The organism is Rhizobium sp. P1_C7, from assembly GCF_056406295.1.
The window spans coordinates 1-52,172 of the sequence record NZ_JBFUAL010000009.1 but is presented as its reverse complement, the minus strand read 5'-3'; the positions used below and the strand labels follow the sequence as shown (position 1 = coordinate 52,172).

Below are 52,172 nucleotides of genomic sequence, written 5' to 3'. Positions count from 1 at the left end.
TTGCAACGTTCAACGTCGAAAACCTCATGACGCGTTTCGACTTTACCGGGTTCCGCAACCAACTGCGCCAAGACCGCGTCATCAAGCTTTTCGAGGTTCGCAGCGAAGGCGTCTACCAGCAGCTCGAGCAGGCCCGTGTGATCGCTTCGACCGACGATACCCGGCAGATGACGGCGCTGGCGATCGCCGATGCGGATGCGGATATCCTGTGCCTTCAGGAGATCGACAATATGGAGGCCCTGCAGGCCTTCGAATACGGCTATCTGTTCCGCATGGTGGGAACCGGCTATCGGCAGAAATACCTGGTCGAGGGAAACGACAGCCGGGGCATCGATGTCGCGGTGTTGATGCGCGAGGAGACGAGGGACGGGCAGAAGATCGAGCTCAAGGAGATCAAGAGCCACGCGATGACGACCTATCGCAGCCTCGGCCTATTCGACGACGAACTGGCCCTGACCAATCACATCGACGACAAGATATTCAAGCGCGACTGCCTGGAACTCGATCTTCTGATCGGCGGCCTGCCGATGACGCTGTATGTCGTACATTTCAAATCGATGGGAGGTCCCCGCGAGGGACTCGACGGTCGCCGCTACACCATGCCCATCCGGCGCGCGGAGGCGAGGGCGGTACGCCGCATCATTGAAGACCGCTTCGGCGCAGATGAGACATCCGGCAAGCGCTTCGTCATCTGCGGGGACATGAACGACTACCAGGAGCGCGTCGACGTGGTCGGCCGTCGCCGCACCGGCTACTCGTTCCAGCATCAAGACGAAAGCGAGAGCGCGCTTGACGTTTTTAGCCAGGACGGCTTTGCGGAGAATGTGGTTCGGCGCCGCGATCTGCTCGACCGCTGGACGCTCTACCACGCCCGCGGGCCGGAGGAGCAGTGGCTCTGCCAGCTCGACTATCTCTGGCTGTCTCCGGCGCTTGCGAAAACAAACGCGGGGCGGCTTCCGGAGATCATCCGGCACGGCCAGCCTTACCGTACGGTGTTTCCACCGGGGCAGGAGGTGGAACGCTATCCCCGTACGGGGTGGGACCGGCCGAAGGCCTCCGACCATTGCCCCGTCGTCATGACATTGGATCTGATATGAACGCGTGTTTCTCCGAAGACTTCATCGGCTGGCCTCCGGAACAGACGGTCTTTCCGATCGCCGGCCTCAATCTGAGGGTGCTGCCCGGCGACCATCCCTTCTATATTGCCGAACAGGCGGCGATCGCGGAAAACTGGGCAAGGGAGACGGCTTCGAACCCTGCGCTTTTCGATGGCCGCATGATTTTTCAGATGCGGCTGTCGCTATGCGATGACGGTATCGCCGGCGAAGGCCACGTCATTCCGTTCTCAACCTTCATGTGGTGGCGAAGACAGCCCAAGCGGCTGGGCGGTATTCACCTTTTTGCCTATCCGGTCCTGGAGACTTCCGACGGTGCGCTCGTCGCGATCCGCATGGGACCGCACACAGCCAATCCCGGACAAGTCTATTTCGCGGCCGGTTCGCTGGAACCCGAGGACGTGTCGGGCGGGCGTTGCGACATCGAGAGCAATATGCGCCGCGAAGTGCTGGAGGAGACCGGGCTCGACCTTTTGGAGGCGCGCGCGGGCGACCGGTATTTCGCCAGCCACAACAGACGCACTGTCACCGTGTTGCGGCTTTTCCGCTTCGACCTTAGCGCCGACGACATGATTGCGAAGATCCATTCACACATGCTGGTCGCCGAAGATAAGGAGATCGCGGGCGCGGTGGCAATCCGTTCCGCCGATCCCGCCGCGCATCCCTACAACATCGCGATGCTTCCCGTCATCGATTGGTATTTCCATCAGAGCTAGCTCACGTGACGCCTTGCGCTCGCTTCGGCGGTCGGGCAGGTTGGCGGCACGAGGACCCGAGACAGGAGGCCGATGTGGCGCGCAGCTACAGCGTCTATGACGTGTTCACCGACCGGAGACTGGCGGGCAATCCGCTCGCTGTGATTTTCGATGGAGACGGCCTGACCGACGAGGCGATGCAAGCGATCGCCAAGGAAATGAACCTCTCCGAAACGGTCTTTGTCCAGGCCTCCGACAATCCCGCCTACACTGCCCGGATTCGCATTTTCACGCCCGGCCGCGAGCTGCCCTTCGCGGGTCATCCGACCGTCGGCGGCGCAATCGCTCTCGCCGAGAAGCAGCATGGCGACACAACCATCGATCTGGTGTGTGTCCTAGAGGAAAACGTCGGGCCAGTGCGCTGTGCCGTGCGACTGAGCGCTGGCGAGGCCAGCTTCGCGGAGTTCGACCTGCCGCGCAAATCCCAGCAGATCAACATGCCCCTCGACAGGCTCGGCATCGCAAAGGCTCTTTCGCTGACCGTGACGGAGATCGGATTCGAGAACCATGTGCCGTCGCTCTGGACGGCGGGCGTGCCGTTCCTCATGGTCCCCGTGCACGATGTCGGCGCGGCGCAGAGCCTGGATTTCGATCCGCAGCTATGGGAGGCGATGGTGCCCTTCGTCGACGGCGCGCTCGCCTCTGCGTATATCTACTGTCGCGGCGGCGTGAACCATGTGGCGAAGTTCCATGCGCGCATGTTCGCCAGTGGCATGGGCATTTTGGAGGACCCGGCAACAGGCGCCGCAGCGGCGGCGCTTTCCGGCGCGATCCACCATTTCGACCGCCTGACGGACGGCCACCACGGCATGACGATCGAACAGGGTGTGGAGATGGGGCGCCCTTCCTTCATCCATCTTCATATGGATGTCGAAGGCGGCGCGATCTCGAACGCCCGTATCGGCGGCCACGCGGTGCGTCTCGCAAGCGGCATGCTGGACCTTTGATTTCATTGCATTTCAGCCATGCACAAAAAAATCGAGATTGATCGAAGATTTTTCGGAAGGGCGCTAGACAAGCCGAACGATCCTGTTTATACGCCCTCTCACACCGCGAGACGAAGCGGTTACGGGTGATTAGCTCAGTTGGTAGAGCAGCTGACTCTTAATCAGCGGGTCGTAGGTTCGAGCCCTACATCACCCACCAAAAACCTCTTGGAAAACCAAATACTTACAGCGATTTGATCGTTCTCCAAGAGGTTTTCAAACTGCGCAGTTTGCAGTCAGTTTGCAGGTTTTGTTCCTGAAACGTGCTTCTCCAACTTCGACATTGCCTGCTCCGCCAACTCGATTTTCCCGCCGAGGTAGTGGGCGTCCAAAATGGCATCAACGTCCTTCAAAGAGTGGCCTGTAATCGATCCGATTTGGCTCGACGAGCATCCAGCTAGCGCTAGGCGCGTGACCGCCGTGCCGCGCAGATCGTGGAACGTAAGGCCAGTGACATTAGTCTTCGCCACCGCCTTGCCCCATGAAGTGCGAAAGCCGTCCTCGGTCCAAGCGCGGCCTTTTGTGTTCGTCAGGATGGTGGTCGTCCGACGGGTGGCAGTGTCGAGCACTTCCTTGAGTGGACCGCCGACCGGGATGACAACGCGCGCACCGGTCTTGCCTTGGCGAACCTTCAGCGTCTTTCCGTCATAGGCGCTCCACGGCGCGCGCAAGAGGTCACCCTGGCGCTGTCCCGTCCAAAGAGCCATCATGAGCGCCATGCGCACCTCCAAGCCCGCAACAGCCACGAGCGCCGCAATGTGCTCCGCCTCCCAAATCTGCTCGGTTCGATTGGCTTCATAGAGGCGACCACCTCGCTCGCAAACATTGATCGCGATACGTCCGCGGTCCTTCGCGAACGAGAGGACCCGGGCGAGCGTCGTCCAGGCGTAGTCCGCCTTCCGCGGCGTCTCGGCCATCTTGTCGCGCCACTCCTTGAACTCGCCACGCATTTCCTTGTCCTGCAGAGCCGCGAACGAGAGCTTGCCGAACTCGTCGCGGATCATATCGAGGTAACTGGAGTAGGCGCGCTTCGACTTGTCCGACAGTGACGTGAAGTCAGCCGACGCCTTGAACTCGACGATCAGCTTCTCCATCGTGTCGGTCGTTGGCTCCTTCCGCTCCTTGATTGCAGCGTAGAATGCCTTTCCGAGCATCGGGTCACCCGGCTGCAGCGGCGATCCGTCCTTCTTCTTGAGAAGTGGCCCGCCGCGCCATGCGTAGCAGTAGTGAATGGTTGTGCCGTCGGCCAAGGTCTTCTTAACCTTAGCCAGCCCCTTTAGCTCTACGCGCATCGCGCTCCCGCCTCCATTTTTGCAGGTCAGTCTCTTCTTCATTGTCATTGGCGCCGAGCCCGCTGATTTCGTCAAGACGAGCGTCGATCGCTCTCTTGTCCCATTTACGCGTGCCAGGCACAGACGGCGGCATCTTGTGCGTCGCCACCCAGAGCGAAAAGGTCGATTCGCCAATGCCGCAATAAGCGGCCGCCTCGCGCCTGCCGATCAGGCGCGGGCCGTTGTCGTTGTCGTGGGGGCGGGTCATGCTGCGGCCTTCCGAGCATCCATATGTTCACGGATCTCGAACATGTCGTGACCGCACTTCGGCTTCCAACGCAAATCCCAATCCCGCTGGTTTAGGGGGTCGAACTGGATTTGGATGCGGCAGTCTCCGCAGTACCATGCATAGGAGCCGTGGTTGTACCAGAGCGCTGGGGCGCTCTGGCATCGTGTGCGGTTGCAGCTTCCGCCTTCCTTGCCCTTGTCTGGCTTGTTCGGGCCGTTGTAATCGCCATGCGCCATCACAACGCCCTCCAGATATCTTCACCAGGCGGATGGTAACGCTCGATCGATCCGCAGCCGGCCGCAAGGACGATCACTGCCAGCACGAACACCAGCCAAAGCAGCCCCGAAATCGGGACTGCTCGAAGAAGTGCCCGGACGGCACTCATGCGGCGGCTCGAAACGGCGCGTTGTCATTGCTGGCCGCTAACCGCTCTGCGATATCCCGCAACCGGCTCGCGATTGCGATGTGGCGGCGACCGCGTCGATGGCCGTGCCAGTCGGCGATAAGCTGAAGCCGACTGGCCGGAATTCCAAGTTCGTCGGCGCGCGACGGCGTCAGCGCGTCGACGACTTCGGTGCCGGTGCCGGTGCCCGTGTATGGCGTGGGCGCATAGGTTGGCTTGGCGGGCGTAGCGAAGGTCAGTCTTCTGTTCGTCTGCATCGTGGTCTCCTTCTCTGTGGTGGTTGGTGGAATTCGTGAGAGCGCGGCACGGAAACGAAAAGTTGCAGCCGATCACCACCGGCCGCGCTCTATTGCCTTGGGAGGCAATGGTGTCGGGCGCTACGACGCGTGGTGCGCCAGGTAAGGCACCCAAACTGAGACGCACCAGATGAAGGCGCCGGCCGAAGCCGCGCCAATCACGTCCTGAATGAAATCTCGAATGGAAAAGCCATCATAGTGGCCGAGGGGAGCGGGCTTCATGCCTCTGCTCCCGAAACTGCTTCGTCGAGCCACATGGTGCGGCAAGTGCGGCGATCATGGCCGCTGAAGCTTCTAATGCGGACAGGCCGGTGAATAGGGCGGCCCTGCTTCTTTGCTTTGTGGTCCGGCTTCGGCATCGGTTCGATGCTGCCTGCCGTTGTATGCACGTCTTCGAAATCAAGCTCGTCGACGAGTAGTCTTCTTCTCATGGTGTGGTCTCCTCTGTGGTGTCCCGCCTGGTTAGGTGTGGCGGTGAGGAGACCATAGGTTATAGGTTTTGGCGCGTCAACCTATAAAACACATAAGTTAGTATTTTCCTGATAAGGTAATGACGTGAATGCTCACGATGTCATCTCGCGGGAATTCGATTCGCACATCTGGATTATATTGCTTCAGCACCAGCTTATCGCCGATATAGCCGACAAGCTCCTTGACGAAACCACGAGGCGGCATGTCCTCGACCTTTGGCTTAACCTGGACGACCACGTCATCACCTTTGCGCGCGGGCTTGCGCGGGTGAACGTATGCAAGCTCGCCTGATTTGAAGCGAGGATACATCGACTCGCCGTCGATCCAGACGGCATATGCGTCGGGAACGTTCGCCAAAGAGGGCGGGCATGCGACGTAGTCGAGCACCGTTCCATTGAAATCGTATTGGCCGTCATCGCCGCCGACGACTTCACCTAGTACCGGTAACATCCTGGTAGGCTTACCAATTGTCATGGGGATTGGCGTCTTGTCGATCGTGCCGTTTGGTTCGTGGCTGAGGGTATCGTGCGAGAGAATGTCGCGTACAGCCGCCTGGACACTGCGCGGCAGCCTTGTCGACTTTCCGTCTTCACGGCTGGAATCGATCATGAGCTCGCGCATCTCGCTCTCTGGTATGCTGAGCGCGGCTGCGATGTCGCGCCACTTCCTCGGCGATGAGACAAGCCCTGCGAGCAGATCGCTGACACTAGGCTGGGACATCCCAACCTTAGCGGCCAGCTCAGTCTGGGTTATTCCCATCGCCGCGGCTCGAGCCGTAAGGAAGTCAGATAGCTTGCTCATAGGTTTTATTCCTTATTTTTTTCAATCAGTTATCAGATTATGTGTTGAAATGCAACAAAATGTTGTTGACCAATAATCCGATAACCTATACCAATAATCCTCATGAACGGCACAAGACGCAGAAAGCGCAGGCCGGTCAGATTGCCTAACCAAAACAAAATGCAAGCTCCGCGGCTGGGGCGAAAGAAAGGACGGGCGAACATGACAGAAGAACGCGTACCGAGAAGACTTCGCTATCGATCGGACAAAACCGCGAGAAGATACGGCGCCATGATGGCGCTGGATCAAAGCAGAAGAAGATTTGTTGGCGGCGACGGAGCGAGAAGACGCGGTCAATGCCAAAGAGGTCCGCCCTGATGTATCGAGTAGGGCGGCCTCCCTAGACGTGGCGGCATACGGCTGTGACGTGTGGGGAGTATTTGCCGTCGATCGGCGGCATTTCGCGTTTTTAGAAGCAACTTTTCGAGGGATGCACGTGAGAACTGAGCGCACCAAGGGAATGAAGAATGAGCCGCTAGAGCAGCGCAGCAATGCGAAGCCTGGCGGTTTTTCGCATTCTGGTTTGGGGAGTGGTGAGGAAGAGCGCCAGCAGACCCGAAGGCCGGCACCACCCGCTTGCGCTGCGGGCGCTCGTCTTTCCTACTGCACCGAGGAGGAGACCACTGCGAACAGCAGTTTTACTCAAGGTGGTTCGATACCGGCACCACACCGGCAACGATTGGATATCACCATCTTGCCAATTTTGTCAAGCGGCAACCCGCTCCGCAGCTGCGATGACGTGCACGGCCTCAACATCCTTGACGACAATTTTCTTGTCGGAGGCGTAGTGGACGAGCGTGGCTTCGCTGTTCTCGATCGCGCCCAGCCGACCGAGCCACGCGATGCCACCTTTGGAGTGGACGAGCACCTCGTTGCCAACCTTCGGCCACAAGCTGGGATCCGCCCATGCTTTCGTGCCGACCAGCAGCGCAGGCTCCATGGCCTTTGTGTCGATCCGAATGCAGTAGCGGGTGAGGGGGTAGCGCATGCCGCCATCCTCGGCACTGAACGAATATTTCCCCTCCTTGCGGTCAGTCACCTTCCCGTAAATCGGATCCATCTTCGGCAGCTTCGTGTTGCCAGTAGATTCACGCGCTTCGTCGAGAAGCGTGGCGACGTCATCGATCGGAATTCGCAGGAAGTCGCCGATCCGTTGGTAAAACTGTTGGCGCGGAATGCCGCCCGTCTTCCAGGTGTTAAACGCCTGCTGAGACCACCCAAACTCGCGAGCGAGCTCGCGCTCTGACCTGCCGCGGCGCTTTAGTTCAACATCCAGCATTTGGGAGAATCGGGACATGCTAATGACCTAGCGAGTGATTGACCATCTTGACAAAATAGTAAAAATGTATTAGCGTTGCCCATGATGACAAATTTGTCACAATTTGTCAATCAGGCTACCAAGCCAGCGGCACCACCCGCAACTCACCAAAGTAAGAGGAGCCATCATGAGACCAGACAATCTGGATGATAAGCCGTCGCGCGTCCTCGTCGCGGCCAACGACAATCGCACAACAAGAATGGTCCCGCACAACGGCGGATGCTCGACGACGTCTGGCATGGTGGCAGTGACCCTTGCTCGCAGCGCGCAGCCAGTAGACGCGCAACCGACAGGGGTGGCGGCATGAGCGACGCACCAGAAACACCCAACAACAACATCTGCCACTGCGTGCATTTCGAGTTCGGCGACTACGTCCGCTCGACGCAGAACCCCCATCTGACTGGCCAGGTGATCGGCGAGCGCAACTGGGGCGACGAATACATGGTGCGGCTTACCGATGGCGCCAGCACCATCTGGTGGCACTCCATCGAAATCGAGCACGACCTTGACGCGTACCCGCCACCGCAAGAGGGCGAGCAGCCATTGCCGGACAACGTCGTGAAGGTTGATTTCACCAAAGGTGGGCGCTTGAAGCCCGATACGAAGACGGAAGGAGCTGCTTAGCAGCTGCCGTTGAGGCTAGGCGACTGCCAATCAACGAGCGTCCCCCGGAAGGGATCGCCGCCGCCTAACACCACCCACCACCATCACCACACCAAAGCCGTGCGCCGACCAAGCGCACGGCCAGAGGAGACCATTGTAATGAGAACGAACGCATACGCCACGAACTACACCCGCACCGGCAAGCTCGACATGTTGAACCGGAAGCCGTTCCGGACAGCATCGCAGAAGGCGGAGGCTAGCCGGACAGCCAAGCTCGTCGACGGTCGCTACGTTTCAAGCGCGCCGGTCAGTTATCACCGGGCGGCTCGTCAGCAGGCGGCCGCATGAGCGACCCAACCCCAGACCGCCCACCGCTCGACTACGTGCCGATATCCCGCCTTGGCGGCGCGGCAAGCTTCAAGCCGACCAAGTGGCTGCAGCCAAGTGCGCTCCAAAGGGGCGCAATCGCTGGCGTCTGCGGCGGGCTTGGCGGTGTCGTCATGACGTTGGCTCCATCGGTCGCACTGGCCGCTGTCGCCATCGCGGTGCTCGTTGGCGCCGTCCACTTCGCCGGCAAGCTCGCGGATCGTCTCAATGCCTTCGACGGCAAGTGAACACTAGGAAGGAGAGAGCATGGCAATTTCGCTGAAATCGCTGAAAAGCACCACGAGACTCACCCCGCCCATCACGCTGCTCTACGGCGTCGACGGCGTCGGGAAGTCATCACTGGCGGCAGAGTTTCCTGACGCAATCTACATCAGCACGGCTGGCGAACGGCCGCCGTCTGATGTCGAACTGGCCACGCCTGGAGACGTAGAGACTTGGGAGGACCTCAAGAACATCGTCGGCGATCTCATCACCGAAGAACACGAATTCAAGACGGTCATCTTCGATAGCCTCGATGGCCTGGAACCAATCATCAATGCCGAGACCTGCGCACGCATAGGAGCGGATTCGATCGGGTCCAACGACAAGGGCTCGCCGGCCGCGTTCGGGCAGGGGGACGTTCAAGGCGACGTTGAGTGGGGCGAGTTTATGGATGCGTGCGCCGCTCTAACGGAGCGTGGCATTGCTGTTGTCCTTTTAGCGCATCCCGAGATTAAGCGTTTCGACAGCCCTGTCACCGATCCGTACGATCGCTACCAGGTGAAGCTTCGCAAGCGTGCGGCCGCTCTCGTCCGCGAACGCAGCGATATCGTTGCCTTCCTGAATTACCGCGTCTCGCTGAAAAGCAAGGAAGTCGGAATCAAGAAGGAAGTCACCCACGCAGAGGGCGGCAAGGAGCGCCAGATCCACCTGACAGAAGGGGCGGGATTCGTCGCCAAGAATCGCTATTCGATGCCCGATGCGATCACCTATCGTAAGGGCAAGGGATACGAAGAACTCAGCAAGCATTTTCCGCAACCAACTGGAATTGCTGCCTAATGTTCCACCAAGAGCAATGGTTTGCGTGGTTCCCGGTCAAGGTCCGGACACGCGGCAGCCAGCGCTGGGCTTGGCTCGAAACCGTGATGCGCGAATGCGCGCACACCGCGTACGGTAGCGGCTCATGGCGCTACTACGCACTCACCAACTAACCACCACCACGAAGGAGACCACGCATGGCCGCACTTGGCAAAAGATTTGATGCTACCGAACACGATACCGAACAGCGCGATTATGAGGAGCTGCCGAACGGTGACTATAGCCTCGAGATCGAAGCTTCGGATGTTGCGCCCACCAGCAATGGCAAGGGCACGATCCTGAAGACAACGATGGTTGTCATCGCGCCCGAGCAATACAAGGGCCGCAAGCTCTTCAACAACTACAACATCGAGAACGAAAGCGTTAAGGCGCAGGAGATCGGCCAGCGTCAATTCGCCAGTCTTTGCCGCGCTATCGGCGTTGATGGCGTAGACGACTCAGAAGAGCTTCACTTCCACGCCTTCATGGCCAAGATCGGCTTGGGTAAGGCATCGGCGGACGGCAAGTATCCAGCTCGCGCCGAGATTAAGAAGTATCATTTCCCAACCGACGACCAAGGCAACCCGATCGACCTCCCGGAGCCCAAGATCGACGCCAACCAGCCGCAGCCAGCGGCCGCCAATGACAACAAGCCAGTCGCTCGTGCTGCTGCGCCGGCAGCGGCAACAGGTCGTCCTGCCACCGGTGCCAAGCCCTGGGGCAAGAAGTAATCACCACGCGGCGGGTCGTAACCAGCGGCCCGCCACTTCACCACAACTGAGGAGACCACCAGCGTGAAGCTATCCATAGCCCGCCAAGACCTCGCGCGCGTCCTGACGACCGTCGGCCGCGTCGTGGAAAGCCGAAACACTATCCCGATCTTGGGCAACGTTCTGCTGTCCGCAGCCGACGGCAGGCTGCAGGTCACCGGCACGGACCTTGATATCGTCGCCACGGATTCCGGCGTTGCCACGGTTGAGCAACCGGGGACGCTCTGCGTCGACGCAAAGCTGCTGTCAGACATTGCCAAGAAGGCCGGCGGCGATGTGACCTTGTCCGAGGACAACGGACAGCTGATCGTGAAGTCGGGCCGCAGCCGATTTGCGCTTGGGACATTGCCGGCCAGCGATTTCCCCGATCTCAAGGGGGGCAAGTTCACGGCCAGCTTCGACATCGATCTCGCCGCGCTGTTCGCGCCTGTGGCGTTTGCTATCTCGACCGAAGAGACGAGATACTATCTGAACGGCATCTTTCTGCATGTCGTCGACGGCAAGGTCGTGGCGGTCGCCACCGACGGCCACCGCCTTTCGCGCCACGTCGGCCAGCCCACAGAAGACCAGTTCCCGGGCATCATCGTCCCGCGCAAGACCGTTGGCATGCTGCCAAAAGGCTCCGTCACCTTGTCGGTCTCTGAGACCAAGATCCGCGTCGAAGCCGGCGAGTTCTCCCTCACCAGTAAGCTGATCGATGGAACGTTCCCTGACTACCCGCGCGTCATCCCGCAGAACAACGACAAGCTGGTCACCGTCGACTGCGACGCATTCATGAAGGCTGCCGATCGCGTCGCCACCGTCTCATCGGAGCGTGGCAAGGCCGTCCGCCTGTCTGTCGCGCCTGGCAGCGTCGCAATGGCAGTCGTCAGCACAGATGCCGCGGCAAACGACGAAGTCGAAGCGGAATACAGCGGCGAGCCGATCGAGATCGGTTTCAACAGCCAGTACGTCCGCGAGGTATTCGGCGTTCTGCCATCGGGTCCCGTCGTCTTGGCGCTGTCCGAGTCGGGTTCGCCGGGGCTGCTGACGTCGGCTGGCTTCGAGGGGCTGACGCTCGTGCTGATGCCGATGAGGATCTAGCCGATGGCAAAGTTCATGGTCGACTACACCTTCCAAGGCAGATCAAGCCGCACAATCGAAGCAGATTCGATGGAGGCCGCAGAGGCCTCCGTCGAGGCCGAAGTGTACCGCGATGATTTCGATATCGATGCCGACAGTATCGACGATGTGAATTTCAACATCCAAGAGATGCACCCGATCACGCGCGACGGACGGGAACTCTGGACCACATACGTGCGGGAGGGTGACGTTCGCGGCCACCGGTCGGCCCTCGCTTCAACCCCATTATTTGGGGCGCTCGAGTAGTGGCTCCGCTCCCCGTCATGCGCCCGGTCGCACCAACTCCGCATCGTCCTGCTAAGGCGAGTAACCTTCGTGTGACCGCAGACTTTCTGGCGGGGCGCACCCGTGGGCTAGCGGCCTTCGGCTATTCGAAGCCAAGATGGATCGAGTTCTGCGAGGTCGCGCTTCGGCGCGGCTTCGACGTCAAGCTTTATGAGGCACGCCGCACCGCGTCCAAATATGTCACGCTGCGTAAAGGCAATAGATCGTTCAAAGTCCGCTTCTCCAATCATAAGCCGATCAAATCGCGCGAGGTGGGCAACGACTGCGATTTCTTTGTTGGCGTGACCAATCTCACGGTCACCACCACGGGCGATGCTCTGCGGGCCGCTATGGCGTTTTTCGGGGAGGCCAGCTGATGGCACCCATCCCCAAACCCACGCCAAGCACCCAGCGCGCCATTCAAGACGCGCTGGAAGCCCAAGGTGAACACTGGGAATCCATCGGCGTGCCGGCCGGTGACATCGGTGTCGAGTGCGATCGGGCTGTTTGGCTTGCCTTCCGGCGCGCATCCGTTCCAGAGGTGATCGACTGGCGCAAACGCCGGATCTTCGAGCGAGGCAACATCGAGGAAAAGCGCCTTCTTGATCTGTTGCGAATGGTTGGCGTGACCGTATGGGGCGAGCAGGATCGCGTGCGGGCCGTCGGCGGGCATCTGAGAGGCAAGATCGACGGTCGCGCTCTTGGACTGCTTGAGGCCGCCAAGACGGAGCACATCGTCGAGTGTAAGTCGGCCAAGCAGGAGATATTTCGAAAGGTCCAGAAGGACGGCGTCCGCAAGGGTAAGCCGGAGCACTACGCCACATTCCAATTCTATATGCATGGCCTGGGCATCAACCGCGTGCTCTACATGATGTCGAACAAGAACGACGAGGATCTGCATATCGAGCGGGTCAACTACGACGTCGACTTCGCTATCCGCGCTGTTGCCAGGATCGAACGCATCATCAACATGCCGGAGCCACCGAGCCGCCTGTGTAGCAAGCGTGACGACTTCCGTGGCGTCGTTTGCCGGCAGGCCGCCGTGTGCTGGGGTGAGGCCATGCCGCGTGTGCACTGCCGTTCGTGTATCCATGCCACACCCCTGATGGATTCCAACGCCGGATGGGACTGTGCCCGCTGGCAGAAGCCGCTCAGCCTAGCTGAGCAAGACGCTGGCTGCCCGGCTCAGCTCTTTATCCCCGCCATGCTTGTCGGCTTTGAGCAGCTCGACGTCGACGAGGAAAACGAAATCATCACCTACCGTCGACCAGACGGCACCGAATACCGGGACGGCGCTACCAACGCTGCCTGACCACACCACAAGAGGAGACCACTATGACCCCTATCGCTGTTCCAGCGAACGACAACACACCGCGCCCTGGCGAGTTCGACGCGCGACTTATGAGCTACTACCCGCACCTGAACCGGCTGGCCTTCACGCTGTCCAACAACAAATCCGAGCAGGAAGACCTGTTGCAGGATTCCATTGCCTACATCCTGACCAACTGGACGAAGTTCAGATCGGACGGCGGCTTCTACAATTGGATAACTTTCATGGTGCGCAACGTGGCGCAGGAAAAGCGCCGCAAGGTTCTACGCCGCGCCAAGGGCATGCCGACGACCAACGACGAACGCGCCATGGCGGCCGTGGCCGTGCAGCCCAATCAGTTGGACAGGATCGAGCTTGGCGAAGCGCTCGACAGCCTACCAGAAGGCCGAGACGGCGAGATCGTGATGCGACGGGCGATGGGCGACACGCTCGCCGAAATCGGTGAAGCGTATGGCGTCGGCCGCGAACGCGCGCGCCAGCTTGAGGCACGTGGCCTCGAATTGTTGCGCAAGCGGGTGAATGGGGCGGCTTGATGCTGGCAGCAAACGACAACCAGCCGGTTCGGTATGGGCCATGGCTCCCGAGTGGCTCGATGGCGCGGGCAGCTGGTTCAACTCACTATTTTACCGGAAAACCGTGCGTCCGAGGTCATATCGAACTGCGGCACGCCTCAAACGGTACATGCCTAGAATGCACAAGGATCCGCGTAGCAATTTGGGTGAAGGAGCACCCAGAGAGAATGGAGCAACTAGCGCCCGAAAGGCGGTTAAAGGCCTCGCTCGACTATGCCAAAAATCCAGAGAAATATGCCGCCCGCACACGCCAGTCGAGGGAAAGGCACGCAAGTAAGTACAAAGAGCGCGCGCGCCGCTACCGAACGGAGAACCCAGAAAAAAGCCAATCTAGAGTCCGGAATAGGCGTGCGCGAATTCGGAACTCGGAAGGTACCCATAACGAAAGAGATATTGAGGCGATCCTGGTGCGCCAGAAGTTCAAGTGCGCCGAGTGCGGTACCACAGTGAAGGAACGAAGCAATCGGCAGGTTGACCACATCATGCCTATCGCATTGGGAGGGGCAAATTGGCCCAGTAACCTGCAGATACTGTGCCCGCTGTGCAACCAGAAAAAGAACGCGAAGCATCCAATAGATTTTGCTCGCAGCAATGGGAGGCTTCTCTGATGTTGGAACTTAGACCTTATCAGCGGCGAGCAATTGATGAACTGTACCGCTACTGGCAAGAGGACGGAGGCAATGGCCTGATCGTCCTGCCGACGGGCGCCGGAAAGGCACTAGTCATCGCCAAAATCATTGAGGAGCTGCTGGCCGACTATCCGGATCTGCGCATCCTGAACGTTACTCACTCCGCATCTCTGGTCGAGCAGAATTTCAAGGAGTTCATCGGACTACTCCCGTTCGCGCCTGCCGGCATTTATTCGGCCGGTCTGCGTCGGCGCGATGCTCGTGCTCAGGTGCTATTCTGTGGCATCCAATCGGTATGGAACAAGGTATCCCTGATCGGTGACATCGATCTGATCATCGTCGACGAGGCGCACGCCATCTCGCGCAACTCCAACACTCAGTACGGCAAGTTCTTCACTGCCGTGCGAGAGGCCAATCCGGACAGCAGGACGTGCGGCACGACAGCGACCGACTACCGTATGGATTCCGGCCGGCTCACCGACGATCTAGAGGAGGATGAGGATGTTGCGGCGGCCGTTGCAGAAGCAACCGGCGTCAAAAAGTTCAAGCTATTCGACGACGTCGTGTACGAGATCGGCATCGGAGAGCTGATCGAGCAGGGCTATCTGACCCGCCTCACAAGCCACAAGACGACATCCAAGATCGATCTCAAGGGCGTCGGCACGCGTGGCGGCGACTACATCCCCGGCCAAGTGTCGGAAGCGGCAGAGCGCATCATCGATGAGGCGGTGGCCGAAGACATGGTGCTGTCGGAAGGCCGCAGGGCAGGGCTATTCTTCAGCACCAGCAAGGAGAACGCCAATCATGTCGCGGAGGCGATCCGCAGGCATGGACGGACATGCGCCGTCCTAACGAGCGACAATGCGCACCAGACCAAGGAGATCTTCGAGGGCTTCCGGTCTGGCAAGTATTGGGCGATCTCGTCGGTATCAATGATCACGACCGGGACCAACTTTCCGTTCGTGGATTTCATTTCTCTAATATTGTCAACGAAGTCACCGGGAAAGCTCGTCCAGATTCTTGGCCGCGGCACGCGCAACTGCGATGGTAAGGAAGACTGCCTTATCGCCGACCACGGGCGCAACCTCGCCTATCACGGGCCGATAGATCAGATCCGCCCACGCGAGCCGGGCAAGGGACTGGGCGAGCAGCCGAAGAAGCAATGCCCGCAGGATGTCACCGACATCAATGGCAACTGCGGGTGTGGCGAGATGATCCCGATCTCGATCATGACCTGCCAGTGCTGCGGCTATGTCTTCCCGCCGAGCGAGGAGGAGAAGATCACGGCGCAGGTAGACACGACACCGGTCCTGTCGTCGGAAAAGCCTTGGTATGAAGTGTCGTCGAGGACTTTCCGCCACCATCCTGGCAAGGAGGACAAGCCAGACTCGGTGAAGTGCACCTACATGATCGGCTATAAGGCCGTGAACGAATGGCTCTGCTGCGCCCACAAGGGTTACCCGAAGTCCAAGGCCGATCGCTTTTGGCTAGCCCATGGTGGCGCGCGACCGTTTCCGTCGACGGTGATCGAGTGGCTGGAGCGACAGGGCGAACTCAAGGAGACTGCGGAAGTTCAGCTCGATTACGCGAAAAACCCTAAGTATCCCGATGTCATGGCGCATAGGGCCGGCGCATTGCAGGCCGACAACGATAACGTGCCTGTAGCGGCGAACGATAATCGCGGGCTGGCGGAAGATTGGGAGATGGATGACGAGATTCCGTTCTGACCAGCTTGACAAATTTGTTGTTATGACTTAGTTTCGCATTTACCAACTGCACCACCACACTGAGGAGACGATTGATGGCCGAGAGAAGACACCTGTTTTTTATGGCAGAAGGCGGCAAGACACTTGAGCTTGCCCAAAAGCATGTCGCGGATCGACAGGAAACCTTGAAGCGCAATGCGGCTCTCCTTGAGCCGCTTGGCGTTACTAAATACGTCCAGTCAACCGTCGATGGCACTGTGGTGGGCGTTGAATTCCCAGGTAAACCTCACGCCGATTTTAAGCGACCGAACAAGCGCGGCGCCTCATTCCCAAAAGCCAAGACTGAGTGGGCGGCGAGGCTCGCGAACCAGACAGGATATGACCGACGCGGCTTCGACTTGGCCGAGGCGTTGGGTGTTCCGACGTCTATCTCCTACACATTTGACGGCGGAAGCGGCGGTGGAGCGATCGAAGGCTACGGCTTTTATTCTGGCGTGGGCTTTCTGTTCCTGTCTGCGGACGGGCCGTTCTGCCTGTATGTGCCAAACGTCGCGGCGAAAGTCTCAGAATACGAGGAACGCGGCTACACGGTTGGGGAGCCGTGCAAAAGCTTCAAGCCCGAATTCGACGGCGCTAGACCCATCCTCGAAGAAGAGTGGGAGATGCTTGTCGCTCAGCACAAATTGGCGAAGGCCAAAGCAGAGCATATGGCGGTGCCAGCATGAGCACCTTCAACCCCACGGCGATCGCCACAACAGCAGCCACGCCCGCCATCGGCCATAACCAGTCACCCTTCGACCTGGTCAAACAGGAAATCGAAGACCTCTTCGAAGAGGCTAAGAACTGGGCTGACGGCGAGCCGATTGCGTCGCAGGAGATCCACGACCAGATCGAGAAGCTGCGCGACGGTATCCATGAAGCCGGCAAGCGCGCCGATGCGCTGCGCGTCGAGGAGAAGAAGCCGCTTGATGAGCAGGTCAAGGCCATCCAAGACCGGTACAACGTCTACATCCAGCCGAAGCGCGGCAAGGTCGATCTGGCCAAGTCCACGCTCGACGCACTGTTGACACCCTGGCGCAGCCGCGTCGCGGCTGAGAAGGCCGCAGAGGCGGCCCGCGTGGCAGCAATCGCAGAAGCCGCACGCGTTGCGGCAACGGAAGCCATTCGCGCATCGTCTGGCAACCTTGCGGCTCGCGAAGAAGCCGAGGAGTTGCTGGCCGATGCCAAGAAGCTCGAAAAGACGGCCACCAGCACGTGGAAGGCTGCGACAACAGGCACGGGGCTGAGGACAGTGTGGACTGCGACCTTGCAGGACGCCGACGCTGCGCTGGATTGGGCGTACGGGCGCGATCCTGCCCGGTTCACCGCTCTGGTACAGCAGATGGCGGATGAAGCCGTACGCGGTGGCTTGCGCAGCGTGCCGGGGTTCTCTGTGGCGGACGAGAAGAGGGCGGCGTGAGATTCGCTAGTCACCAATCTCTCGGCTAACCTTCTGTGATTCGACCAACCGGGAGAGGTGAATGAAAAGAACGCAGGTGTATTACTTCGCCAAAGGCCACCTCGGCCAGTACGAGAATTGGTGGTATTTGGTCGAGAATGATGATGGGACCTTTGAAGTCGAGCACGAGTGGGACGATGTTTCCATAAACGGTAGTAGCGGGCATTCAGAAGGCTCTGTGAAATACTCGCTCGATCAGGGACTTAAGAAGGCCCCTCAGGGCGCCGTCGATAAGATCAAGGAAATGCTAGGAATTTTCGGCTAACCACAACAAACGAACACCACACCCGCGCGCGCCACCAACGCGCGGGACACCACCACAGTCTGAGGAGACAATTGAATGGCAATGGTTGCCGGAGTTGGCATGCACAGTCATGCCGATAGAGAACACGATTTCTATGCAACGCCGCCGGAAGCCGTTCATTCGCTTCTGGCTATCGAGGAGAAGTGGCTACCCGCTGGCACCATCTGGGAGCCGGCTTGCGGCGACGGGGCGATCTCGTCCGTGCTAGCAAGCGCTGGCCGCAACGTTATCAGCACCGACATTGTCGATCGAGGCTACCCTGGCGCTCGCGTCATGAGCATATTCGACGCGGATCACCGCTATTCATTCCCGGCCGTGATCACGAATCCGCCGTTCAAGCTCGCGAAGGAGTTCGTCGACAAGGCTCTTGAGCGCGCGCCGTACGTGGCCATGTTGCTCCGCCTTGCGTTTCTCGAGGGCTCTGCACGTCAGTCGTGGTTCTCCAGCGTACCGCTCGCTCGCGTCCACGTCGCGAGCAGAAGATTGCCGATGATGCACCGCCACGGCTGGACCGGCAACAAGGTCGGCAGCGCCGTCTGCTATGCCTGGTTTGTCTGGGACAAGCGCCACGAGGGCAGGCCAGTCGTGCAGTGGTTTGATTGGCGGGACCATATGCCAGCAGCGAATAACAACTCAGCTGTTGGTGACGTCATGAGGGCTGCATGATGGCCAAGCTCACCAAGCCCCAAGCCAAGGCTCACGCGCAAGCCTGCGACATCCTCACCAAGTCCACACTGACCGATGACGACAAGGACTTCGTACTCAAGAACTGGAACGAGGGCGCTAATCACGTCAACGGCGCGTCAGGTGCGTTCTTCACGCCATACGACATGGCCTTCGATTTCACGATCGATGCAATCGGGCAGGGTGGCTACGGAGGGCGCGTCATCGACCTTTGCGCTGGCATCGGCATGCTCTCTTACGCCATCTGGCATCGAAGCCATCAGCGGGCGCGGATTACATGCGTAGAGCGCAATCCTGACTATCTGGCGGTCGGCCAGAAGATACTGCCAGAGGCGGAGTGGATTCTGGCTGATGTGCTGGATGTGCTCGACATGGATTTAGGCCGCTTCGATGTAGCTGTCAGCAATCCGCCATTCGGCGCCATCAAGCGCGATAAGAACTCGCCGCGTTACAGCGGCAAAGACTTCGAGTTCCACGTCGTCGATATTGCGAGCCACATCGCCGGATCCGGAGCTTTCATCGTTCCGCAAATGTCGGCCGGATTCAACTATTCGGGTCGGCCCTGCTACGAGCGACAGAATGATGGCAAAGCGGTTAAGTTCCAAGAGCTGACCGGCCTTCACTTCGAGGCTGGCTGCGGCATCGACACTAACTTCTACATCAACGATTGGAAGGGCGTCTCGCCGATGTGTGAGATCGTTTGCGTCGAATTTCCCGAGGCTCTGGCCAATGTTGCCGCCCCGCCGGCAGCCACAGTGATTGCCGCAAACGACAACAAGCCGGCGCAAGCGGACCTATTCGGGAGGGCCGCCTAATGGCCCCACTCCCAACAGGCAAACCCATCATCCCATTCACACCGACGGCAGATGTGAACAACAACCCGACCGTCTGCAAGGCGTGCGGCTGCCTTGCATTTGGAATTGGCCGCAGTTCGCCAGGATCGAAGGACCCCGGCTACCTCTGCAAGCCATGCATCGTCGCAGTAGGAGATCTCACGAAGTTGGACAGAATATCGCTTTATGAAGTGAAGGCACTAGAAAAAGGCGTCGAGGCGGTCGGGGAGTGGCTTGACGAAAAGGGCATCTACGACCTGACGCAGATGGACGAGCTCGACCGGCTCATGATCGTAAAGGCGGCTTGGCAGGGATGTGCCGAGGGCGTCAGGGAAGCGTTGAGAGAAGCACCATTCTAATCGGCCCACCAAGCCACCACCACCACCAAACACCACCACATTGAGGAGATCGCGAATGAACATGACCATCGGGCATGACGGCAGAAAATTGATCATGGACAGCTTCGCCGGCGGAGGCGGAGCGTCAACTGGTATAGAGATGGCGTTGGGTCGATCACCCGACATCGCGATCAACCACAATGCTGCGGCGTTGGCACTCCACGCGGTCAACCATCCGGAGACGCTTCACCTCTCGGAGAACGTCTACAAGGTCGATCCGCTCGACTACCTGCGCCGGAAGCACATCGGACTCGCCTGGTTCTCGCCCGACTGCAAGCACTTCTCCAAAGCCAAGGGCGGAAAGCCTGTCGAGCGTAACATCCGCGATCTGTGCTGGATTATCCCCGGCTGGGTCGAACGTATCCAGAAGAGCGGCGGCAAGGTCGACGTCATCATCATGGAGAACGTCGAGGAGTTCAAAGACTACGGCCCGCTCGTTCAGACCGACAAGGGCTTGATGCCCGATCCGGATCGAAAGGGCGAGACCTTCAATGATTGGTGCAAGAAGCTTCGCAAACTCGGCGGCAAGATAGAGCACCGCGAATTGCGCGCCTGCGACTATGGGGCTCCGACCATCCGGAAGCGGCTATTTGTCATCGTCCGCTTCGACGGCAAGCCGATTGTCTGGCCTGTGGCTACGCATGGCAAGCCGACCGATGCGGATGTAATCGCTGGCAAGAAGCTCGCGTGGCGCACGGCTGCCGAGTGCATCGACTGGTCACTGCCTTGCCCGTCGATTTTCGACACTAGCGAACAGGTCTTCGCGCGCCACGCTCTTCGCGCTGTGCGTCCGCTGGCTGATGCCACGATGTCGCGGGTAGCGCGTGGGATGAAGCGCTATGTGTTGGATGCCAAGGAGCCGTTCTTGGTAAGCGTCGCGCACGGCTATAGCGGCGGACGTCGCGAATACTCGGTTGATGAACCGCATGGAGTTGTAACGGCAGGTGGCATTAGTCACGCGGTTGTCGCTCCGCACATCATGACGATGCGCAACAGCGGCAAGCCGTTCAATGGAGCCGATGAGCCAACCCACACAATCACCGCCGGGGGCGCAGGCCTTTCCCTTGTCGCACCGGTTCTCAGCTATGCTCAGCAAGGCGGCGCCAACCGCTCCGTCGAGGATCCACATCACACCATCTGCGCGAGCAAGAAGGACCAGAACGCAGTCATCATCCCAACATTAGTCGGGTGCGGCGGCCGGGCAGGGCAAAGCCGTCCGCGAGGTTGCGACGAGCCGACAGCTACGATCACAGCGAAAGCCGACGGCTGCATCGCGACCGCTTTCATCGCCCAGCACAACAACGACAACCGACGCATTGGCGGCGTCAATCCCGGTCGTGATGCACTTGAGCCGCTATCGACTGTCACGGCTACTGGTGCACAGCAGGGCGTCGTCTCGGCGTTCGTCTCACGGCAGTTCGGCGCGTCCATAGGTCACGGCATTGAGGAACCCTCTGCGACCGTAACGGCCGGCGTCAATAAGTCGGCTCTCGTGGCGCCATACCTGCAGGCCTATTACGGCACGGGCGACGGCGGCGAAGAGAACCAGCCGGCGAGGACGATCACTACCAAGGATCGCCACGGCCATGTCGAGGCCAGCCTGTCGGCACCGCCATTCACCGTAGACCAGGCCGACCGAGCCCGTGAAGTTGCCGACTTCATGCGATCGCATGGCTTCTGGGATGATCGCGAGTTTGTAACTCTTGACGTCGCCGGCGAGGCCTTCGTCATCGTGGACATCGGCATGCGAATGCTGACGCCGCGCGAGCTCTACAATGCGCAGGGCTTTCCGGCGGATTACAAGATCGACGCGGACAAGGATGGAAACCCGTTCACGAAGTCGGTTCAGGTTTCATGTGTAGGCAACTCCGTCTCGCCGCCTGTGGCCGCTGCGCTCGTGTCTGCTAACTGCGCCGAACTCGCTGCTGCCAACGACAACATCGCTGCAACCGAGCTAATCGCCGCTTAGGCTGCGCCCCTTAATTTGGATCGAGCCGCGTCGGCAAGAAACGCTGACCGGCTTAGCCCAATTCCAGAAGCGGCCTTGTCGATTTGGCTCAACAGGCCCTCCTCAACGGAGACGTTTATGCGAACTGCTTTCCCTGGGAACTCGATTTCAATGAAAGCGGGAAGGGCGCCGCCGCCTAGCTCTGCTGTTGCAGCCCTAACCGCCTCTTCTTGGGGAGGAGGGAGGCGGATTTCGTCGCCGTCTTCCGCCATACCATAGAGGTGGAACGACAACGTGTTAGCGCCCCTACTCACGGCCTGATCAAATGTATCGCCACCGGAAACAACACCGGGGTAATCGGGAAAACTAATGCCGAATACGTCATTCTCTTTGTGCAAAAGTGCCAGAACGTAGTGCTTTGCCATAACCGAACTCCTTTCAGTTGGCCTGTGGCCGGGATTACCAATCCCAGCCAGCTTGAATGAAAATCGACTTCAATGTGCCCGTCGGAATTTCACGAACTCCCATATCGAGCGTGACTTTCCCTTTTTGCGTGGGATGTACCCACTGGACGTGATCGCCGGGGCCGTTGCGCTTGACCGACCACCCATCGTTGCGGAGCATCTTCTCGACTTCGCGGGGTGTCATTGGTTTGCGCTTCGGGCTCATTTCTCGTCCTCATTTGATATACACACTTATACACACGAAGGAATGTTGTGTAAAGGTGTGTAGTGAAGAAATCGGAGGAATTATGAAGCCGCATGAACTAGCAATCTTCTACCACGAGCACGGCTGGCCGATCTTTCCCTGCCGCAGCCAGGCGGAGGAGGTGGGCGATCAGTCGACGGGCGAGCTCATCACCCTCAACGAGAAGACGCCGAAAACGAGTAACGGCTTCAAGGGCGCGTCGAAATTCCGGCGCATCATTGATCGGTGGTGGAGCGACTGGCCGGATGCGGCCGTCGGCATCCCCACCGGCGCAGCCACGGGCGTCTTCGTTCTCGATATCGACAACAAGCCAGGCGGAGCCAACGGTTTCGACTGGCTTTCCGATATGGAGGCGGAGCATGGACCTTTGCCCGTGACTGCCCGAGTCACCACACCGAACGGCGGCTTGCACGTCTACTTCAACTACGTCGTCGGCACCCGCAACCGCGGTGCGCTCGGCGGCGGTGTCGATATCAGATCAGAAGGTGGATACGTGCTCGCGGCTGGCAGCCAGATGTCGGATGGCCGCGCATACGAATGGTCACCGGCTGGTGACGTTGTGCCCTCGATTGCCGACGCGCCGGAGTGGCTCCTTGCATTGCTGCTGCCAAAGCCAGCTCCTGCCGGCGTGGCTTACCATCCGTCATCGATCGGCAACACGCCCTATGTCACTGCAGCCATTCAGTCGGAGCTGGACCACCTTGCTAGCACTCCATCGGGAGGCCGCAACAACCGACTCAACGACGCGGCGTTCGCGCTCGGCCAGTTTGTCGGCGCCGGGGTGCTCGCACGCAGCGAAGCGGAGAGAGAGCTGCAGGCGATCGCGCAGCCATGGGGCAACTTCCCGAAGTCATGCGGCACGATCCGGAACGGGCTGAATGCCGGCATGCTCAACCCGCGCACCATTCCAGAGCCGTCATTTCAGGAGGACAACACGCGGCTCGTCGACGTCAGTCGCATGATCGCCAATGGTATCGCAAAGGGGAAGGCGAAGCTGGCCGCCGTTCAAGAGGATGCGGTCAGTGAGCCGGCAGTTCCAGAACCGGCCGAACCCACAGCCGCAGCCAACGACAACGCCCCCCAGCCAGACCAGCCACCCATCCTTGCCACGGCGTTTAGGTGGATCGATCCGAAGACCATACCCCGCCGCGAGTTTGCTTTCGGCACCCACTACATCCGCAAGTATGTCTCAGTGACAGTCAGCCCGGGCGGCCTCGGCAAGACCTCCAACAGCATCGTCGAGGCGCTTTCCATGACGTCCGGTCGCAGCCTCAGCGGCACGAAGCCGCCGGCGCCGCTCAAGGTGTGGATCTTCAATGCTGAGGATCCGCGCGACGAGTTGGAACGACGCATTATGGCGGCCTGCATCCACTACAATCTCAAGCCCGAGGATATTGAGGGCAGTCTCTTTCTCGACACCGGCCGCGAGCAAGAGCTTGTTGTGGCGATCGAGGACAAGCGGGCAGGCGTCAAGATCCAATCGCCGATCGTAGAGGCCGTCTGCGAGCAGATCCTGGCTCATGAGATCGACGTGATGATTGTCGACCCGTTCGTGTCCACCCACGGCGTCAACGAGAACGACAACGGCGCGATCGACAAGGTAGCGAAGCTTTGGGCCCGGATCGCCGACTACACCAACGTAAGCATCGATATCGTGCACCACCTGCGCAAAGTGGCGGATCGCGAGGCGACCGTCGAAGACGCTCGAGGCGCGGTGTCGCTGATCGGTGCGGCCCGATCGGTGCGGGTTCTCAACCGCATGTCGGAAGAGCAGGCAACATCGGCAGGCGTGAACGCCAACGATCGCTTCGGCTATTTCTCAGTAACCTACGGCAAGTCGAACCTGACGCCGCTTTCCAGCAGGCTCGATTGGCGAAAGCTCGAAAGCGTGCCCCTTGGCAACGGGCGAGGGCTCACCAAGCCACAGGACCATGCGCCCGTCGTGACGGAGTGGCGGTGGCCGGATAAGGCTGAGCTTGTGGAAGCGGTTCCATCTGATCAGTCTGAACTAATCAGGGTTCGCGTAAACAACGCCGACTACACCTACAATTACCAGGCCAGTAATTGGGTCGGATTGGTGGTCGCAGATATCATGGGAGTTGATCTTCCAGATGGCAAACGGAAGACGCAAACGCACAGCAAAATCGAGCGGATGATCGACGGATGGATAGAGTCCGGCTTCCTCAAAAAAGAGTCGATCAAAGGCGTCGACATCAAGCATCCAGATCGGGTGACTGTCTACGTTCGGGCAGCATAGATACAACCAAAATAAAATTGAAATACAACTTCCCCACGGTGCCCCACATAGGTGGGGAAAGGTGGGGAAATCTTACTCCGGCGCCACCTTTTCACACCCTCTCCCACATCCCCCTATACCCCCTTTAGGGGGTAGGGGGTGGGAGGAGGGAGGGTGGGAGCGAAAACGAGGCTTCAAAAAAGGGTGGGGGAAAACATACCCCGACAACCAATACAACCTGCAACCACCGCACAGGAGACCAACATGGCCAAACCAGCGACCTTCACGAAACCCGCCCGCAGCAAACGCACCGTTCAGACCACTCGCATCAATGGCGCCAAGGTCCGACTTGTCACTGGCGCCGATGGCAAGATCACCATCAAGGCGGCACCGATCGACGAGTGGGAATTGCAGGCTGCCGCCGTTCGGGCACTAAAGGCGATGCCAGGCTACGCTGAAGCGGCCAGCGATGTTGTCCCCGGTGGCTTCACCATCGCTGGCGACATGAACGGCGACTACCGCAGCAAGCAGGCCGCGGTGAAGGCAAAGGCAACCGGGATTGCGGCCGGCGATCCTGATCTGCGAGTTTACGCCTCCGGTGGTCGACTACTGCTGATCGAGTACAAGGGCGAGGAAGGAACGGTTACGGCCAGCCAGAAAGTGCGGCATCCGCTGCTGAGGGCTCTTGGCTACACCGTTCAGGTCATCAAGGCGTCGACCAAGGAGGAGTGTGCTGCGGCCAGTGTCGAGGCTGTTCGCGAATGGCTGGCTTTGTCGGCTGCATCGTGACCAGCTTGACAAAATGGTGAAAATAGCATACTGTTCACGATAGCGCAACCAACGCAAATCACCACACGAGGAGGCCGCATGACCAGACACGGATCGCTAGCTGAGCAACTTGCCGGCTTCCGCAAGTACGCGTCGGAGCCATACCACGAGCCCGAGCCAATGCAGACTAACTGGTCGGTCGTGCCGGCCAATGACAACAATCCAGAAGACATAGAAGGCATGACGGCGGAGCGCCGCTGGCGATTGAAGCCTTCAATCGAGGAAGTCATGCGTTCGGTTGCTAGCGGCGACGTTGAGCGGAACTCAGCAGGGCAGGTGGTCTGCATCGGTCGCATTCGGTTCAGCGACGGCACCCAGACCGAGCAGGGCTTCAAGCTAACGATTGATGGCAAGGTAGTGGCTGCTCAGATCCGCATGCCTGCCGGCGCGATGCTCGGAACCAAGGACGCAGCAGAAAGCCAAATGGGCGCTGAGGAAGACAGCCAGGCTACCACAGCCAGCAACCGCTATTTCGCAGATCTGTTCGGCACGCTTCCGCATCGGTATCGGGCTGGCGGCAAGCGCCGCAAGGGCAAGAACTACAGCCACGCTGAGACGAAGGCGATGCTCGCAGAAGCCTATGCCAACACCAACATGGACAAGGTGACGTTCACCTACTACCCCGACGGTTTGCCCTGCGGCTCGCAGAAGATGTCGCAGGTATTCCCGGGTATGGTGAAGACGTGCACCGGTGAGAGCGGATCCATGATGTGGCAGGATATCGTCTCGGCCAAAGCCGATCGGGATGTTTGGGCTGCGGCCGTCGACAGCCTCAAGGCAGACGATCGCCAGGTGCTCGAAGCCGCACGGTCGGCTAGCAACATGAGCGATATCGGTATGTCTATGGGCTTCGCCGGTAAGACGGCAGAGCGCCGCGGGAAGCGCGCTCTCATCGCAGCGAATGATAACCTGATGCGGGCCATCGACGCGTACGCAGCTTAGCTGTCCCTTTCTGCAATCTCGAAGGGTGTATCTGTGAAGGGGTTCAGCGGTTTACCGCTGCCCCACATCCTTCGGTGCGCAGATAAAGATTGCGACCGGCCCGAGGCCAGTGATGAGCCTTGGGTAACTATTGGCAGTTACAGGGTCTGGCCCGCGACATCGCCTCGTTGACCGGATTCGGTCCTGCGGTGGCTGCCTTTCCTACACGAAGATGACGCGGCCCAGTGATGGTTTCCGTCTTGGCTAGCATCCATGGATTTGGAGGCTCTGCTAGCGGCATACATGGGACGCGTTCCAATCCGCTATCCCCATCTTCGTTACCCCATTGCCATGGCGCTGCCTCCTCCGGCGACGTGGTGATCGCGCGGCAGGTTGAGGTCCGGGATAAGCCGGGTGCCTCCCTGCCGCTTTCGTTTTCGAATTGCTGCGGCGGATCGCATTTTTCGCCTTGAACATTAGCAATCGCTTTCGTAATTTTAGCCCGTCAACGGCCAAATAACGGAGGTGAATATGGCTCCTTCATTTTTTGATCGCGCCGCCTATGTGCGGGGTAGGAACTTCATCGAAGAAATCGCCTGCCTTGAAGAGGTTTTTGATTTTCTGGATGAATGGCCTGAAGAGCGCCGGGATTTAGCGTACGACACGCTTTACGGAGCATGCCGCAGAGCGGCAAACGGCTTATTCCCTATAGACGCAGTTCGCTTGAACTTTGAACGGTTCACAAGAAAAGCCGGCTTGCTCGTCGAGATCGAGGAAGTTCCAAGCTTCTTTGCGCTTGATCGCAATCGAAACGTCGGCAACGCCTAACCCTGTGTGATGGGCGGCTCCGTCATGGCGCCGCCCTTAAGCTTCTTACGCAGCGATGCGGCGTGCTGCCTTATCGGCAGCCTTTCGATCAGCACCGTACTCGGCAATGATCTTTGCCGCGTCTTCGATTTCGATACGATGCTTCTTCGCCAGCGTCTTGGCGTCATACGGCTGCGCGGACGCGGACGCGTGTGTATCGGTCATGACATTATCTCCTTGGGATTGCGGTAAGACATGGGCGCCAATAGGGCGCGCCTAAACCGTCCAGCCATATGTGGGTATTCGCACAGTGCAGTGCAACAGTCCACCGCAGCTCCTTCAAGCAGAGTAGAGAAACGGTATCTCGGATGGCTCATAACCATCAGGCAGCAACTCCCACCTCTGCAACCAAATCACGGTACCGCTCAGCCGAGGCTGATGCGTACCGACCCATGTACAAGACGGCCAGGTGGCGTGCTCTTCGTAACTATCAGCTGAGCATTGAGCCGCTATGCCGGTTCTGCCTGATCACCGAGGACGTCACAGCTGCTGACACCGTCGACCACATCAAGCCCCACAAGGGCGATGTCTCAATGTTCTTCGAGCCGACCAACCTGCAGTCATTGTGCAAGCATCACCATGATAGTGCGAAGCAGATGATCGAGAACGGCAAGAAGGTAGTGACCTACGGCGTCGATGGGTATCCCATCGAGCTCGGCTAGGAGGGGGTGGGTCGATCTCTGGGCCGCTCCGGCCTCGGACCGGCGGGGTCCCACAACAATAGTGCAAACACAGAAATTCCCATGAGGACCAACCATGGCAAAGCGAAAGGCGCGCATCGACAGCGCCGCGGAAGCCGTGCGCGTCATGGCGAAAGCCACCACCGAGATCCTGCCTCCTGACAACGTGCCACTCGATGATGAGGACGGGCCGTTCTTTCGGAATGTGATCGCCGAGTTCGCGCGGTCTGAATGGTCTGCCCATCAGCTCGAGCTTGCAGCCATGCTCGCAAGGACGATGGCCGATCTAGTGCGCGAGCAATCGCTGCTGCGGACGGAAGGTGGCATCGCTTATTCCGACAAGGGGACGCCGGTGGCGAATCCGCGAAAATCAATCGTGCAGATGCACGCCAGCTCAATTCTGTCTTTCCGCCGATCGCTATCCCTCCACGCGCGTGCGCAAGCGGGCGAGGCAAGGGATGCCGCCAAGAGGCGTGCGGCCGCAAAGGACATCGAGGGAGACAATCCCCTAGAGGACGATTTGCTGGCGCGACCGGGCTGACAGGTGAATGGCCAAGAAGCCGAAGACCCGCGGCGAGCGCGTAATTGCCTTCATCGAAAAATATTGTCTTGTGCCAGAAGGGACACTTCTCGGCAAACCGGTGAAGCTTTTGGACTTTCAGAAACGCTTCATTAAGGCCGTCTACGACAATCCGGCCGGCACATCGCGCGCGTACCTCTCGATCGCCCGAAAGAATGGTAAGACTGGCCTCATAGCTTGCTTGCTCCTCGCGCATATTGTCGGGCCTGAAGCTTATCAGAACGGGCGCATCGTATCCGGTGCGCGCTCCCGAAAACAGGCAGCCGAGGTATTCAACTACGCCGCCAAAATGGTGATGATGTCACCAGAGCTATCCAAGCTCGCGCGTATCGTGCCGTCGGCAAAGATGATTGTCGGACTGGCGAAAAATGTCGAGTATCAAGCGAGTTCAGCAGAAGCGAAAAGCGCGCATGGCGGCTCGCCTATCCTGGCGATCCTGGACGAAGTTGGGCAGATTAAAGGCCCCACGGATGACTTCGTTGAAGCGATCGAAACGTCACAGGGTGCCTATGATGGCAAGGCTATGCTTTTTGCCATCTCGACGCAGGCGGCTACCGATAATGACCTCTTCTCCCGCTGGATTGACGATGCCGAAACGTCGAAAGATCCACGCATTGTCAGCCACATTTACACCGCTCCGTCCGACTGTGCACTAGACGATCGGAATGCGTGGGCCGATGCTAATCCGGCGCTGGGCGTCTTCCGTTCGATCAAGGACGTCGAAGACTTTTCGCAGCTAGCGAGCCGCATGCCCACCAAGGAGGCCAGCTTTCGCTGGCTGTTCCTCAACCAGCGGATCGATGCTTCAGCACCGTTCGTTGCTCCGGCCATTTGGCGCGCCTGTGACGGACCAGTTGATGATTTCGATGGGCTTCCCGTCTTCGGCGGGCTCGACCTTTCGGAAGTGTCTGACTTGACGGCTCTGGTGTTGATGGCGCCAAAGGAGACCGATGCCGGCACTATTTGGCATGTGCGACCGACGTTTTGGCTGCCTGGCGACGCGCTTCGGGATAAGGCGAAGGCCGACCGCGTGCCGTACGATGTTTGGCAGAAGAGCGGACATCTCGAAACGACGCCTGGGCCGACGGTCGACTACGAGTTCGTAGCGACACATCTGCGCGGCCTGTTCGATACGATGGACATCCGCAAGATCGCGTTTGACCGTTGGAACTGGAGGCATCTGAAGCCTTGGCTGCAGAAAGTGGGCTTTACCGAGGAGCAGCTGGAAGGCGACGCCGCGGTATTCGAGCAGTTCGGGCAGGGCTATGCGTCCATGTCTCCCGCTCTTCGTGAACTCGAAAGCATCCTGCTGAACAAGAAACTCGCCCACGGCGCGCATCCGGTTCTGACGATGTGCATGATGAACGCGACAGTGCGGCCGGACCCCTCTGGGAACCGCAAGCTCGACAAGCAGAAGTCTCGAGGCCGCATTGACGGTGCTGTCGCACTCACAATGGCGACTGCGATGGCTGGCACTTATGAGGGTTCCGCTTCCACGGAAAGTCCATGGGACGACCCGGAATTCTCACTCAACAAGGCGGCATGATGGCTCTCAAAGAATGGTTTAGCCGCCGAAACGCGGACAATGCGCCTGAATCGCGCGCAAGCATCGAAAACCCAACGGTGCCGGTGAGTGCCGAGAATTACATGGCATTCTTCGGCGTCCAAAGCGCCAATCTCCCACATGTCACGATCGACAACGCCTTGAACGTGCCTGCGGTTATGGCTGCGGTAGCATTCTTGTCGCGCACTCTGGCCGCCGTTCCGCGCCACGCTTACCGCAACTCGAAGACAGGTGCTGTTCGCATTACAGGGCGACTGGAGACGGTCGTCAATTCGGCTCCGAATGACAGCGTCGGCGCCTTCAAGTTCTGGCAGTGGTTCTGGCAGCAGGTTTTCACCGGCGGCCGTGGCCTTGCCTACATTGAGCGCACACCACAAGGAATTGATTCCCTGTGGCCGATGGACCCGACCAAGACCACGATCAAGCGCGTAGGCATGCGGACCGTCTACCAGTTTGAGAACAAGGAATACGATGCGGCGGACGTGATCGACGTGCCGTTCATGCTCAAGCCTTGCGGGCTTCGGCACTATGGACCGATCTACAAGGCATCGAAAGCTATCCAGCTTGCGATCGCCATGAACGACTACGGCTCGAACTTCTTTGCTGGTGGCGGTGTTCCGCCTTTGGCGCTCGAAGGCCCACTTCCGGCTGGCGCAGATGCAATGAAGCGAGCTCAGGCTGACATTAAGCGGTCGGTCGATGCAGCGAAGAATGCCGACGAGCCCATTTTCCCGATTCCGGCCGGCTACAAGCTGTCTCCTGTGGGGATTGACCCTGCCAAGGGTCAGATGGTCGAGGCGAGGCGCTTCCAGATTGAGGAAATCGCCCGAGCATACCAGTTGCCACCGGTGTTTTTGCAGGACCTGTCCCGCGCGACGTTCAGCAACGCTGAGCAGCAGGATCTTCATCTGGTCAAGCACCTGATCGGCCAATGGGCGAAGGCACTCGAGGACGAGCTAAATCTGAAGTTCTTCGGCCGCACCGGTGGCCGGTACATCGAGCATAATCTCGACGGTCTTCTGCGTGGTGACTTCAAGACGCGCATGGAAGGCTACGGAATCGCCATTCAAAATGGCATTCGGAAGCCAGACGAGATCCGCGCCATGGAAAACCTGCCTGCTGAAGGCGGCCCGGCGGACAAGCTCTACATTCAAGGCGCGACAGTGCCGCTAGGCACGTCGGCAGTGGCGCCGCCAGCCAATGACAACAATGCAGACAGTGGGGCTGACGCCGCATGACCACCAACATTGAAAAGCGCGCATCTGGCCTTGGTGTCGAGGTGCGCGCAGACAGCGACAAACGTACACTTGTGGGGTACGCCGCGAAGTTCGATCGGATCGCAACGATCAGTAGCTACTTCGATGAAAAGATTGCTCCGGGCGCATTTGCTGACGCTATCAAGGGCGATATTCGGGCCCTCGTCGACCACGACCAAGGGCGTGTGATTGGTCGCACTAAAAGCGGCACATTGCGACTGTCTGAGGACGGTATCGGGCTGCATGTCGAGATCGATGTGCCGAACACGACCGACGGAAACGATCTGTGGGAGCTCGTATCCCGCCAAGACATCTCTGGGATGTCGTTTGGTTTCCGGGTCACCAAGGAAACTTGGGACGAGACGGGCGATAGACCGGTTCGAACAATTGAGAAGCTTGAACTCCTCGAAGTGTCGGCAGTCGCATGGCCCGCCTACGAGGACACCACCATCGCTCTGCGCTCGCTTGAGGCGGCAAGGGCGGAGGGTAGCGCTCTCGATGAAGCGGAGCGCCGCAAGGAAGAGAACGCGGCCGCTGCGGCCAGGAGAGTAGCTGAGAAGCGCGCGTCGCTCGAACAGAGAATTCGGGGCATCCGGCAGGACGCCTCGTAGTCACCCGGCACTGCCGGAGGGCCGGACGATCGTCCTGCCATTTCATCCTGACGGCGCCGCGTGGCGCCATTTTCATTTGGAGAAACACATGTCCCTTAAGGAACTGAACGAGAAGCGCGGCAAACTCGTACACGACGCTCGCGAAGCGCTCGACGCGATCGGCAAGAACACCGACGAAGCCCGCGCGGCCGAGCTCGACAAGCGCCACGACGATATCATGGCCGAATTCGACAAGCTCGAAAAGCACATCGAACGCGAGCAGAAGCTTGCTGATATCGAAGCTCGCTTTTCCGCTCGCCAGGACGAAGAGCGCGCAAAGAAGCGCCCGAACGGATCTGACGGCGAGCAGCGTGGCCAGGACGACGGAGAAAAGCTTGAGTACCGCTCGGTATTCTACAAGTTCATGGCCAGCGGCGCTGACATGGGTGAGCTTTCCGCCGAAGAGCGCTCCGTGCTCAAGGCTGGCGTCGTAGCCAAGCCTGAATTCCGCGCCCAGACCGTTGGCACCACGACCGCTGGTGGCTTCACGGTCCCGACCGAGCTTGCCAACTTCATCATCAAGTCGATGAAGGCTTGGGGCCCGATGTACGATGCTGACGTTGCATCGGAAATCAACACGACCTCCGGCAACCCGATCCGCCTGCCGACTGTCAATGACACGGCCAAGGTAGCCGGCGCCCATACTGAAGGCACGGCACTGACTGACGACGGCTCGGAAGATGTCACGTTCGGCCAGCGCAACCTTGATTCCTACGTCTTCGACACCGAGTTCGTTCGCTTCTCGTTCGAACTGGCCCAGGACTCGATCTTCAACATGGAGTCGCTGCTCGGCGAACTGCTCGGCGAACGCCTTGGCCGCACTGCCAACGCTCAGCTGACGGTCGGCACTGGCACTGGCGCGCCGAACGGCGTTGTTACCGCCTCGACGCTTGGCAAGACTGCGGCTGGCGCTGCTGCGATCGCCTCTGACGAAATCATCGATCTCGTCCACTCGGTCGACCCGGCATATCGCTCGGCTCCGAAGGTCGCCTTCATGTTCAACGACCTGACGCTCGCGGCCATCCGCAAGCTGAAGGACGGTCAGGGCAACTACCTCTGGCAGATGGGCGACGTTAAGAACGGCGTACCCGGCTCGCTGCTCGGCTACCGCTACTGGATCAACCAGGCAATGGCGAACATTGCGACTGGCCAGAAGACGATGCTGTTCGGTGACTTCGGCAAGTACTACGTCCGCAAGGTTGGTTCTCCGACCATCGGCGTTCTGCGTGAGCGCTTCTGGCCGGATCTCGGCATTGCCGGTCTGATCCGCTTCGACGGCGAGCTTGGCGATACTGCTGCTATCAAGCACTTCATCCAGGCTTAATGACTGCGCGGGCTGGCTCTTTGGGCTGGCCCGCCTTGCTCTTAGGAGGCGACATGCTTTTGAAAATGACTGCGGGTCTTTCCGGTCCCGATATCAATCTGTCGCCTGGCGACGAGCACGAATTTGATGCGGACGAAGCTGAGCGCCTGAAGGTGGCTGGCTTCGCCGTGGATGCCGAGCCTGAGGTTAAGGCTCCGGTTAAGACCAAAAAGGGCAAGGCAGCCGATGTGGTATCCAGCCAAAGTGACGACGGCAGCAACGGCGGAGCCGGTGACGCTTGAGGACGTAAAGCGTCGTCTGCGTGTCGAGTTCACGGACGACGATAATGACGTCGAGTTGATGATCGCATCCGCGCGCGACCACGCAGAGAAATACTGCAATGTCCTTTTTGCCGAGCAAACGGTCGAGCTGAAATGTGATTGCTGGGCAGACATGGCGCGCCTTCCGGTGGCGCCAGTGAAGTCGGTGACGTCTATTTCCTACGTGGACACGGACGGCGCCGATCAGACGCTTGCTGCCGATGTCTACGAAGAGCTGTTCGACGCTTTGGAAGCAGCTATCGTTCTCGCCTACGGCAAACAGTGGCCCTCCACCAGGTCTGGATCGCGCATCACAGTGACGGCTGTTGCCGGCTATGGTGACGCCCCCGGGGCCGTGAAGCACGCAATCCTTCTCTTTATCGCGGACGCCTACGAGGTGCGCGAGAACGCGAAGGTTGAAGATTGGACGGCGCTTGATGCGCTGCTCTGCAACTACAGGCGCGGCTGAGCCGCTAAGGAATCATCATGGTAGACATCACGCTGACGCCAGCGAACGTCATCGCAGGCGCGAATTCTACTGCTGTAACCGGCGTCGCCGGCGAGACGATTGCGGCCGGCAAGGCCGTCTATCTGAGCTCTACCACCAAGAAGTGGATGCTTGCCGATTCCAACTCTGCCACTGCAGAGGCTCGTCAGGCCAAGGGCATTGCTCTGAACGGCGCATCGCTCAATCAGCCAGTTGCTGTTCACAAGTCCGGCGACATTACGATCGGCGGCACGCTAACGGCTGGGCAGGCCGTATATCTTAGCGACACCCCAGGCGGCATCTGCCCGTTGGCCGACGTTGGCGCTGGCGAGTACGTCTGCCTTCTCGGCTTAGCCAAGTCCACGACCGTTCTCTCCGTAGATATCCAGTTCCCAGGCGTCTCGCTGTAATGTGGCTGCGGTTTTCAGAAGACTATGACTGGAAGCCGCGACCACAGGTCACGATCGCTTACAAGGCGGGCGGCGTCCACAACGTGACTCGTGCCTGCGCTGCGGCAGCAACAGCGGCCGGCATGGCTGAGAAGACGGAGAGGCCGAAATGACCGCTGGAAAACTTAGGTCGCGGCTAAACTTCCAGCAGCGAACGATCGGCGACGATGGATTCGGCGGAACCGTAACCGGCCCATTCCAAACAGTTTTCACTGACGGCGCCGAAATCATCCCGCGCATGGGCTCTGAGCCCGTCTTGGCGAGCCGCCTTCAAGGCGTGCAGCCCGTGACTATCAAGGTTCGCTCTCACGCAGCCACGCGAGCGCTAGACGCCACATGGCGGGCCGTAGATGCGCGTAGCGGCGCCATCTACGCGATTGTTTCTCCTCCGGTGAATCTTTCGCAGAAGAACGACTATATCGAAATGCTCGCGACGATCGGTGTGCCAGAATGAGGGCGCATCGGATTGCTGCCTTTGTAGCGTGGCTTATCAGGTATTCGCTGCCCTTTCGAAAGGTGCGCAAATGGCCACCATAAAAGGGTTGAAGCAGCTTCAAAGGAAACTCGACCGACTTCCCGATGCGGTAAAGATGCGCATCCGAGAGGCAATGGAGCAGGGCGCCGAGGAGATTGTGTCCCTGGCAAAGTCGCTGGCTCCATACTCCTCCCTGAAAGACAGTATTGGCTGGACGTGGGGACGCGCGCCGAAAGGCGCAATCACGCTGGCCAAGGTGGAAACCACCGGCGGAGATCTGACGATCACCGTTTTCGCGGGCAATAGCGAAACCTATTGGGCCAGGTGGGTCGAGTTCGGCACGAAGGCGCATACGGCTGGCGGCATGTTTGCTGGCGCTGAAATTCCATCGCAAGCGGCCAAGCCCTACTTTTTCGTTTCGTTCCGCGCCAGCCGCAAACGTGTGAAGTCGCGGATCACGCGCGCCATTAACAAGGCTGCAAAAGAAGTCGCCGCTGGGAGGTAAGCGTGGATCCGACATACGAACTCACGGCCGCGATAATCACGCGGCTCAAGGCTGACGCCGGCGTGGCAAGCTTTGTCGCCGCTCGCGTTTACGACCGCCCTCCGGATGGCGCGGCAACAAGCCCATACACATCGATGGGACCGTCAGACGCGACTACAGACGACGCCGAGTGCATCGACGGTATGGAAATCACGATGCAGATCGATTGCTGGTCTTGGGGTAGCGGTGAAGCCTTCGGCAGCGCCCAGGTGCGCAAACTTGCCGGCGCCATTCGTGCATGCCTCCACGACGCTGAGTTCATTCTGGCGAACAACGCGCTGGTGACCATCAGACATCGCATAACCCGCTACCAACGGGAATCTGACGGCGCAACTAACCGCGCCATCATCAGCATCACGGCTTTCGTGGAAATCCCATAGCCGGACCAACAACACCACAATTTGGAGACCACGATGGCCCAGCCGTCCACTGCACGCTTTGGCAAATTCCGTATTCTGCTCGGCAACGAAGCCGAACCAATCGTCTACACCGCACCTTGCGGATTTACATCCAAGAGCCTGACGCTGACCAAGGATCTGACCGACGTCACCATTCCGGACTGCGACGATCCTGATGCCGTTTCGTGGATCGGCCGCGATGCCAGCACGCTTTCTGCGTCGGTCTCCGGCGAAGGCGTTCTGGCCGCTGAGTCGGTCGAGACGTGGCTTGATGCGTGGGAGAACGTCAACGCCGTTCCGGTGAAGATTGAAATCGAGTTCCCGGCCAAAACTATTACCTGGACTGGCCTTATGCACGTTGCCTCGCTCAATCCCTCAACCGAGCAGGGCGGCCGCGTCACCATGACAGTCGAGATGCAGAGTGATGGCGAGCTCGTCCGCACGGTATCGTAATGCGGGACGCCAAGATTGGACTCACGTGGGCGGACGGCGATTACGTCTTCCGCCTCGGGTGGGGTGAGCTCGCCGAGCTTCAAGAAAAGACAGATGCTGGCCCGTATGTCGTCCTCAATCGTCTGCATATGCAGCAGTGGCGCATTGAGGACATTTCCAATGTCATCAGGCTCGGCTTAATTGGCGGCGGGTTGGAGCCCGTTAAGGCCCTTAAGCTTGTGCGCACCTATGTTGAGGGCCGGCCGCCGATGGAAAATCATCCATATGCGGTTGCAGTTCTGTCAGCCGGTCTGATTGGCGCGGAGGACGAGCGACTGGGGGAAGCCGAGGCGCCAGGTCAAGCGGAAGTCAAATAGACGACCTGCCGAACGGCAAGCTTAGATTTGGCGCGATTTACGGCACCGGCGCCGCGATGGGATTCACGCCTCAGCAAGTCAACTCGATGTCGATGTGGCAGTTCATGGCGACTGTCGAAGGCTACGCCAAGGCAAATGGCGCTGATGAAAGCAAGATGAGCGACAAGGAAGCCGACCATCTATTCGAATGGCTCAAGTCGAAAGAGTAAGCTTGGCGGCAAGTGCCGCCTTGTACTTCTTCGGCACGTATCCGCGCGTCCGGGCACCGCAGCGAGGGCATTTGTACGCGCCAACTGACAGCGTCAAGATGATCCACACGACAATCCAAGCCCCGCCAGTGAAGACACTGAGTAGCAAGTGCAGAATGTGGTTTGGTGTCTGCCTCTCGGCGAGCACCATTGCCACTTCTTCTTCGCAGAACATCCGTCGTTTCTGTATCCCCATACGCTAGTAGATAAAGCGAGATCGAACGAATGGCAACTGACCTCGAGCGTCTCGTGGTGCAGCTTTCGGCTGACATCAAAAAATATGAAAACTCGCTGAATCGGGCGATGGGCGTTACTAACAAGAACGCTCGCGCGATCGAGAGCCGTTTCGCGACGATGAACAAGAAACTGAGCAGCGGATTTGATGGCTTCGCCTCATCTGCCGCTCGTGCGTTCGCTCTCGTTGGTGGCGCAGCTGGTGCAAAAGAGTTGCTGGATGCATCAACGCGCATCGACAATGCGCTGAAGGTGGCGGGCCTGTCTGGCACCGAACTGGCCGCCGTCTATGACAAGTTGCTGATCTCGGCACAGAAGAATGCGGCCCCGATCGAGACGCTAGCGACCTTGTACGGTCGTGCCGCACAGAACCAGAAAGAACTCGGCGTTTCCAGTGCGGAGCTGCTGACCTTCACGGACAACGTGGCGCTATCGCTGCGGGTGGCTGGCACTGACGCCACAACCGCGTCAGGAGCCCTTCTGCAGTTGGGCCAGGCGCTTGGTTCTGGAACGGTTCACGCGGAAGAGTTCAATTCAATCCTCGAAGGTGCTCCGACAATCGCTCAAGCGGCTGCTGCGGGCCTAAAGGAAGCCGGTGGTTCGGTCGCGCAATTGAAGTCGCTAATCGTCGACGGCAAGGTGTCGTCCGAAGCGTTCTTCAGGGCGTTTGAAGCCGGGGCACCCATTCTTCAGGACAAGGTGGCTGGAGCTACGCTGACGCTTGGCCAGCACCTAACCAATCTTCAGAACTCGCTCATTGACGCAGCTAAGCGGTTCAACGAGTCCACGGAGGCCAGCCAGAATTTCGGTTCGGCAATAGACAACGTGGCGGGCTTCATCAACGGGATCAATTTTGACAGCTTGATCGGGCAGATCACAGCCGTGATAAACGCGCTGAATTCAGGCATCGCGGCCGCCAACAGTTTCGCCGCTACGATTGGCGGGCTAAGCGGTCTCGACAATGTCGGATCGTTCCTCACTGGCGGGTCTGCACAGAAGAGCTTCCTTGGAGGCGCCTTAACGGTTACCTCCACCAAGGAGGTGACAAATCGCATCAATGACGCGTTTGCCGGTGAAATCCAGCGAGCGGGCGACCTTACCGCGGATGCGATCAAAAACAGCGTTCTCGGTGGTGGCGCGGCTACAACGCCGAAAGGCGGGCGATTGCCTGCCGCGACAACGTCGTTCAAGCCCGTATCGATCGCAGACTTCAAGGCACCAACTGGCGGTTCTGGAGGAGGCGGGCGCAAAAAGAGCGGTGGTGGCGGAGGTGGAAGCGCAGACGACTATCAGCGTCAAATCGAACAGATCAAGGAGCGCACTCTAGCGCTTCAAAACGAGACTGTGGCACAAGCAGGGGTCAACCCGCTTATCGACGACTACGGCTTCGCGATCGAGAAAGCTCGCGCCGAAAGTGACCTGCTGACCGCGGCTCAAACGGCGGGCTTGGCAATCACTCCGGCGCTTAAGGCATCGATCGACCAACTCGCGACGGGATATGCGAATGCGAGCGTCGCGGCCGCACAGTTACAGGAATCGCAGGATAGAGCCCGAGACGCGGCGGATGAGTTCAAGAACACCGCCCACGATATAACCGGCGGGTTCATTGATGACCTTCGGAATGGTGTTTCTGCTGCTGATGCCTTGAAGAACGCACTCGATCGCGTGCTCGATAAGGTCATCGATATCGGCCTGAATTCGATCTTCGACACCGGTGGAGCCGGTGGAGGCGGGTTATTTGGCGGCCTCCTCGGCGGGGTTAGCAAGATATTCGGCTTCGCCGACGGCGGTTACACTGGTCCAGGCGGCAAGAATGAGCCGGCTGGCGTCGTCCACAAGGGCGAATACGTCATGGACGCGGAGACCACGAAGCGCATCGGCGTGAAGAACTTGCGCAGAATGCAGGGTTATGCCAGTGGCGGTCTAGTGGGCGCTCCACGAATGCCGTCTCTCGGGGGCAGCAAAGCTTCTAGACAATCTGGCGTATCTGTCCAAGTCGGAGGGACCGTCGACGATAGCGGCGGACTGCAAGCCTATGTCAAATCCGTCAGCGAGCAGACAGTCACCGAAGCCAGCCCGAAGATCGTCTCGGCTGCTAATCAGCAGGTGGTACCGACTATGGCAAAATACCAGAACAATACGGCCGGCGGCGACTACCGCAACGGTTAAGGAGGCGAAATGGCTGAAATTATAGTATGGCCGTTTTGCCTTCTCACGCCGCGCCAAGTGCAGGCAAACGTGGTCCCGTTCACGCGGTCTGGCGGCAAGTCCCTTGGCGGCGTCGAGCCTGTCACGCGGACAGACCTGGGCTATTGGGCAATTGACTACGCAAGTGTAGCGATGCGGAACCGCTACCGCGATCAATGGCGCACTTGGCAGGCCATACGGTCGGCCTTGGGCGGGCGCTCCGGACTGATTGCGGTTCGCGTTCCCTCGGGGCTTTCAGCGCCTTATGAGAGTGGTTCGTTCGAGCCGTCGCCAGAATTACCGCACAGCGACGATTCCTTCTTTGATGACGGCTCATCCTATGAGCAGGGCGCGATATCGGTCGTGACCGACGGCAACACGCCTATTGGGGCGACGTCCGTTCGCCTCCGCATCGTCAAGGCGGCAGACGATCTAGTAGGCGTCCGGTTTTCCTACAACCATGCGCTCTATGAGACTGGGCCGGTGCTGGAAGTCGATGGCGATGTCTGGACGGTATCAATCTCGCCTTCAGTCCGCGAACTCATCCCATGGGGGGCAGCGCTCGAGTTTGATCGTCCTACCTGCCTTTGCCATCTAACCGATGACCGCGGGATGGACGTGTCGGAGGACGCGATCGCCAAGAACGCCAGCCCGAATGTGAGTTTCACGGAAGCCACTGACTATTGGAACCGGCTCGCTCTGGGGCTGGGATAGGAGGCCGCATGGCAAGTCTTCGCGTTCTATGCCAGGCGGAGCTTCCGTCGGGAACCCTACGCTTCTGGGATGGGTCTGGCGGCCCGTTCGTAGGCGACGATGGAGAGATCTATCGCGCTTGCGTCCTGACTGAGGATGCCCTTGCGCAGATCGAGGCGGCTATCAATGCCGAGGCGTTCACGCTGTCGCTGGTGCTGTCTGGCGTGGACACGGAAACCAGCGATGGCGTTTGGGCAGACTATCAGGCGGGAAACATCGTCGGGTCTACTTTCCGCATTCTTCTTCAGAAGTGCGACGAGTATGAGCAGCCGGTTGGCTCTCCAATAACGAAATTCACAGGAACGGTCTCCAATCTGACTTTCGTCGATCAAGCGGGTGCGACCGGCATCAATTCTACCATTCAAGTAGACGTCGCCAACCGGTTCACTCTTCGGAACGTCACGAACGGCGCGGTCCTATCTGACGTCGATCAGCGAGCCAGGGCGAAAGTTCTCAACCCGTCCGCGCCCGACGATCGCTTTTGTGAACGTATTCCCGGCCTCAAGGATCGCACGATCAGATGGCCCAATTGGTAGCGGATCGGCTGGCGGCGTTTTTGGCCATCCAGTCCAGTCGTACTTGGCAGCCAGGCGCGGTTGACTGCTGCATCCTGCTAGCTGACTGGGCACTTTGGCTCGGCCACTCCGACCCAGCCTCTCATTTGCGCGGCGTTTACGACAGTGATGACGGTTTTCGCGCGATTGTTGCAGATGCAGGGGGCTTGGAGCCGGTGGTCGCTCGGTGCGTCGCCAATATCGGTGGTCGTCGCATCAGCGCGCCAAAGTGCGGCGCTGTCGGTGTTATCGGCAGCCAAACAAGCATCCATCGCCAGTGGGGAGCCATTTTTGATGGAGGGCGCTGGCTAATACGTTTTCGCGACGATGTCGGCCCTCTCGCCGCACGACCGATAGCAATCTGGGAAATTTGAGATATGCCGCAAACGCTTGGTCTGCTGCCCTTGATCGTGTCGTCTCTCGGCACGACAGTCGCTGCTGCGAACGCTCTATACTTGGGTACCTCAGCCCTCCTTTACGGCGGCCTAATTGCCGGTGCTACACTTCTCTCTAAAGCACTCACGCCGAAGCCGTCCGTACCAAAGCCTGAGGATGGCACCTACAATCTGAAGCAGTCTGTTCCGTCTCTGCCGATCATTCTTGGCCGCGTGAAGAAGGCTGGCGACTATATCTTCCTGGAGGAAGCGAACGGCACTGCCTGCCACATCATGGTTCACGCTGGGCATAGGATAAGCGGTTACGTTCAACACTACCTGCACGATGAGGCCGTAACCCTAGACGTTACTGGCGACGTCGTTGCACCGGCACACTTCATAAACCGCGGCAGCGACCGAGTCGTGAAATTAGACTGGCGAACAGGCCAGCCGTTCGAGACGGCGTATTCCGTTGTCGTCTCCAACTTCCCGACGATATGGAGCAACAATCATCGCGGAGACGGATTGGCTTCCGTCCGGATGCTATGCTTTACAGTTGGGACGGAAGACTATCTGAACGTCTATCCAAATCAGATGCCGGAGCACTCAGCCGTCATTGACGGCATGCTGCTGTACGACCCTCGAATTGCCGCGTCGGCCTTTACCACGAATATCGCGTTGATGCGGTTGTGGCATCTCACCAGCCCATTCGGCGGGAAGATGTCGTTAAACGATATGTATCTGCCAGATTGGATCAATGCCGCCAACGTCTGCGACCTAGCTGTTATCAACAGGTCCGGAGGCGTAGAAAGCCGCTATCACGGCGGCATGTGGTTTAGGGCGGACAGTGACCCAATTGAAGTTGGGCGCACGCTTGATCAAGCTGCCGAGCTTGTTGTTTACGAGCGGTCAGACGGTAAGATTGGTGTTCATGCAGGCGAATACAGCGCTCCGACCATAACGCTCACGCGCGATAACATCATCTCGTTCGGCCTGAATGCCAACGTCGACCCGTCAACAACTGTGTTGGCCGTCCGTGGCCGCTTTACCGATCCTGCCGACCTGTACAATACGAATGATGCCGCGATCTACGGAGATCCGTATATCGGGGAGGACACAGAGCGAACGATGACCGTCGAGAATGTGGCGGTCCAGTCTCACAACCACATGCAGCGGCTCCAGAAGCTTGCCTATATCCGGCGCAATGGGGCGAAGGTCACGATCACCGCCCACTACAATCTGGATGCCGATATCGCATATCACCGGTTTGTTCGCGTTCAATATGGCCCGAAGTTGTCAGACGCTGTGATCGAAATCACCTCAAGGGTGACAATATCGCTCAGCGACATGACTATCAATTTCAGTGGCATCGTCGTCCCTGCCGAGCTCTATTCATTCAATGCCTCCACTGAGGAAGGCGAGCCTGGCGCTTCGGTCGTTGTGGTCCCTCCAACGGGAACTCCCGCACCCCAGAATTTCAATGTTGTAATCCAAAACGAAGTTGTATCGGGTGGATCGACGGCAGCCTATGCGCTTGCGACATGGGATCACGTCTCAAACTCCCTTAGCTATGAGCTTGAGTGGGAAAAAACATCGGGATCGACAGGCCCGCAATCGGCGGTTTCCACTCCTGGTGTGGATCAGGTTCGCTCCGCATATCTAGCTGATGGCTTCCAGTACAAGTTTCGATTGCGCGCTTGGTCGTCGGGGGCGAGTTCGGCATGGACATCGTACGAAACCAGAACTGCTACAGCAGATCCAACGCCTCCCAGCATTGTAACCGGGGCTGCCGTAACGGGCGGGGCGGGACAGGGAAGCTTCAGTTGGGTAGCGCCCAACAGTCCCAATTACTCAGCGGTGCGCATCTACATCAATTCAACAAACACGTTCTCTGGGGCCGCGCTGGTGGCGACTGAGTACGGGCCGCCGAATATTGCTGACGGTCGCGTTGTGACCGGGCTGACGGCCGGCACGAAATTCGGGTTCATAGTGGCAATCAATTCCTCGGGTGTTGCCGCTTCACCGGTGGCAACAGGCTCTTTCGTCGTCACCTGACGGACGCCATCAATCCAAGAACTTTAACTTCCAGCCCGCTTAGGCGGGGTCTTTTTGCATGGAGACATCATGGCGACGGCAGCAACAGTCTTCCGCAACTACGAAACTGATGGCGTACCGTCGTCGGGCGCTCATCAGGTTAAGAAGGGGGAGGTCAGAACACTCCTCGGTGGGTATGAGCAGATCATCACCGCGTTCCTATCCAATGGTGGACTAATTTACGCATCGCGTGGATCGCTCTTCGCAGACTTGGCGCACCCAACACATTCATCGGCATGGGTCATAGGCGACACGACGGTTGCCTACAATGGCGTCTACATGAAGAACGGGGCGTCTGGCACAGGGTCGTGGACAAGGGTAGCTGATCTTCCATACTCATTCATTATTGCAACGGATGTCGGTGCTGGCACGCCGAACGCTATCCAGGCAGCCACCAGTATTCCAGTGTCTGGGTTGGCTCTAGTGTGGCTGAATATCGCGGACACGAATGGACAGGGACCGACGACTGTCCAATTCAACAGCAGTGGTCCGATCTACACTATCAAGACGAACAGCGGGAACGATCCTGTAGTGGGCGGCCTTGTTAGCGGCATGATTGTAATGGGCATTGTGTCCGGGGCAACCTTCCGGCTCATAAGCGATCAGGCAAGTGCGGCTATTCTTGCACAAGTTGAAGGGCTGGTTTCCGAAGCGGAGGCTGCGCGTGATGCTGCGGCGGACTATGCGAACTTTGCGCGCAACAACTGGGCCGCGATTGGTCCTTTCGTAGGAGTTGGCGCGCTAACAAACTACCCACTCACTGTAGACCCTGGATCCCCAAACAATATGTTTGTGATCGTCGGAGGCAATGCCCAGCTGATCACCCAAGGCGCTTATTCTCTCGTTTACTCTGGTGGCAACCCATTCATTCGGATTAACGTGCCTGCTGATGTGTCATTTGAAGTGCGGGTGAGCAACGCTATCCCGGTGAATACGCCAGCCGATGGCAGTGTTACGACAGTCAAGCTTGCAGATGGCAGCGTCACCACCGCAAAACATCCAGACGACTCTGTCACTTATGCAAAGATGCAGAATATCAGTGCAGCGCTTCGCCTTCTCGGACGTGATGCGTCGGGGGCTGGCGATCCGCAGGAGCTGACCGCTGCCCAACTGCGGGATCTCTTTCTGCCTGCCGGATCCGTGATCGACAGCGTTGTCGGAAGCTATACCACAAACGCCGATATTACGGGCGCGGGGGCGGTGATCCCAGGAGATGACACGATACCTCAGATAACCGAAGGCGTGCAGATCATCTCCGTTTCAATCACTCCGAAATCGACGGCGAACAAACTTCGAATACGTGTGAGTGGGTCCGGCAGTGTGGACGCCGTTTCTGGATGGGCGTGGGCGGTGTTCTCCGTTGGAACAGCGAATGCAATCATGGCTAATAGTCCAGTATGCGCACTTGCAGGGGCGCAAGTCCATTTTGGGGGAGAGGTTGATCTCTCTCCGGGCTCGATTGCCGCTCAGACCATAACGTTACGGGTTGGGGTGGTGACTTCCACGCAAAAGTTGAGGTTGAACGTGAATAATTCCGGTCGCCTGTTCGGAGGCGTTGCCGCCGTTCGACTCGTAGTAGAAGAAATCAAGGGATAGGCCATGCCGACGACCAAAACACCACGCCCAATGCTGGCCGATGACTTTATGCGCACGCGCCGCAAGCCTGCACAATCGAGTGTAGTTGCCAGAAAATTTACAACAAATGCGCTTGGCGCGCAGTCGGCGGTTCTTTTTGTCGGCAGGTTGCCTCGGTTCGGTGGGGCAAAGCTTGAGGTGGTTATTACGGGCAATGTCGGTGGTGTCGATTTCGGTCAAGTGACGCGAACGTTCGATCTTTTCCGTGCGACCGCCGATGTAAAAGTTAGAAGCAATACAGAAACCCCGTGGACGATGACCGTTCAGGGCGGTGGCGCCATAAGCGCTAACTTTTTTTCGTTGGGGGCCGCCGTCGAGGACACGGCTCAGTTCTTGATAGGTGTCGGGTTCACGTCATCGGCGGACAGCACGTTTTGCGAGGCTCGCGCGACGATCGTAGGCGACTACATCGATTTTGGCGCAATTGGGGGAAGTCAACTCAACGAGAACGTCGATACTGTCGCAATTTTCCCGGTAACGGGTCAGTCAAACGCGCAAGGGTATAATTCGCAAACCTACACCACGTTGGATGTCCTAGACCCAGGTCGCGCGCAGATGTTCAATAAGGGTCTTCGAATGCTATCCGATATCACGGATGCTGCGGAAGTTGTTCCGTCTTTGGCGTTTCGCGCATTGGTTGATGCCAAGGAAAGTCACAACGAACCGACCCTGTCGTGGCAGACATTCGGAACCACGTTCATGAATGGCTACCTCCAGGCGAAAGCTTCATCGATCGGCGCCGTTATGCCAAACGTTTCTGTTGGGGGGCAGACTTATGATGCGCTGAAGCTCGGAACTCAGCCGTTCAATAATTTGCTCAATGTTGTCCAGCAGGCTCGCTCAATCGCAGCAGCGGAAGGCCGTACGCCCAAGATACCGGCCATAATTTGCGATCATGGTGAAAGCAACTCGGGTGACACCAAAACTACGTATCTTGCCCGTCTTCTACAGTGGCAAACTGACTATAATAACGCGCTAGCCGAGCCAAGTCAGATCCCGTTCATTGGCAGTCAGTACTCTCATTCACAAGCCGGAGGACCGCCCCACGCTTGGCTCCAAGCGGCGGTCAGTTACCCCGACCGCTTCGTAATAGCGGGACCAAAATACCAATTCGACTACACCGACGGTATTCACCTCGATGGTTTCTCTGTTGCTAGATACGGCTACTACCTTGCTCGGGCGCTGAGGCTCTGGCAAGCGGGCGTAAGTCGCCCGTTCATGTACATTGAGACGGCGGCCAAGACCGGAAACAAAGTGCTGCTAACTGTGCACATGGCAATTACTGGTACGTCATTGGTCCTCGACACCACGACCGTCACCGACCCAGGAGGAGTCGATCCATACGGATTGCGATATCAGGATGATGCGGGGCAGACGATTTCCTCTGTCGCCATCACAGGGGCCAACACAATCGAACTGACCTTGAGCGGGTCGGCAGCAGCCGTGAACGGCAAGGTGTTCGTGGCTCAAAATTCTGTGGTGGGGTCAGCAGGCGGCAGAACAACCGGACCGCGCGCCTGCTTTCGCGATAACACCGACGAGACGTGCTCTCTGCCAACGGTGGGCACGCTCAATCTGTACAATTGGCTTTGCCACCAGATTGTTGATGTGACCTAGTTGCAGAGCTTCTGCGGTGCAAAGAGCGATATCACGCCGCCATCTGACTTGTCGCACTGGGGGTGGTCAACGGCCAGTGATCGCAAGGCGAAGACCAATCCGATGATTGCTAACAGATAAATGACGTATCGGAGGATTGTTGTCATGACGTTGAATACCGCCGGGAGGTTGCAAAGCTGCGCAACCGCAACGCCCGCAACCAAAAGGCCCGCCGCAGCGGGCCTTTCCCCTTAGGGGCATCCCCGACCTCCGCTCTCAGCCAAGGTTAACTAGATCGGCAACTAAGCTCGAAGGGAACAAAGCCATCAGCAGGAGAATGGCGATACCGAACTGGCCTAAGTAGGCGCTCCTGCTGGTAAGGCCAAGCGCACCGATACCGGCCGCGAGCCAGAAGGGGCTATGGATGGCGTAGGTATTCGCCTGCAAAAGAAGCGTCGCCACGAGCCAATAAGCCCCGCAGCGGAGAAACTTGCCGAGATAGCCCCTTATGGAGCCGAAAAGCTGGCCATCCTCTTCCTGTGCGTTCTGCATCGTCATGTGGGCCTCCGCTCGCTGACTGGTTGCTCTTGATAATCCCAAATGGCCCTCTGCGCAACCACACGTTAGTAAATCCAAGGACTCCCCAATGAAACTCATCCCCGACGTCCGCCGGGTGCTTCGGCGTGCTTGGTCGCTGCGCCTGCTTGAGCTCGCCGCAGTCGTCGACATCATCCTCAACGTTGTCCCATACATCTCCGACTACCTGCCTTGGTGGCTTACGCTGCTGGTGCTTGGCGGAGCTTGGGCGGCGCGACTTCTGGCTCAACCCGACAAGGAGGCAGCCAATGCCAAAACTGAATAAGAAGGCGGTCGCAGCAATTGCGGCCGTTGCGCTTTCCATCGGCTCGCTGATCAAGCCTTGGGAGGGGCTTTCGCTCTCCTCCTATCCCGACATCGTCGGCGTGTGGACGGCTTGCTACGGCGAGACGCTCGGCATCCGCCCGGGCATGAAGTTCACCAAGGCCGAGTGCGACGAGAAGCTGCTGACGCGCGTCACGAACGATTATTACGTGCCGCTGACGCAATGCATTGCCGACTTCGACCGCAAGCCGATCGAGTGGCAGGCAGCGGCGATCTCCGTGGCCTACAACGTCGGCGTCGGCGCCGCCTGCAAGTCAAAGTTCGCACGGCTGGCTCGCGAGAACCGCATGAAGGACAGCTGCCAGGCAATGACTGCCTTCAACAAAGCAGGCGGACGGGTAGTGCAGGGGCTCGTCAATCGGCGCGCCGCTGAGCTGAAGCTTTGCCTCAAGGGCGTGCCGGAGGGCCGGGCATGAACTCCACGGAAATTGCGAACGCACTAAACTACGTGGCCGCCTTTGTCTCGGCGCTCGTCGCTCTCTTGATCGGGTTCGACTGGCTGACGTTCTTCTCGCCGCCAGAGGCGCTCAAGATTGTCGGCGGGCTCAATCTTATCGGCCTCTTCGTGAAGGCTTTGATGACGACTGCCGAGCAGTATGCCAAGAAGCTGACGGCAAGCGGGCAGGTGGCGCAATGATCGCATTCCTCCTATCCCCAATCGGGCGGCGCCTAGCGGCCGGCGTGGGCGCTGTTGTGCTGTTGCTGGCCGCCTACGCCTATGTCGATCACCGCGGCTATGCGCGTGGCGCTGCCGATGGCGCAATCAAGATCGCCGAACTCAAGGCGGCAGCCGTTGCGGCTCGCGACGCGGAGATCGAGCGCCAGTCGGCGGCCAATGACGCCGCGAAAGCGCGAGAGGCTCAGCGGATCGCTGAGATCGCGGCCGAGAACCAATCACTAGAAGACAAGATCAAGGAGCTACAGCGTGAGGCTAGCGAAGATCCTGATGCTGGCCGCGTTGTGCTTGGCGCTCCCAGCGTGCAGCGTATCAACAAGGTCCGATAGGCTGGTCGTTCCGCCCGTGCCGCCACGGCTGGTAAAGCCGGACAGCGTACTGGTGCAGAAGTGTGCCGGGCCCGTCGACATCGGCGAAAAGGAACTGACGCAAGCCGAACTCGAACGTCTGTGGATCACCGACCGCAAGCGACTTGTGACGTGCATCCGGCGGCACATTGCACTGGTGGATTTCTACGCCGACCGCGACGCCGGACTGGCCGGCAGGACGGTGAAGAAATGACACCTGAAGACATCATGAAAGTGGTCGTGTTCTTCCTCACGATTGCGGGTTCAGGCTGGGCGATCTGGTGGAAGATCGATGCCAAGGCGAAAAGCGCTGAGGACCGGGCAGGTAAAGTCGCCGAGGATCTTGCGGAGTTCAAGCTGCGCGTCTCTGAAACCTATGCAACCAAGCAAGGCATGCAGGAGCAGACAGCCCAACTCCTCAGAGCGATCGAAGGCGTGGGGAATCGCATTGATGGGCTGCACGAGCGGCTAGATCGGGCTTTCGAGCGAACGACCGGGCGCACCACGCGGGGGTAGGATGAAGAAATAGAACGAACCAAGCAGAGAGCGACGCCGCCGTAAGCATCGCGCAGGGCTACATTAAAGCCAAGCTGCCTACACTGGCATTCCGCTATAGCCGCGACGCGCAGTTGATCACCCCAGAAAACGATGTAGGCATATTGCCTAGTTTGCAAATTGCCTATAAGTTTGCGTCTCAACCAAGGAGACGCTTATGACCAATCCAGACGCAAGCAACGAACAGCTAGTTTACCAGCCAGAGCCCACTTTCGAGGAATCCATCAAAGCATGGCGAAACCGCACCGGCTTCACGCAGGCACAGACTGCCGCGTTGCTTAGGGTCCCGCTCACGACTTACCAAGGGTGGGAACACGGACGGCCGTGTCCTACTGCTTTCGCTGTCCTCACGGCGCTCTATGCTTTGATGTCGGATGCTGCGTAATAGTGCCCTTACCAGATTCTCAAAGAGTTTAATCCAGCCGCCTCTCCTTAATCGGGGAGGCGGCTTTTTTTTGTTTTCGGGGCTTGTCGGCACAAAAAAAGCCCCGCCGAAGCGAGGCTTAGCTTTGCCTGGGAGCAATTCTAGAATTTTACGCCGACACCGAACTTCACGACACTCTGATCCAGATCGACGTCAACACCCAAGATATCTTTGCTGCCGAAGTCGTTGTAGCGATATTCGCCGCGAACGAAGACGTTGTTCGTGAACGCATAGTCGATACCAGCGCCAACAGTGTAGCCGTTGAACGTCTTAGACTCCTTGTCGAAGCCAGGCACGTCTACAAAGCCACTGCTCGCGGTCCAGCCGGCCGCACCGTAAATCAACGCCCTATCGAACGCGTAACCCACTCGAGCGCGTGCAGCGCCTGCCCAGTCAGTACCGACGCTCACGTCGCCGCCGAGAAAGTCCTTGTCATTCCAGTTGTGTTCGACATTGCCTTCGACACCAAGCACGATGTTGTCGAACTGCCAGTTGTAGCCGACGAAGGCGCCGAACAGGCCGCCATTGAAGTCTTCGGAGACAGTGCTGCCGCCCGCTGAGAAGTCACCGTTCAGCCAACCTGCGCCTCCGTCGATACCGAAGTATGGGCCGACCCAAGTGAATACCGGTGCAGCAGCAACTGGCGCAGGCGCCGGCTGTTCCACCAGATCAGCAGCGAATACGGCCGTGCTCGAAGCCAGGGCGATAACCGTTGCAGCAATGAACTTTTTCATACGTGTATTCTCTCTTGTTTACCTATTGCTCTACCTACACGTTAGTGCATGCCAATGCTGTAGCTTTGACGCAACACGGAGTAGAAAGCGCCGCGGGATCGCGGACGCCTTCCATGGCCTCAAGGCACATGGTCTGCGCGACGATCCATTCGTCGCCTCGATCGTCCTCGCCCACTTGTAGCCGGCGCGATCCACCATCCCTAAGAATTCAGCTACCAAACGCCTCAGTGGGAGTTTCTTATCCATCGCCTGACACGATTGAATTCGTTGTGCAGCAGTAATCGACGCATGGCTGATCAGGCAGAGTTTGGTCTAGATCGCACTGCACAAAATCTCTATGGTGACCGCTACAACCATACGGGGTCACCATGAGAAAGCACATTCCGCATTTCGAGGTTCTTCGCGGCTTAGCAGCCCTATGGGTGTTTGTGAGCCACGTACTACTCATTACGAATGTGAGAATGGGATTTCTCGGACGAGGCGATGAGGCGGTGGAAGTTTTCATCATGTTGTCCGGCTTTGTGATCACGCTGATGCTCGTGAACGAAGATGAGCCTTATGACCGATACATCTTCCGGCGCGTCATGAGGCTCTATCCACTGTTCCTGATCGCGCTGATCTACGGAATGATGACGGACAATCTTTACGCTCCGGTGTTTGGAGAATCTCCCTATCTGAGCAGCATTCGTAACGTCTTTCAGACCAGAGAGTTAAATCTGGAGCAATCTTACTCTCAGCACCTGGCTTTGCATTTGACGATGTTCCACGGCGTGGTGCCAGATAGTTTGCTCCCGCAAGCGCCCCTTATGTTTTCGGGTCCTTTGTGGAGCATCTCTCTAGAGTGGCAGTTCTACTTAGTCGCGCCGCTGATCATCGGCTTGATCGCGTTTGGAAACATCCGATCAATCGCCATTTCTGCTGGTGTATTGCTCGCCGCGATTGCGTTACAGAAAATCATCAATGCTCATTGGAAGGGTGAGGTTCCGTCGTTCCTTCCGCTTAGACTTCCCTTGTTTATCGTCGGCATCATGTGCGCGTCACTGTGGCGCGAGGCCAGAAAAGCAGATGTAAAGGTCCTGGCTCTAGCAACAGTTGCGGGCTTCATTGTCACATCGCTGTTCGCTCCGAACGTGCTTCCGATCGCGATGTGGTTCGGCATGTACTTCCTTGCCGCTGCGCATGACAAGTTCGGCGTAGGCAGGTTCGCCGATAAGGTGATCTCGTCTCCGGTGCCCACGTTCATTGGCCGTGTATCTTACGGGCTCTATGTCCTGCATGTGCCGACGATGATGCTGGTGTCCTATTACGTTGCGTTCCCACTGGACATTCACAGCAGGCTTCGGGCGGCTGCAGTGATCGCGGCTATAACGCTGCCAATCGCCCTGGGGCTGGCTTTTCTCAGTTTCACTTATATCGAGCGCCCGCTTGCAAGATGGGCCAGAGAGTCTGGTCGCCAGCGCGAACCGGCCGAATAACCCCCACCGCCCCATCATCATCTGATGGGGTGCTGTGACCGAAATTCGTATACAAACTTCGGACAGCCGCCTCTCTTTAACCGGGGAGGCGGCTTTTTTTGTTTCAGCAAGATGCTGGTGGATCGCATCGGCAAAAGGCTGCGGTTGCAACGGAGTTTTGGGGATTCCGCTTGACGCGATCCACACGTACAATGTAAGCGCCGTCTCCGCCCCATTGGATTGGCTATATTTTGAGGCTTGCTGCGTGTGCGAGAAGGTTTCCAGGACTAACTGGAGATTTGCATGGCAGAAGATGGATTTGTGGGTCGCTACGAAGTTGTCGAGCCGCGCCGGGGAAATCGGCGTTGGCCGGATGACGTTAAGGCTCGGATTGTAGCGGAAAGCTTTCAGCCCGGTGTTCGTGTTGTTGATGTTGCGCGTCGTCATGACGTTATAGCAAACC

The 52,172-nt window shown here is 58.6% G+C and carries 73 protein-coding genes, 1 tRNA gene and 1 pseudogene (1 of these 75 running past the window's edge); 60 read left to right on the top strand and 15 right to left on the bottom strand.

The window, feature by feature from the left end; translation table 11 throughout:
- From AC1D2R_RS15735 to AC1D2R_RS15720, 4 genes are all read left to right on the top strand, one after another.
- Positions 1-1,097, top strand: the 3' portion of a protein-coding gene (locus tag AC1D2R_RS15735; protein WP_477968206.1) for an endonuclease/exonuclease/phosphatase family protein. The gene continues 13 nt to the left of window position 1, outside the view; the window shows 1,097 of its 1,110 coding nt (coding positions 14-1,110); its start codon lies beyond the left edge, outside the window; its stop codon occupies positions 1,095-1,097.
- Complete coding sequence (locus AC1D2R_RS15730; RefSeq protein WP_477968205.1) at positions 1,094-1,831, top strand: NUDIX hydrolase; 738 nt, start codon at positions 1,094-1,096, stop codon at positions 1,829-1,831. Before AC1D2R_RS15735 ends, AC1D2R_RS15730 begins: the two co-directional genes overlap by 4 nt.
- Positions 1,832-1,905: 74 nt before the next feature.
- Entirely contained in the window at positions 1,906-2,817 is a 912-nt protein-coding gene (locus AC1D2R_RS15725) for a PhzF family phenazine biosynthesis protein (RefSeq protein ID WP_477968204.1), read from the top strand.
- A gap of 123 nt (positions 2,818-2,940) precedes the next feature.
- A tRNA-Lys gene (locus AC1D2R_RS15720) sits at positions 2,941-3,016 on the top strand.
- A 76-nt stretch (positions 3,017-3,092) separates the two neighbouring features.
- Here the strand turns inward: AC1D2R_RS15720 and AC1D2R_RS15715 are convergent.
- From AC1D2R_RS15715 to AC1D2R_RS15670, 10 genes and pseudogenes are all read right to left on the bottom strand, one after another.
- The gene (locus AC1D2R_RS15715; RefSeq protein WP_477968203.1) at positions 3,093-4,148 is read right to left on the bottom strand and encodes a tyrosine-type recombinase/integrase; all 1,056 of its coding nucleotides are present in this window, start codon (positions 4,146-4,148) and stop codon (positions 3,093-3,095) included.
- Positions 4,120-4,395 (bottom strand): helix-turn-helix transcriptional regulator, encoded by a 276-nt coding sequence (locus tag AC1D2R_RS15710; protein WP_477968202.1) that lies wholly within the window; start codon positions 4,393-4,395, stop codon positions 4,120-4,122. The genes AC1D2R_RS15715 and AC1D2R_RS15710 overlap by 29 nt, the downstream gene beginning before the upstream one ends.
- On the bottom strand, positions 4,392-4,652 hold the full coding sequence (locus AC1D2R_RS15705; RefSeq protein WP_477968201.1) for a hypothetical protein: 261 nt from the start codon (positions 4,650-4,652) through the stop codon (positions 4,392-4,394). The genes AC1D2R_RS15710 and AC1D2R_RS15705 overlap by 4 nt, the downstream gene beginning before the upstream one ends.
- Entirely contained in the window at positions 4,652-4,801 is a 150-nt protein-coding gene (locus AC1D2R_RS15700) for a hypothetical protein (protein WP_477968200.1), read from the bottom strand. Before AC1D2R_RS15700 ends, AC1D2R_RS15705 begins: the two co-directional genes overlap by 1 nt.
- Positions 4,798-5,076 carry a hypothetical protein gene (locus AC1D2R_RS15695; RefSeq protein ID WP_477968199.1) on the bottom strand — a complete coding sequence of 93 codons (279 nt, stop codon included), beginning with the start codon at positions 5,074-5,076 and terminating at the stop codon, positions 4,798-4,800. The genes AC1D2R_RS15700 and AC1D2R_RS15695 overlap by 4 nt, the downstream gene beginning before the upstream one ends.
- A 120-nt stretch (positions 5,077-5,196) precedes the next feature.
- Complete coding sequence (locus AC1D2R_RS15690) at positions 5,197-5,337, bottom strand: hypothetical protein (protein ID WP_477968198.1); 141 nt, start codon at positions 5,335-5,337, stop codon at positions 5,197-5,199.
- Complete coding sequence (locus tag AC1D2R_RS15685; protein ID WP_477968197.1) at positions 5,334-5,546, bottom strand: hypothetical protein; 213 nt, start codon at positions 5,544-5,546, stop codon at positions 5,334-5,336. Before AC1D2R_RS15685 ends, AC1D2R_RS15690 begins: the two co-directional genes overlap by 4 nt.
- 97 nt (positions 5,547-5,643) lie before the next feature.
- Positions 5,644-6,207, bottom strand: coding sequence for a S24 family peptidase (locus AC1D2R_RS15680; protein WP_477968546.1), 564 nt, complete (start codon positions 6,205-6,207; stop codon positions 5,644-5,646).
- A 48-nt stretch (positions 6,208-6,255) separates the two neighbouring features.
- Positions 6,256-6,345, bottom strand: a pseudogene (locus AC1D2R_RS15675) (helix-turn-helix domain-containing protein); the annotation flags it as partial.
- Positions 6,346-7,132: 787 nt separating this feature from the next.
- Entirely contained in the window at positions 7,133-7,723 is a 591-nt protein-coding gene (locus tag AC1D2R_RS15670) for a hypothetical protein (RefSeq protein ID WP_477968196.1), read from the bottom strand.
- Positions 7,724-7,871: 148 nt separating this feature from the next.
- Between AC1D2R_RS15670 and AC1D2R_RS15665 the strand changes: the two genes are divergently transcribed.
- The 21 genes from AC1D2R_RS15665 (at position 7,872) to AC1D2R_RS15565 (ending at position 21,869) form a co-directional block, all read left to right on the top strand.
- Complete coding sequence (locus tag AC1D2R_RS15665) at positions 7,872-8,051, top strand: hypothetical protein (protein ID WP_477968195.1); 180 nt, start codon at positions 7,872-7,874, stop codon at positions 8,049-8,051.
- The gene (locus AC1D2R_RS15660; protein ID WP_477968194.1) at positions 8,048-8,368 is read left to right on the top strand and encodes a hypothetical protein; all 321 of its coding nucleotides are present in this window, start codon (positions 8,048-8,050) and stop codon (positions 8,366-8,368) included. The genes AC1D2R_RS15665 and AC1D2R_RS15660 overlap by 4 nt, the downstream gene beginning before the upstream one ends.
- Before the next feature lie 138 nt (positions 8,369-8,506).
- Complete coding sequence (locus AC1D2R_RS15655) at positions 8,507-8,695, top strand: hypothetical protein (RefSeq protein ID WP_477968193.1); 189 nt, start codon at positions 8,507-8,509, stop codon at positions 8,693-8,695.
- On the top strand, positions 8,692-8,961 hold the full coding sequence (locus AC1D2R_RS15650; RefSeq protein ID WP_477968192.1) for a hypothetical protein: 270 nt from the start codon (positions 8,692-8,694) through the stop codon (positions 8,959-8,961). Before AC1D2R_RS15655 ends, AC1D2R_RS15650 begins: the two co-directional genes overlap by 4 nt.
- Positions 8,962-8,980: 19 nt before the next feature.
- Complete coding sequence (locus AC1D2R_RS15645) at positions 8,981-9,772, top strand: ATP-binding protein (RefSeq protein WP_477968191.1); 792 nt, start codon at positions 8,981-8,983, stop codon at positions 9,770-9,772.
- Entirely contained in the window at positions 9,772-9,924 is a 153-nt protein-coding gene (locus AC1D2R_RS15640; RefSeq protein WP_477968190.1) for a hypothetical protein, read from the top strand. Before AC1D2R_RS15645 ends, AC1D2R_RS15640 begins: the two co-directional genes overlap by 1 nt.
- 24 nt (positions 9,925-9,948) lie before the next feature.
- Complete coding sequence (locus AC1D2R_RS15635; protein WP_477968189.1) at positions 9,949-10,521, top strand: DUF669 domain-containing protein; 573 nt, start codon at positions 9,949-9,951, stop codon at positions 10,519-10,521.
- Positions 10,522-10,584: 63 nt separating this feature from the next.
- A complete protein-coding gene (gene dnaN, locus AC1D2R_RS15630; protein ID WP_477968188.1) occupies positions 10,585-11,643 on the top strand; it encodes a DNA polymerase III subunit beta in 1,059 nt (352 codons plus the stop codon).
- Positions 11,644-11,646: 3 nt separating this feature from the next.
- Positions 11,647-11,928, top strand: a complete 282-nt coding sequence (locus AC1D2R_RS15625; RefSeq protein WP_477968187.1) for a hypothetical protein — start codon at positions 11,647-11,649, stop codon at positions 11,926-11,928.
- A 17-nt stretch (positions 11,929-11,945) separates the two neighbouring features.
- Positions 11,946-12,323: a hypothetical protein gene (locus AC1D2R_RS15620; RefSeq protein WP_477968186.1), complete on the top strand. Its 378-nt coding sequence runs from the start codon at positions 11,946-11,948 to the stop codon at positions 12,321-12,323.
- Positions 12,323-13,258: an oxidoreductase gene (locus AC1D2R_RS15615; RefSeq protein WP_477968185.1), complete on the top strand. Its 936-nt coding sequence runs from the start codon at positions 12,323-12,325 to the stop codon at positions 13,256-13,258. The genes AC1D2R_RS15620 and AC1D2R_RS15615 overlap by 1 nt, the downstream gene beginning before the upstream one ends.
- A 23-nt stretch (positions 13,259-13,281) precedes the next feature.
- The gene (locus AC1D2R_RS15610; RefSeq protein ID WP_477968184.1) at positions 13,282-13,809 is read left to right on the top strand and encodes a sigma-70 family RNA polymerase sigma factor; all 528 of its coding nucleotides are present in this window, start codon (positions 13,282-13,284) and stop codon (positions 13,807-13,809) included.
- Positions 13,809-14,456 carry an HNH endonuclease gene (locus tag AC1D2R_RS15605; RefSeq protein WP_477968183.1) on the top strand — a complete coding sequence of 216 codons (648 nt, stop codon included), beginning with the start codon at positions 13,809-13,811 and terminating at the stop codon, positions 14,454-14,456. Before AC1D2R_RS15610 ends, AC1D2R_RS15605 begins: the two co-directional genes overlap by 1 nt.
- Positions 14,456-16,204, top strand: coding sequence for a DEAD/DEAH box helicase (locus tag AC1D2R_RS15600; protein ID WP_477968182.1), 1,749 nt, complete (start codon positions 14,456-14,458; stop codon positions 16,202-16,204). Before AC1D2R_RS15605 ends, AC1D2R_RS15600 begins: the two co-directional genes overlap by 1 nt.
- Before the next feature lie 74 nt (positions 16,205-16,278).
- Positions 16,279-16,908 carry a hypothetical protein gene (locus AC1D2R_RS15595; protein WP_477968181.1) on the top strand — a complete coding sequence of 210 codons (630 nt, stop codon included), beginning with the start codon at positions 16,279-16,281 and terminating at the stop codon, positions 16,906-16,908.
- Positions 16,905-17,642 (top strand): hypothetical protein, encoded by a 738-nt coding sequence (locus AC1D2R_RS15590; protein ID WP_477968180.1) that lies wholly within the window; start codon positions 16,905-16,907, stop codon positions 17,640-17,642. Before AC1D2R_RS15595 ends, AC1D2R_RS15590 begins: the two co-directional genes overlap by 4 nt.
- A 61-nt stretch (positions 17,643-17,703) precedes the next feature.
- On the top strand, positions 17,704-17,946 hold the full coding sequence (locus tag AC1D2R_RS15585) for a hypothetical protein (RefSeq protein ID WP_477968179.1): 243 nt from the start codon (positions 17,704-17,706) through the stop codon (positions 17,944-17,946).
- Positions 17,947-18,021: 75 nt separating this feature from the next.
- Positions 18,022-18,651: a hypothetical protein gene (locus AC1D2R_RS15580; protein ID WP_477968178.1), complete on the top strand. Its 630-nt coding sequence runs from the start codon at positions 18,022-18,024 to the stop codon at positions 18,649-18,651.
- The gene (locus tag AC1D2R_RS15575; protein ID WP_477968177.1) at positions 18,651-19,484 is read left to right on the top strand and encodes a methyltransferase; all 834 of its coding nucleotides are present in this window, start codon (positions 18,651-18,653) and stop codon (positions 19,482-19,484) included. The genes AC1D2R_RS15580 and AC1D2R_RS15575 overlap by 1 nt, the downstream gene beginning before the upstream one ends.
- Complete coding sequence (locus AC1D2R_RS15570) at positions 19,484-19,861, top strand: hypothetical protein (protein WP_477968176.1); 378 nt, start codon at positions 19,484-19,486, stop codon at positions 19,859-19,861. The genes AC1D2R_RS15575 and AC1D2R_RS15570 overlap by 1 nt, the downstream gene beginning before the upstream one ends.
- 55 nt (positions 19,862-19,916) lie before the next feature.
- Complete coding sequence (locus AC1D2R_RS15565; protein ID WP_477968175.1) at positions 19,917-21,869, top strand: DNA cytosine methyltransferase; 1,953 nt, start codon at positions 19,917-19,919, stop codon at positions 21,867-21,869.
- Here the strand turns inward: AC1D2R_RS15565 and AC1D2R_RS15560 are convergent.
- Together AC1D2R_RS15560 and AC1D2R_RS15555 are read right to left on the bottom strand one after the other, a co-directional pair.
- Positions 21,866-22,273 (bottom strand): type II toxin-antitoxin system HicB family antitoxin, encoded by a 408-nt coding sequence (locus AC1D2R_RS15560; RefSeq protein WP_477968174.1) that lies wholly within the window; start codon positions 22,271-22,273, stop codon positions 21,866-21,868. The two genes, AC1D2R_RS15565 and AC1D2R_RS15560, sit on opposite strands and share 4 nt — an antisense overlap.
- A 34-nt stretch (positions 22,274-22,307) precedes the next feature.
- The gene (locus AC1D2R_RS15555) at positions 22,308-22,517 is read right to left on the bottom strand and encodes a type II toxin-antitoxin system HicA family toxin (RefSeq protein ID WP_477968173.1); all 210 of its coding nucleotides are present in this window, start codon (positions 22,515-22,517) and stop codon (positions 22,308-22,310) included.
- An 82-nt stretch (positions 22,518-22,599) separates the two neighbouring features.
- Between AC1D2R_RS15555 and AC1D2R_RS15550 the strand changes: the two genes are divergently transcribed.
- The 4 genes from AC1D2R_RS15550 (at position 22,600) to AC1D2R_RS15535 (ending at position 27,369) form a co-directional block, all read left to right on the top strand.
- Complete coding sequence (locus AC1D2R_RS15550; protein ID WP_477968172.1) at positions 22,600-24,813, top strand: bifunctional DNA primase/polymerase; 2,214 nt, start codon at positions 22,600-22,602, stop codon at positions 24,811-24,813.
- Positions 24,814-25,056: 243 nt separating this feature from the next.
- Complete coding sequence (locus tag AC1D2R_RS15545) at positions 25,057-25,581, top strand: VRR-NUC domain-containing protein (protein ID WP_477968171.1); 525 nt, start codon at positions 25,057-25,059, stop codon at positions 25,579-25,581.
- 78 nt (positions 25,582-25,659) lie between these two features.
- Positions 25,660-26,562 carry a hypothetical protein gene (locus AC1D2R_RS15540; protein WP_477968170.1) on the top strand — a complete coding sequence of 301 codons (903 nt, stop codon included), beginning with the start codon at positions 25,660-25,662 and terminating at the stop codon, positions 26,560-26,562.
- A 510-nt stretch (positions 26,563-27,072) separates the two neighbouring features.
- Positions 27,073-27,369, top strand: coding sequence for a DUF982 domain-containing protein (locus AC1D2R_RS15535; RefSeq protein ID WP_477968169.1), 297 nt, complete (start codon positions 27,073-27,075; stop codon positions 27,367-27,369).
- A gap of 45 nt (positions 27,370-27,414) precedes the next feature.
- Here the strand turns inward: AC1D2R_RS15535 and AC1D2R_RS15530 are convergent, their stop codons facing one another.
- The gene (locus AC1D2R_RS15530) at positions 27,415-27,573 is read right to left on the bottom strand and encodes a hypothetical protein (RefSeq protein WP_477968168.1); all 159 of its coding nucleotides are present in this window, start codon (positions 27,571-27,573) and stop codon (positions 27,415-27,417) included.
- Positions 27,574-27,800: 227 nt separating this feature from the next.
- Here AC1D2R_RS15530 and AC1D2R_RS15525 point away from each other — a divergent pair, with 227 nt between their 5' ends.
- From AC1D2R_RS15525 to AC1D2R_RS15420, 22 genes are all read left to right on the top strand, one after another.
- Positions 27,801-28,070, top strand: coding sequence for an HNH endonuclease (locus tag AC1D2R_RS15525; RefSeq protein WP_477968167.1), 270 nt, complete (start codon positions 27,801-27,803; stop codon positions 28,068-28,070).
- A 94-nt stretch (positions 28,071-28,164) separates the two neighbouring features.
- A complete protein-coding gene (locus AC1D2R_RS15520) occupies positions 28,165-28,629 on the top strand; it encodes a terminase small subunit (RefSeq protein WP_477968166.1) in 465 nt (154 codons plus the stop codon).
- Between the two features lie 7 nt (positions 28,630-28,636).
- The gene (locus AC1D2R_RS15515; RefSeq protein WP_477968165.1) at positions 28,637-30,214 is read left to right on the top strand and encodes a terminase large subunit; all 1,578 of its coding nucleotides are present in this window, start codon (positions 28,637-28,639) and stop codon (positions 30,212-30,214) included.
- A complete protein-coding gene (locus AC1D2R_RS15510; RefSeq protein WP_477968164.1) occupies positions 30,214-31,470 on the top strand; it encodes a phage portal protein in 1,257 nt (418 codons plus the stop codon). The genes AC1D2R_RS15515 and AC1D2R_RS15510 overlap by 1 nt, the downstream gene beginning before the upstream one ends.
- Positions 31,467-32,099, top strand: a complete 633-nt coding sequence (locus AC1D2R_RS15505) for an HK97 family phage prohead protease (RefSeq protein WP_477968163.1) — start codon at positions 31,467-31,469, stop codon at positions 32,097-32,099. Before AC1D2R_RS15510 ends, AC1D2R_RS15505 begins: the two co-directional genes overlap by 4 nt.
- A gap of 88 nt (positions 32,100-32,187) precedes the next feature.
- Positions 32,188-33,462 (top strand): phage major capsid protein, encoded by a 1,275-nt coding sequence (locus tag AC1D2R_RS15500; RefSeq protein ID WP_477968162.1) that lies wholly within the window; start codon positions 32,188-32,190, stop codon positions 33,460-33,462.
- A gap of 53 nt (positions 33,463-33,515) precedes the next feature.
- Positions 33,516-33,743: a hypothetical protein gene (locus AC1D2R_RS15495; protein WP_477968161.1), complete on the top strand. Its 228-nt coding sequence runs from the start codon at positions 33,516-33,518 to the stop codon at positions 33,741-33,743.
- A complete protein-coding gene (locus tag AC1D2R_RS15490; RefSeq protein WP_477968160.1) occupies positions 33,706-34,230 on the top strand; it encodes a head-tail connector protein in 525 nt (174 codons plus the stop codon). Before AC1D2R_RS15495 ends, AC1D2R_RS15490 begins: the two co-directional genes overlap by 38 nt.
- A 17-nt stretch (positions 34,231-34,247) precedes the next feature.
- Positions 34,248-34,658, top strand: a complete 411-nt coding sequence (locus AC1D2R_RS15485) for a hypothetical protein (protein WP_477968159.1) — start codon at positions 34,248-34,250, stop codon at positions 34,656-34,658.
- 148 nt (positions 34,659-34,806) lie between these two features.
- Complete coding sequence (locus tag AC1D2R_RS15480; protein ID WP_477968158.1) at positions 34,807-35,151, top strand: head-tail adaptor protein; 345 nt, start codon at positions 34,807-34,809, stop codon at positions 35,149-35,151.
- Positions 35,152-35,221: 70 nt separating this feature from the next.
- Complete coding sequence (locus tag AC1D2R_RS15475) at positions 35,222-35,677, top strand: HK97 gp10 family phage protein (protein ID WP_477968157.1); 456 nt, start codon at positions 35,222-35,224, stop codon at positions 35,675-35,677.
- Positions 35,678-35,679: 2 nt separating this feature from the next.
- Positions 35,680-36,096 (top strand): DUF3168 domain-containing protein, encoded by a 417-nt coding sequence (locus AC1D2R_RS15470; protein ID WP_477968156.1) that lies wholly within the window; start codon positions 35,680-35,682, stop codon positions 36,094-36,096.
- Between the two features lie 33 nt (positions 36,097-36,129).
- Positions 36,130-36,567, top strand: a complete 438-nt coding sequence (locus AC1D2R_RS15465) for a phage tail tube protein (protein WP_477968155.1) — start codon at positions 36,130-36,132, stop codon at positions 36,565-36,567.
- Positions 36,567-36,923 carry a gene transfer agent family protein gene (locus AC1D2R_RS15460; protein ID WP_477968154.1) on the top strand — a complete coding sequence of 119 codons (357 nt, stop codon included), beginning with the start codon at positions 36,567-36,569 and terminating at the stop codon, positions 36,921-36,923. Before AC1D2R_RS15465 ends, AC1D2R_RS15460 begins: the two co-directional genes overlap by 1 nt.
- 56 nt (positions 36,924-36,979) lie before the next feature.
- The gene (locus AC1D2R_RS15455) at positions 36,980-37,132 is read left to right on the top strand and encodes a hypothetical protein (RefSeq protein ID WP_477968153.1); all 153 of its coding nucleotides are present in this window, start codon (positions 36,980-36,982) and stop codon (positions 37,130-37,132) included.
- Positions 37,133-37,396: 264 nt separating this feature from the next.
- On the top strand, positions 37,397-39,574 hold the full coding sequence (locus tag AC1D2R_RS15450; RefSeq protein ID WP_477968152.1) for a tape measure protein: 2,178 nt from the start codon (positions 37,397-37,399) through the stop codon (positions 39,572-39,574).
- 9 nt (positions 39,575-39,583) lie between these two features.
- Positions 39,584-40,306: a hypothetical protein gene (locus tag AC1D2R_RS15445; RefSeq protein WP_477968151.1), complete on the top strand. Its 723-nt coding sequence runs from the start codon at positions 39,584-39,586 to the stop codon at positions 40,304-40,306.
- An 8-nt stretch (positions 40,307-40,314) separates the two neighbouring features.
- Positions 40,315-40,881, top strand: coding sequence for a hypothetical protein (locus tag AC1D2R_RS15440; protein WP_477968150.1), 567 nt, complete (start codon positions 40,315-40,317; stop codon positions 40,879-40,881).
- Positions 40,866-41,273, top strand: a complete 408-nt coding sequence (locus AC1D2R_RS15435; RefSeq protein ID WP_477968149.1) for a DUF6950 family protein — start codon at positions 40,866-40,868, stop codon at positions 41,271-41,273. Before AC1D2R_RS15440 ends, AC1D2R_RS15435 begins: the two co-directional genes overlap by 16 nt.
- A gap of 3 nt (positions 41,274-41,276) precedes the next feature.
- The gene (locus AC1D2R_RS15430) at positions 41,277-43,328 is read left to right on the top strand and encodes a phage tail protein (RefSeq protein WP_477968148.1); all 2,052 of its coding nucleotides are present in this window, start codon (positions 41,277-41,279) and stop codon (positions 43,326-43,328) included.
- Between the two features lie 69 nt (positions 43,329-43,397).
- Positions 43,398-44,963 (top strand): hypothetical protein, encoded by a 1,566-nt coding sequence (locus AC1D2R_RS15425; protein ID WP_477968147.1) that lies wholly within the window; start codon positions 43,398-43,400, stop codon positions 44,961-44,963.
- A gap of 3 nt (positions 44,964-44,966) precedes the next feature.
- Positions 44,967-46,619, top strand: a complete 1,653-nt coding sequence (locus AC1D2R_RS15420) for a hypothetical protein (protein WP_477968146.1) — start codon at positions 44,967-44,969, stop codon at positions 46,617-46,619.
- A gap of 255 nt (positions 46,620-46,874) precedes the next feature.
- Here AC1D2R_RS15420 and AC1D2R_RS15415 read toward each other — a convergent pair whose 3' ends face one another.
- Positions 46,875-47,156, bottom strand: a complete 282-nt coding sequence (locus AC1D2R_RS15415) for a hypothetical protein (RefSeq protein ID WP_477968145.1) — start codon at positions 47,154-47,156, stop codon at positions 46,875-46,877.
- An 88-nt stretch (positions 47,157-47,244) separates the two neighbouring features.
- Here AC1D2R_RS15415 and AC1D2R_RS15410 point away from each other — a divergent pair, with 88 nt between their 5' ends.
- The 7 genes from AC1D2R_RS15410 to AC1D2R_RS15380 all read left to right on the top strand — a co-directional run bounded on the left by AC1D2R_RS15410 (position 47,245) and on the right by AC1D2R_RS15380 (position 49,482).
- Entirely contained in the window at positions 47,245-47,460 is a 216-nt protein-coding gene (locus AC1D2R_RS15410; protein ID WP_477968144.1) for a DUF7940 domain-containing protein, read from the top strand.
- On the top strand, positions 47,444-47,935 hold the full coding sequence (locus AC1D2R_RS15405) for a lysozyme (protein WP_477968143.1): 492 nt from the start codon (positions 47,444-47,446) through the stop codon (positions 47,933-47,935). The genes AC1D2R_RS15410 and AC1D2R_RS15405 overlap by 17 nt, the downstream gene beginning before the upstream one ends.
- Positions 47,932-48,156: a hypothetical protein gene (locus tag AC1D2R_RS15400; protein WP_477968142.1), complete on the top strand. Its 225-nt coding sequence runs from the start codon at positions 47,932-47,934 to the stop codon at positions 48,154-48,156. The genes AC1D2R_RS15405 and AC1D2R_RS15400 overlap by 4 nt, the downstream gene beginning before the upstream one ends.
- Complete coding sequence (locus AC1D2R_RS15395; RefSeq protein ID WP_477968141.1) at positions 48,153-48,524, top strand: hypothetical protein; 372 nt, start codon at positions 48,153-48,155, stop codon at positions 48,522-48,524. Before AC1D2R_RS15400 ends, AC1D2R_RS15395 begins: the two co-directional genes overlap by 4 nt.
- Before the next feature lie 52 nt (positions 48,525-48,576).
- A complete protein-coding gene (locus tag AC1D2R_RS15390) occupies positions 48,577-48,756 on the top strand; it encodes an anaerobic dehydrogenase (protein ID WP_477968140.1) in 180 nt (59 codons plus the stop codon).
- Positions 48,753-49,058: a hypothetical protein gene (locus AC1D2R_RS15385; protein WP_477968139.1), complete on the top strand. Its 306-nt coding sequence runs from the start codon at positions 48,753-48,755 to the stop codon at positions 49,056-49,058. Before AC1D2R_RS15390 ends, AC1D2R_RS15385 begins: the two co-directional genes overlap by 4 nt.
- A 196-nt stretch (positions 49,059-49,254) precedes the next feature.
- On the top strand, positions 49,255-49,482 hold the full coding sequence (locus AC1D2R_RS15380; protein WP_477968138.1) for a helix-turn-helix domain-containing protein: 228 nt from the start codon (positions 49,255-49,257) through the stop codon (positions 49,480-49,482).
- A 140-nt stretch (positions 49,483-49,622) separates the two neighbouring features.
- Here AC1D2R_RS15380 and AC1D2R_RS15375 read toward each other — a convergent pair whose 3' ends face one another.
- Positions 49,623-50,255, bottom strand: a complete 633-nt coding sequence (locus AC1D2R_RS15375; protein ID WP_477968137.1) for an outer membrane protein — start codon at positions 50,253-50,255, stop codon at positions 49,623-49,625.
- A gap of 368 nt (positions 50,256-50,623) precedes the next feature.
- Here AC1D2R_RS15375 and AC1D2R_RS15370 point away from each other — a divergent pair, with 368 nt between their 5' ends.
- Positions 50,624-51,730 carry an acyltransferase family protein gene (locus AC1D2R_RS15370; RefSeq protein ID WP_477968136.1) on the top strand — a complete coding sequence of 369 codons (1,107 nt, stop codon included), beginning with the start codon at positions 50,624-50,626 and terminating at the stop codon, positions 51,728-51,730.
- Between the two features lie 282 nt (positions 51,731-52,012).
- Positions 52,013-52,172, top strand: a 160-nt coding sequence (locus AC1D2R_RS15365) for a transposase (RefSeq protein ID WP_477968544.1), incomplete at its 3' end; no start/stop codon positions are given.

Bases quoted from the DNA above. Each gene is read 5' to 3' on its own strand.
- AC1D2R_RS15395 (WP_477968141.1), top strand. From the start codon at position 48,153: ATGATCGCATTCCTCCTATCCCCAATCGGGCGGCGCCTAGCGGCCGGC.
- AC1D2R_RS15520 (WP_477968166.1), top strand. From the start codon at position 28,165: ATGGCAAAGCGAAAGGCGCGCATCGACAGCGCCGCGGAAGCCGTGCGC.
- AC1D2R_RS15580 (WP_477968178.1), top strand. From the start codon at position 18,022: ATGGCAATGGTTGCCGGAGTTGGCATGCACAGTCATGCCGATAGAGAA.
- AC1D2R_RS15430 (WP_477968148.1), top strand. From the start codon at position 41,277: ATGCCGCAAACGCTTGGTCTGCTGCCCTTGATCGTGTCGTCTCTCGGC.
- AC1D2R_RS15550 (WP_477968172.1), top strand. From the start codon at position 22,600: ATGAAGCCGCATGAACTAGCAATCTTCTACCACGAGCACGGCTGGCCG.
- AC1D2R_RS15660 (WP_477968194.1), top strand. From the start codon at position 8,048: ATGAGCGACGCACCAGAAACACCCAACAACAACATCTGCCACTGCGTG.
- AC1D2R_RS15465 (WP_477968155.1), top strand. From the start codon at position 36,130: ATGGCCCAGCCGTCCACTGCACGCTTTGGCAAATTCCGTATTCTGCTC.
- AC1D2R_RS15545 (WP_477968171.1), top strand. From the start codon at position 25,057: ATGGCCAAACCAGCGACCTTCACGAAACCCGCCCGCAGCAAACGCACC.
- AC1D2R_RS15500 (WP_477968162.1), top strand. From the start codon at position 32,188: ATGTCCCTTAAGGAACTGAACGAGAAGCGCGGCAAACTCGTACACGAC.
- AC1D2R_RS15620 (WP_477968186.1), top strand. From the start codon at position 11,946: ATGCGCCCGGTCGCACCAACTCCGCATCGTCCTGCTAAGGCGAGTAAC.
- AC1D2R_RS15535 (WP_477968169.1), top strand. From the start codon at position 27,073: ATGGCTCCTTCATTTTTTGATCGCGCCGCCTATGTGCGGGGTAGGAAC.
- AC1D2R_RS15570 (WP_477968176.1), top strand. From the start codon at position 19,484: ATGGCCCCACTCCCAACAGGCAAACCCATCATCCCATTCACACCGACG.
- AC1D2R_RS15515 (WP_477968165.1), top strand. From the start codon at position 28,637: ATGGCCAAGAAGCCGAAGACCCGCGGCGAGCGCGTAATTGCCTTCATC.
- AC1D2R_RS15530 (WP_477968168.1), bottom strand. From the start codon at position 27,573: ATGACCGATACACACGCGTCCGCGTCCGCGCAGCCGTATGACGCCAAG.
- AC1D2R_RS15420 (WP_477968146.1), top strand. From the start codon at position 44,967: ATGCCGACGACCAAAACACCACGCCCAATGCTGGCCGATGACTTTATG.
- AC1D2R_RS15560 (WP_477968174.1), bottom strand. From the start codon at position 22,273: ATGGCAAAGCACTACGTTCTGGCACTTTTGCACAAAGAGAATGACGTA.
- AC1D2R_RS15635 (WP_477968189.1), top strand. From the start codon at position 9,949: ATGGCCGCACTTGGCAAAAGATTTGATGCTACCGAACACGATACCGAA.
- AC1D2R_RS15375 (WP_477968137.1), bottom strand. From the start codon at position 50,255: ATGAAAAAGTTCATTGCTGCAACGGTTATCGCCCTGGCTTCGAGCACG.
- AC1D2R_RS15410 (WP_477968144.1), top strand. From the start codon at position 47,245: ATGAAACTCATCCCCGACGTCCGCCGGGTGCTTCGGCGTGCTTGGTCG.
- AC1D2R_RS15565 (WP_477968175.1), top strand. From the start codon at position 19,917: ATGAACATGACCATCGGGCATGACGGCAGAAAATTGATCATGGACAGC.
- AC1D2R_RS15450 (WP_477968152.1), top strand. From the start codon at position 37,397: ATGGCAACTGACCTCGAGCGTCTCGTGGTGCAGCTTTCGGCTGACATC.
- AC1D2R_RS15645 (WP_477968191.1), top strand. From the start codon at position 8,981: ATGGCAATTTCGCTGAAATCGCTGAAAAGCACCACGAGACTCACCCCG.
- AC1D2R_RS15710 (WP_477968202.1), bottom strand. From the start codon at position 4,395: ATGACCCGCCCCCACGACAACGACAACGGCCCGCGCCTGATCGGCAGG.
- AC1D2R_RS15370 (WP_477968136.1), top strand. From the start codon at position 50,624: ATGAGAAAGCACATTCCGCATTTCGAGGTTCTTCGCGGCTTAGCAGCC.
- AC1D2R_RS15455 (WP_477968153.1), top strand. From the start codon at position 36,980: ATGGGATTCACGCCTCAGCAAGTCAACTCGATGTCGATGTGGCAGTTC.
- AC1D2R_RS15405 (WP_477968143.1), top strand. From the start codon at position 47,444: ATGCCAAAACTGAATAAGAAGGCGGTCGCAGCAATTGCGGCCGTTGCG.
- AC1D2R_RS15495 (WP_477968161.1), top strand. From the start codon at position 33,516: ATGCTTTTGAAAATGACTGCGGGTCTTTCCGGTCCCGATATCAATCTG.
- AC1D2R_RS15440 (WP_477968150.1), top strand. From the start codon at position 40,315: ATGGCAAGTCTTCGCGTTCTATGCCAGGCGGAGCTTCCGTCGGGAACC.
- AC1D2R_RS15700 (WP_477968200.1), bottom strand. From the start codon at position 4,801: ATGAGTGCCGTCCGGGCACTTCTTCGAGCAGTCCCGATTTCGGGGCTG.
- AC1D2R_RS15640 (WP_477968190.1), top strand. From the start codon at position 9,772: ATGTTCCACCAAGAGCAATGGTTTGCGTGGTTCCCGGTCAAGGTCCGG.
- AC1D2R_RS15540 (WP_477968170.1), top strand. From the start codon at position 25,660: ATGACCAGACACGGATCGCTAGCTGAGCAACTTGCCGGCTTCCGCAAG.
- AC1D2R_RS15615 (WP_477968185.1), top strand. From the start codon at position 12,323: ATGGCACCCATCCCCAAACCCACGCCAAGCACCCAGCGCGCCATTCAA.
- AC1D2R_RS15590 (WP_477968180.1), top strand. From the start codon at position 16,905: ATGAGCACCTTCAACCCCACGGCGATCGCCACAACAGCAGCCACGCCC.
- AC1D2R_RS15435 (WP_477968149.1), top strand. From the start codon at position 40,866: ATGGCCCAATTGGTAGCGGATCGGCTGGCGGCGTTTTTGGCCATCCAG.
- AC1D2R_RS15555 (WP_477968173.1), bottom strand. From the start codon at position 22,517: ATGAGCCCGAAGCGCAAACCAATGACACCCCGCGAAGTCGAGAAGATG.
- AC1D2R_RS15685 (WP_477968197.1), bottom strand. From the start codon at position 5,546: ATGAGAAGAAGACTACTCGTCGACGAGCTTGATTTCGAAGACGTGCAT.
- AC1D2R_RS15650 (WP_477968192.1), top strand. From the start codon at position 8,692: ATGAGCGACCCAACCCCAGACCGCCCACCGCTCGACTACGTGCCGATA.
- AC1D2R_RS15585 (WP_477968179.1), top strand. From the start codon at position 17,704: ATGAAAAGAACGCAGGTGTATTACTTCGCCAAAGGCCACCTCGGCCAG.
- AC1D2R_RS15475 (WP_477968157.1), top strand. From the start codon at position 35,222: ATGGCCACCATAAAAGGGTTGAAGCAGCTTCAAAGGAAACTCGACCGA.
- AC1D2R_RS15665 (WP_477968195.1), top strand. From the start codon at position 7,872: ATGAGACCAGACAATCTGGATGATAAGCCGTCGCGCGTCCTCGTCGCG.
- AC1D2R_RS15655 (WP_477968193.1), top strand. From the start codon at position 8,507: ATGAGAACGAACGCATACGCCACGAACTACACCCGCACCGGCAAGCTC.
- AC1D2R_RS15480 (WP_477968158.1), top strand. From the start codon at position 34,807: ATGACCGCTGGAAAACTTAGGTCGCGGCTAAACTTCCAGCAGCGAACG.
- AC1D2R_RS15460 (WP_477968154.1), top strand. From the start codon at position 36,567: ATGCGGGACGCCAAGATTGGACTCACGTGGGCGGACGGCGATTACGTC.
- AC1D2R_RS15600 (WP_477968182.1), top strand. From the start codon at position 14,456: ATGTTGGAACTTAGACCTTATCAGCGGCGAGCAATTGATGAACTGTAC.
- AC1D2R_RS15525 (WP_477968167.1), top strand. From the start codon at position 27,801: ATGTACAAGACGGCCAGGTGGCGTGCTCTTCGTAACTATCAGCTGAGC.
- AC1D2R_RS15575 (WP_477968177.1), top strand. From the start codon at position 18,651: ATGGCCAAGCTCACCAAGCCCCAAGCCAAGGCTCACGCGCAAGCCTGC.
- AC1D2R_RS15425 (WP_477968147.1), top strand. From the start codon at position 43,398: ATGGCGACGGCAGCAACAGTCTTCCGCAACTACGAAACTGATGGCGTA.
- AC1D2R_RS15625 (WP_477968187.1), top strand. From the start codon at position 11,647: ATGGCAAAGTTCATGGTCGACTACACCTTCCAAGGCAGATCAAGCCGC.
- AC1D2R_RS15670 (WP_477968196.1), bottom strand. From the start codon at position 7,723: ATGTCCCGATTCTCCCAAATGCTGGATGTTGAACTAAAGCGCCGCGGC.
- AC1D2R_RS15705 (WP_477968201.1), bottom strand. From the start codon at position 4,652: ATGGCGCATGGCGATTACAACGGCCCGAACAAGCCAGACAAGGGCAAG.
- AC1D2R_RS15605 (WP_477968183.1), top strand. From the start codon at position 13,809: ATGCTGGCAGCAAACGACAACCAGCCGGTTCGGTATGGGCCATGGCTC.
- AC1D2R_RS15415 (WP_477968145.1), bottom strand. From the start codon at position 47,156: ATGACGATGCAGAACGCACAGGAAGAGGATGGCCAGCTTTTCGGCTCC.
- AC1D2R_RS15510 (WP_477968164.1), top strand. From the start codon at position 30,214: ATGGCTCTCAAAGAATGGTTTAGCCGCCGAAACGCGGACAATGCGCCT.
- AC1D2R_RS15505 (WP_477968163.1), top strand. From the start codon at position 31,467: ATGACCACCAACATTGAAAAGCGCGCATCTGGCCTTGGTGTCGAGGTG.
- AC1D2R_RS15595 (WP_477968181.1), top strand. From the start codon at position 16,279: ATGGCCGAGAGAAGACACCTGTTTTTTATGGCAGAAGGCGGCAAGACA.
- AC1D2R_RS15680 (WP_477968546.1), bottom strand. From the start codon at position 6,207: ATGCGCGAGCTCATGATCGATTCCAGCCGTGAAGACGGAAAGTCGACA.
- AC1D2R_RS15730 (WP_477968205.1), top strand. From the start codon at position 1,094: ATGAACGCGTGTTTCTCCGAAGACTTCATCGGCTGGCCTCCGGAACAG.
- AC1D2R_RS15715 (WP_477968203.1), bottom strand. From the start codon at position 4,148: ATGCGCGTAGAGCTAAAGGGGCTGGCTAAGGTTAAGAAGACCTTGGCC.
- AC1D2R_RS15690 (WP_477968198.1), bottom strand. From the start codon at position 5,337: ATGAAGCCCGCTCCCCTCGGCCACTATGATGGCTTTTCCATTCGAGAT.
- AC1D2R_RS15485 (WP_477968159.1), top strand. From the start codon at position 34,248: ATGGTAGACATCACGCTGACGCCAGCGAACGTCATCGCAGGCGCGAAT.
- AC1D2R_RS15695 (WP_477968199.1), bottom strand. From the start codon at position 5,076: ATGCAGACGAACAGAAGACTGACCTTCGCTACGCCCGCCAAGCCAACC.
- AC1D2R_RS15400 (WP_477968142.1), top strand. From the start codon at position 47,932: ATGAACTCCACGGAAATTGCGAACGCACTAAACTACGTGGCCGCCTTT.
- AC1D2R_RS15610 (WP_477968184.1), top strand. From the start codon at position 13,282: ATGACCCCTATCGCTGTTCCAGCGAACGACAACACACCGCGCCCTGGC.
- AC1D2R_RS15385 (WP_477968139.1), top strand. From the start codon at position 48,753: ATGACACCTGAAGACATCATGAAAGTGGTCGTGTTCTTCCTCACGATT.
- AC1D2R_RS15380 (WP_477968138.1), top strand. From the start codon at position 49,255: ATGACCAATCCAGACGCAAGCAACGAACAGCTAGTTTACCAGCCAGAG.
- AC1D2R_RS15445 (WP_477968151.1), top strand. From the start codon at position 39,584: ATGGCTGAAATTATAGTATGGCCGTTTTGCCTTCTCACGCCGCGCCAA.